Annotated in this window: 51 protein-coding genes and 1 pseudogene; 27 read left to right on the top strand and 25 right to left on the bottom strand. The window is 44.0% G+C overall.

Features of this window, described 5'->3' with window-relative positions; genetic code table 11:
* Positions 1 to 37: 37 nt before the first annotated feature.
* Both QT974_RS01855 and QT974_RS01850 read right to left on the bottom strand, forming a co-directional pair.
* Positions 38 to 325 carry a hypothetical protein gene (locus QT974_RS01855; RefSeq protein ID WP_333466827.1) on the bottom strand — a complete coding sequence of 96 codons (288 nt, stop codon included), beginning with the start codon at positions 323 to 325 and terminating at the stop codon, positions 38 to 40.
* A gap of 287 nt (positions 326 to 612) precedes the next feature.
* The gene (locus QT974_RS01850) at positions 613 to 810 is read right to left on the bottom strand and encodes a hypothetical protein (protein WP_333466826.1); all 198 of its coding nucleotides are present in this window, start codon (positions 808 to 810) and stop codon (positions 613 to 615) included.
* Between the two features lie 371 nt (positions 811 to 1,181).
* On the opposite strand from QT974_RS01850, the gene QT974_RS01845 reads away from it, so the two are divergent.
* Both QT974_RS01845 and QT974_RS01840 read left to right on the top strand, forming a co-directional pair.
* The gene (locus tag QT974_RS01845; RefSeq protein WP_333268788.1) at positions 1,182 to 2,381 is read left to right on the top strand and encodes an ISAs1 family transposase; all 1,200 of its coding nucleotides are present in this window, start codon (positions 1,182 to 1,184) and stop codon (positions 2,379 to 2,381) included.
* A 254-nt stretch (positions 2,382 to 2,635) separates the two neighbouring features.
* Positions 2,636 to 2,773, top strand: coding sequence for a hypothetical protein (locus QT974_RS01840; RefSeq protein ID WP_333466825.1), 138 nt, complete (start codon positions 2,636 to 2,638; stop codon positions 2,771 to 2,773).
* A gap of 118 nt (positions 2,774 to 2,891) precedes the next feature.
* Here QT974_RS01840 and QT974_RS01835 read toward each other — a convergent pair whose 3' ends face one another.
* The 6 genes from QT974_RS01835 to QT974_RS01810 form a co-directional block, all read right to left on the bottom strand.
* Positions 2,892 to 4,034, bottom strand: a complete 1,143-nt coding sequence (locus QT974_RS01835; RefSeq protein WP_333466824.1) for an IS4 family transposase — start codon at positions 4,032 to 4,034, stop codon at positions 2,892 to 2,894.
* Between the two features lie 435 nt (positions 4,035 to 4,469).
* Positions 4,470 to 5,630: a hypothetical protein gene (locus QT974_RS01830; protein WP_333466823.1), complete on the bottom strand. Its 1,161-nt coding sequence runs from the start codon at positions 5,628 to 5,630 to the stop codon at positions 4,470 to 4,472.
* Positions 5,631 to 5,633: 3 nt separating this feature from the next.
* Positions 5,634 to 6,047: a hypothetical protein gene (locus QT974_RS01825; protein ID WP_333466822.1), complete on the bottom strand. Its 414-nt coding sequence runs from the start codon at positions 6,045 to 6,047 to the stop codon at positions 5,634 to 5,636.
* Entirely contained in the window at positions 6,044 to 8,467 is a 2,424-nt protein-coding gene (locus QT974_RS01820) for a hypothetical protein (protein WP_333466821.1), read from the bottom strand. The genes QT974_RS01825 and QT974_RS01820 overlap by 4 nt, the downstream gene beginning before the upstream one ends.
* Positions 8,464 to 9,423, bottom strand: a complete 960-nt coding sequence (locus QT974_RS01815) for a PD-(D/E)XK nuclease family protein (protein ID WP_333466820.1) — start codon at positions 9,421 to 9,423, stop codon at positions 8,464 to 8,466. Before QT974_RS01815 ends, QT974_RS01820 begins: the two co-directional genes overlap by 4 nt.
* Positions 9,424 to 9,594: 171 nt before the next feature.
* Positions 9,595 to 9,867 (bottom strand): hypothetical protein, encoded by a 273-nt coding sequence (locus QT974_RS01810; protein ID WP_333466819.1) that lies wholly within the window; start codon positions 9,865 to 9,867, stop codon positions 9,595 to 9,597.
* Positions 9,868 to 10,094: 227 nt separating this feature from the next.
* Here QT974_RS01810 and QT974_RS01805 point away from each other — a divergent pair, with 227 nt between their 5' ends.
* Positions 10,095 to 10,469 carry a YnfA family protein gene (locus tag QT974_RS01805; protein WP_333466818.1) on the top strand — a complete coding sequence of 125 codons (375 nt, stop codon included), beginning with the start codon at positions 10,095 to 10,097 and terminating at the stop codon, positions 10,467 to 10,469.
* Here QT974_RS01805 and QT974_RS01800 read toward each other — a convergent pair.
* On the bottom strand, positions 10,466 to 12,907 hold the full coding sequence (locus QT974_RS01800) for a heavy metal translocating P-type ATPase (RefSeq protein WP_333466817.1): 2,442 nt from the start codon (positions 12,905 to 12,907) through the stop codon (positions 10,466 to 10,468). The genes QT974_RS01805 and QT974_RS01800 overlap by 4 nt on opposite strands.
* Positions 12,908 to 13,050: 143 nt before the next feature.
* On the opposite strand from QT974_RS01800, the gene QT974_RS01795 reads away from it, so the two are divergent.
* The 3 genes from QT974_RS01795 to QT974_RS34700 all read left to right on the top strand — a co-directional run bounded on the left by QT974_RS01795 (position 13,051) and on the right by QT974_RS34700 (position 14,114).
* Positions 13,051 to 13,395 carry an ArsR/SmtB family transcription factor gene (locus tag QT974_RS01795; RefSeq protein WP_333371309.1) on the top strand — a complete coding sequence of 115 codons (345 nt, stop codon included), beginning with the start codon at positions 13,051 to 13,053 and terminating at the stop codon, positions 13,393 to 13,395.
* A 61-nt stretch (positions 13,396 to 13,456) separates the two neighbouring features.
* Entirely contained in the window at positions 13,457 to 13,771 is a 315-nt protein-coding gene (locus tag QT974_RS01790) for a vitamin K epoxide reductase family protein (RefSeq protein ID WP_333466816.1), read from the top strand.
* A gap of 148 nt (positions 13,772 to 13,919) precedes the next feature.
* Positions 13,920 to 14,114: a hypothetical protein gene (locus QT974_RS34700; protein ID WP_442933141.1), complete on the top strand. Its 195-nt coding sequence runs from the start codon at positions 13,920 to 13,922 to the stop codon at positions 14,112 to 14,114.
* Between the two features lie 237 nt (positions 14,115 to 14,351).
* Here the strand turns inward: QT974_RS34700 and QT974_RS01780 are convergent, their stop codons facing one another.
* Positions 14,352 to 15,929 carry a hypothetical protein gene (locus QT974_RS01780; protein ID WP_333466815.1) on the bottom strand — a complete coding sequence of 526 codons (1,578 nt, stop codon included), beginning with the start codon at positions 15,927 to 15,929 and terminating at the stop codon, positions 14,352 to 14,354.
* A gap of 368 nt (positions 15,930 to 16,297) precedes the next feature.
* On the opposite strand from QT974_RS01780, the gene QT974_RS01775 reads away from it, so the two are divergent.
* The 3 genes from QT974_RS01775 (at position 16,298) to QT974_RS01765 (ending at position 18,995) form a co-directional block, all read left to right on the top strand.
* Positions 16,298 to 16,924: a hypothetical protein gene (locus QT974_RS01775; protein ID WP_333374356.1), complete on the top strand. Its 627-nt coding sequence runs from the start codon at positions 16,298 to 16,300 to the stop codon at positions 16,922 to 16,924.
* A 393-nt stretch (positions 16,925 to 17,317) separates the two neighbouring features.
* Positions 17,318 to 18,079 carry a ParA family protein gene (locus QT974_RS01770; protein WP_333200689.1) on the top strand — a complete coding sequence of 254 codons (762 nt, stop codon included), beginning with the start codon at positions 17,318 to 17,320 and terminating at the stop codon, positions 18,077 to 18,079.
* On the top strand, positions 18,069 to 18,995 hold the full coding sequence (locus QT974_RS01765) for a ParB/RepB/Spo0J family partition protein (protein ID WP_333466814.1): 927 nt from the start codon (positions 18,069 to 18,071) through the stop codon (positions 18,993 to 18,995). The genes QT974_RS01770 and QT974_RS01765 overlap by 11 nt, the downstream gene beginning before the upstream one ends.
* A gap of 362 nt (positions 18,996 to 19,357) precedes the next feature.
* Here the strand turns inward: QT974_RS01765 and QT974_RS01760 are convergent, their stop codons facing one another.
* Positions 19,358 to 19,573 carry a hypothetical protein gene (locus QT974_RS01760; protein ID WP_333466813.1) on the bottom strand — a complete coding sequence of 72 codons (216 nt, stop codon included), beginning with the start codon at positions 19,571 to 19,573 and terminating at the stop codon, positions 19,358 to 19,360.
* 55 nt (positions 19,574 to 19,628) lie between these two features.
* On the opposite strand from QT974_RS01760, the gene QT974_RS01755 reads away from it, so the two are divergent.
* From QT974_RS01755 to QT974_RS01745, 3 genes are all read left to right on the top strand, one after another.
* Complete coding sequence (locus tag QT974_RS01755) at positions 19,629 to 20,192, top strand: hypothetical protein (RefSeq protein ID WP_333466812.1); 564 nt, start codon at positions 19,629 to 19,631, stop codon at positions 20,190 to 20,192.
* Positions 20,189 to 21,268, top strand: a complete 1,080-nt coding sequence (locus tag QT974_RS01750) for a hybrid sensor histidine kinase/response regulator (RefSeq protein ID WP_333466811.1) — start codon at positions 20,189 to 20,191, stop codon at positions 21,266 to 21,268. Before QT974_RS01755 ends, QT974_RS01750 begins: the two co-directional genes overlap by 4 nt.
* 94 nt (positions 21,269 to 21,362) lie before the next feature.
* Positions 21,363 to 22,097, top strand: a complete 735-nt coding sequence (locus tag QT974_RS01745) for a response regulator transcription factor (protein ID WP_333466810.1) — start codon at positions 21,363 to 21,365, stop codon at positions 22,095 to 22,097.
* A 213-nt stretch (positions 22,098 to 22,310) separates the two neighbouring features.
* Here the strand turns inward: QT974_RS01745 and QT974_RS01740 are convergent, their stop codons facing one another.
* Positions 22,311 to 22,997: an MFS transporter gene (locus QT974_RS01740; RefSeq protein WP_333466809.1), complete on the bottom strand. Its 687-nt coding sequence runs from the start codon at positions 22,995 to 22,997 to the stop codon at positions 22,311 to 22,313.
* 303 nt (positions 22,998 to 23,300) lie between these two features.
* On the opposite strand from QT974_RS01740, the gene QT974_RS01735 reads away from it, so the two are divergent.
* The 13 genes and pseudogenes from QT974_RS01735 (at position 23,301) to arsC (ending at position 35,585) form a co-directional block, all read left to right on the top strand.
* Positions 23,301 to 23,576: a thioredoxin family protein gene (locus tag QT974_RS01735; RefSeq protein ID WP_333341771.1), complete on the top strand. Its 276-nt coding sequence runs from the start codon at positions 23,301 to 23,303 to the stop codon at positions 23,574 to 23,576.
* A 7-nt stretch (positions 23,577 to 23,583) separates the two neighbouring features.
* The gene (locus tag QT974_RS01730) at positions 23,584 to 24,126 is read left to right on the top strand and encodes a heavy metal-responsive transcriptional regulator (protein WP_333466808.1); all 543 of its coding nucleotides are present in this window, start codon (positions 23,584 to 23,586) and stop codon (positions 24,124 to 24,126) included.
* An 850-nt stretch (positions 24,127 to 24,976) separates the two neighbouring features.
* Positions 24,977 to 26,524, top strand: coding sequence for a group II intron reverse transcriptase/maturase (gene ltrA, locus QT974_RS01725; protein WP_333466807.1), 1,548 nt, complete (start codon positions 24,977 to 24,979; stop codon positions 26,522 to 26,524).
* A gap of 595 nt (positions 26,525 to 27,119) precedes the next feature.
* Complete coding sequence (gene ltrA, locus QT974_RS01720) at positions 27,120 to 28,316, top strand: group II intron reverse transcriptase/maturase (protein ID WP_333466806.1); 1,197 nt, start codon at positions 27,120 to 27,122, stop codon at positions 28,314 to 28,316.
* Complete coding sequence (locus tag QT974_RS01715) at positions 28,267 to 28,773, top strand: HNH endonuclease (protein WP_333466805.1); 507 nt, start codon at positions 28,267 to 28,269, stop codon at positions 28,771 to 28,773. The genes ltrA (QT974_RS01720) and QT974_RS01715 overlap by 50 nt, the downstream gene beginning before the upstream one ends.
* Before the next feature lie 92 nt (positions 28,774 to 28,865).
* Positions 28,866 to 28,955: pseudogene (locus QT974_RS01710) on the top strand (HNH endonuclease); the annotation flags it as partial.
* Positions 28,956 to 29,398: 443 nt separating this feature from the next.
* Entirely contained in the window at positions 29,399 to 30,976 is a 1,578-nt protein-coding gene (locus QT974_RS01705) for a group II intron reverse transcriptase/maturase (RefSeq protein ID WP_333466804.1), read from the top strand.
* 594 nt (positions 30,977 to 31,570) lie between these two features.
* Positions 31,571 to 31,930 carry an ArsR/SmtB family transcription factor gene (locus QT974_RS01700; protein WP_333466803.1) on the top strand — a complete coding sequence of 120 codons (360 nt, stop codon included), beginning with the start codon at positions 31,571 to 31,573 and terminating at the stop codon, positions 31,928 to 31,930.
* Positions 31,931 to 32,046: 116 nt separating this feature from the next.
* Positions 32,047 to 33,075: a PstS family phosphate ABC transporter substrate-binding protein gene (locus QT974_RS01695; RefSeq protein WP_333466802.1), complete on the top strand. Its 1,029-nt coding sequence runs from the start codon at positions 32,047 to 32,049 to the stop codon at positions 33,073 to 33,075.
* Positions 33,076 to 33,176: 101 nt separating this feature from the next.
* Positions 33,177 to 33,887, top strand: coding sequence for an MIP/aquaporin family protein (locus tag QT974_RS01690; RefSeq protein WP_333466801.1), 711 nt, complete (start codon positions 33,177 to 33,179; stop codon positions 33,885 to 33,887).
* 74 nt (positions 33,888 to 33,961) lie between these two features.
* Positions 33,962 to 34,435 (top strand): phosphatase domain-containing putative toxin, encoded by a 474-nt coding sequence (locus QT974_RS01685; RefSeq protein WP_333466800.1) that lies wholly within the window; start codon positions 33,962 to 33,964, stop codon positions 34,433 to 34,435.
* Between the two features lie 30 nt (positions 34,436 to 34,465).
* Positions 34,466 to 35,125: an arsenical resistance protein ArsH gene (arsH, locus tag QT974_RS01680; RefSeq protein ID WP_333260997.1), complete on the top strand. Its 660-nt coding sequence runs from the start codon at positions 34,466 to 34,468 to the stop codon at positions 35,123 to 35,125.
* A 64-nt stretch (positions 35,126 to 35,189) separates the two neighbouring features.
* Complete coding sequence (gene arsC / locus QT974_RS01675; RefSeq protein WP_006633827.1) at positions 35,190 to 35,585, top strand: arsenate reductase, glutathione/glutaredoxin type; 396 nt, start codon at positions 35,190 to 35,192, stop codon at positions 35,583 to 35,585.
* A 1,258-nt stretch (positions 35,586 to 36,843) separates the two neighbouring features.
* On the opposite strand, the gene rppB is transcribed toward arsC, so the two are convergent.
* The 10 genes from rppB to QT974_RS01625 form a co-directional block, all read right to left on the bottom strand.
* A complete protein-coding gene (rppB, locus tag QT974_RS01670; RefSeq protein WP_333466799.1) occupies positions 36,844 to 38,211 on the bottom strand; it encodes a two-component system sensor histidine kinase RppB in 1,368 nt (455 codons plus the stop codon).
* Between the two features lie 204 nt (positions 38,212 to 38,415).
* Complete coding sequence (gene rppA, locus QT974_RS01665) at positions 38,416 to 39,105, bottom strand: two-component system response regulator RppA (RefSeq protein WP_333466798.1); 690 nt, start codon at positions 39,103 to 39,105, stop codon at positions 38,416 to 38,418.
* A 172-nt stretch (positions 39,106 to 39,277) separates the two neighbouring features.
* Positions 39,278 to 39,748: a DUF2808 domain-containing protein gene (locus tag QT974_RS01660; RefSeq protein ID WP_333466797.1), complete on the bottom strand. Its 471-nt coding sequence runs from the start codon at positions 39,746 to 39,748 to the stop codon at positions 39,278 to 39,280.
* 113 nt (positions 39,749 to 39,861) lie between these two features.
* Complete coding sequence (locus QT974_RS01655; RefSeq protein ID WP_333466796.1) at positions 39,862 to 40,335, bottom strand: hypothetical protein; 474 nt, start codon at positions 40,333 to 40,335, stop codon at positions 39,862 to 39,864.
* Positions 40,336 to 40,427: 92 nt separating this feature from the next.
* Positions 40,428 to 40,904 carry a DUF2808 domain-containing protein gene (locus tag QT974_RS01650; RefSeq protein ID WP_333466795.1) on the bottom strand — a complete coding sequence of 159 codons (477 nt, stop codon included), beginning with the start codon at positions 40,902 to 40,904 and terminating at the stop codon, positions 40,428 to 40,430.
* A gap of 165 nt (positions 40,905 to 41,069) precedes the next feature.
* Entirely contained in the window at positions 41,070 to 42,104 is a 1,035-nt protein-coding gene (locus tag QT974_RS01645) for a C39 family peptidase (protein ID WP_333466794.1), read from the bottom strand.
* Positions 42,105 to 42,185: 81 nt separating this feature from the next.
* Complete coding sequence (locus QT974_RS01640) at positions 42,186 to 42,515, bottom strand: four-helix bundle copper-binding protein (protein ID WP_333466793.1); 330 nt, start codon at positions 42,513 to 42,515, stop codon at positions 42,186 to 42,188.
* Positions 42,516 to 42,677: 162 nt separating this feature from the next.
* A complete protein-coding gene (locus QT974_RS01635) occupies positions 42,678 to 43,733 on the bottom strand; it encodes an acyltransferase (RefSeq protein ID WP_333348462.1) in 1,056 nt (351 codons plus the stop codon).
* A gap of 96 nt (positions 43,734 to 43,829) precedes the next feature.
* Positions 43,830 to 44,336, bottom strand: coding sequence for a hypothetical protein (locus QT974_RS01630; RefSeq protein WP_333348460.1), 507 nt, complete (start codon positions 44,334 to 44,336; stop codon positions 43,830 to 43,832).
* A gap of 99 nt (positions 44,337 to 44,435) precedes the next feature.
* Positions 44,436 to 44,939, bottom strand: coding sequence for a hypothetical protein (locus QT974_RS01625; RefSeq protein ID WP_333348458.1), 504 nt, complete (start codon positions 44,937 to 44,939; stop codon positions 44,436 to 44,438).
* Between the two features lie 225 nt (positions 44,940 to 45,164).
* Here QT974_RS01625 and QT974_RS01620 point away from each other — a divergent pair, with 225 nt between their 5' ends.
* Entirely contained in the window at positions 45,165 to 45,311 is a 147-nt protein-coding gene (locus tag QT974_RS01620; protein ID WP_015211800.1) for a hypothetical protein, read from the top strand.
* A gap of 599 nt (positions 45,312 to 45,910) precedes the next feature.
* Here the strand turns inward: QT974_RS01620 and QT974_RS01615 are convergent.
* The gene (locus QT974_RS01615) at positions 45,911 to 47,218 is read right to left on the bottom strand and encodes a hypothetical protein (protein WP_333466792.1); all 1,308 of its coding nucleotides are present in this window, start codon (positions 47,216 to 47,218) and stop codon (positions 45,911 to 45,913) included.
* A gap of 3 nt (positions 47,219 to 47,221) precedes the next feature.
* Positions 47,222 to 48,298: a cysteine synthase family protein gene (locus QT974_RS01610; protein ID WP_333466791.1), complete on the bottom strand. Its 1,077-nt coding sequence runs from the start codon at positions 48,296 to 48,298 to the stop codon at positions 47,222 to 47,224.
* 657 nt (positions 48,299 to 48,955) lie between these two features.
* Here QT974_RS01610 and QT974_RS01605 point away from each other — a divergent pair.
* Entirely contained in the window at positions 48,956 to 49,381 is a 426-nt protein-coding gene (locus QT974_RS01605) for a MerR family DNA-binding protein (RefSeq protein ID WP_333466828.1), read from the top strand.
* Here the strand turns inward: QT974_RS01605 and QT974_RS01600 are convergent.
* On the bottom strand, positions 49,382 to 50,574 hold a 1,193-nt coding region (locus QT974_RS01600), incomplete at its 5' end, for an efflux RND transporter permease subunit (protein ID WP_333466790.1). It abuts the gene before it with no gap.

Below are 50,574 nucleotides of genomic sequence, written 5' to 3'. Positions count from 1 at the left end.
GCTCTGTTAAGTAAATTCAATTCAAAATTATCAGCAGCTAATCAACTTCAACGCTGCCTTGATTCTCCCACAGAAATTCTGCCAATAAGCGAAGATCTTCAACGGTGGGCTTATACTCACAAGCTACGAACCATGCTTCGGTTAAAGTAGCCCCTTGTTCGGAAGTCTCAGGTTTTTGGCGCAAAGCGGCGAGGAAATTGCTTGTGGTGCGGGCCCCGGCCGGGTCAATCCCCAGCCTGAGCAGTTGTAGTTCTAACGCGGTATAGATGCTGCTGGCGAGGATGTCGGCATAGTCGGTATCTAACAAATCCAGTTGTTCATTCAATGGGCGGGTCAGTCATTTGTCACGCTTCAACTTCTAGGGAGGGTTCCTCTATTCCACCACAACATCCACTCGAAGCGATCGCCTCTGGAATCAGAATTCTACTTCTCCATCAGATTTACCCTGCCCGAAATTCATGGAGTTTGTCCTTTGGTTATAAGGAGTGGCCGGAGGGTCTTCGGGGGCTGGTTTCTTCAGACTTCGCTCACCTGACTTTTGTCTATGGGATGTCTTGTCTTCGTTGGAGTTAGATTGCTGATTCTGTGCGTCAGACATTGAAAAGCTCCAGCTTATAACATTGAAAGTACAGAAGCTAAGATAACACTACCTGTTGCACAAAAGGCGGCAACACATAACGTATGGATTGCCCGATCTGCCACCTTAGCTTTTTGATCTCGCAACATCTCAAGCTCCTTTAAGGCTTCTATCCAGGTTTTAGTAATAATTAATCGGCAGTCCTCATCAGAATCGTAGTAGTTTTCTTTCATCAACAGGTCGGGTGGGGTCATGCCTCCCGCAGCTCTAGGTCGAAATCCAATAACGCTTAGATATATTGTTAGAGCTAGGAAAACGCATACTACAATCTTTAGCCACAAGCAGCAATAGCAGATATACTGATGACCTGGACTAGCTATAAATGCTTGGTTAGGTAGGTTGATCGAAAAAATGATTGAGGTGGCACTAAAAGCCAAAATAGAACTCAATTTTGTATTGAGTGCATTAATACTATCATTAGTAAGTTTAAGTCGATACTCGGTGTAGCTACAGGGTAAACGCATCTTAACTGGAACCCAAAATATGCTACAGTTAAATCCGACTAAATTTCAATGTAGTTTGTTGTAGTTTATGAGTGCTACCAATGGCAAGAGGTTTTAGTAAAGCTGTAACTTCCCAACAAAAACAAACAGATTCATTGCCTTCAATGAATATTTTAAATGCCAGTTTTTTAGAGCATTTTGCCAATTTGAAAGACCCCAGAATAGAAAGAAGTAAAGAACACTTACTCAAAGATATTATAGCGATTGCGATTCTAGCTATCATTAGCGGTGCCGACGGATGGGTGGCAATAGAAGCCTATGGTAATGCCAAATATGAATGGTTAAAAAGCTTTCTAGAATTACCGAATGGCATACCATCTCATGACACATTTAGTCGGGTATTTGCCCGAATTGAACCACAACAGTTTCAAGAATGCTTTTTGAGTTGGGTAAATGCCATAGTCGGGGAATTAGAACTAAACGCGATTGCCATTGATGGCAAAACAATGAAACAATCTTATGACCGAAATGACCAGCAAAAAGCGCTACATATAGTTACCGCCTGGTCTTCATCTCATCAATTGGTTTTAGGACAAAAAAAAGTCGATAAAAAATCCAATGAGCTGACAGCAATTCCGGAATTAATAGAAATGTTAGAAATTGCCGGAAGTGTAATAACTATAGATGCTATGGGGTGTCAAAAAAATATAACATCTCTGATTATCAAGAAAAAAGGAGAGTATGTTTTAGCTTTAAAAGGGAATCAAAAACTCCTCTATCAAGCTGTGAAAGAGTGGTTTGAAGTAGCTAAAAAATCAGATTATTTAGGCAGAGACTACAGTTATTATGAGCAAGTAGAAGCTGGACATCATCGAGTGGAAAAAAGACAAGTTTGGACTGTTGATGTATCCGAGTTACCACCTCTGCACAGTCAAGAATTATGGACGGGATTAAAAACAGTTGTCATGATAGTTAGTGAACGAAGGCTGTGGAATAAAACCACGACTGAAGCTCGTTTTTATTTGAGTAGTTTAAGCAGTAATGCTGAGATAATTGCTGGGGCTATCCGCAGTCATTGGGGCATTGAAAATAGCTTACATTGGACGCTTGATGTTACATTTTGTGAAGATGAAAGCCGGATTCGGAAACAGAACTCTCCCGAAAATTTTGCACTTCTACGTCGCTTGGCTATAAATTTACTAAAACAAGAAAAAACTTCCAAACAAAGTCTAAAAATGAAACGGTATCGAGCGGCAATGGACAATAATTATTTAGTGCAAATTTTAAATTCTGCCAGTTAATGCTCGAAATCTAACACCTATCTAAGAAGGAAAATTATCCGGCTTTAAGAAGTTTAGAAAATCTTAAGGTTCTGATTTAATTTGCTTAAATGTGGTTAAAGTCAATGATTTTTAAAAGTTTTTTTTAGTTATTTAGTAATGCACAAATTTAGGTGTTTGTCAAATTAATTTAGATGCGTTTACCCTGGGTGTAGCTATATATTAAGCTAATATTTGTAGGTTCGCTTTGTTCATTTTCTATTTGGAAATTATCCATGTCCGATCCTCAACAAGAACCACCTAAGCCACAACGACAGAAAAAAGGTGCTCCCGACGAGCCTCCTGCTACCCTTCCACAACACAAAACAGTTTCTAGGAAAGATGGTGCAGATCGCGCCGGGAAGCTTCCCTAGTAAAGGGAAACGGCGCAGAGCGATCGCCACACCCTGACCCTCCTAAAACCCCAATTATCGCATTCAACCACCCCCCCCTGGGTTTTTTAGTGTGTGACTTCAGGGGGCGACAACGAAGCTAAAGTGGTTGTCCTATAAGCTTTATAGCTTTTAGTCCCCTCTGATAAAATGACTGCTTATTGCGAACTAATCCCATCATAGATTCCACCCACTCCCAACAGCATTCATTGGCAATTAACCAATTTTCGCCATACAAACCAATCCAAAACTTGCTATGTCTTTTTCTATTTCTACCGGGGTCTTGAGGACGACACACATATTTTTCCTGTTGTTGAAGCTGAGTTCTTTTACCTCGAAGCCAGGCTGCTGTCATTGCCATAGCTATTAAAATTATCAAAGCAATTAATTTCTCAGGTGATGCTTGACAACCCTCCAGATTGTATCCTCCAGTCTTACAGTCTTTAAACATTGCTTCAATGCCGTAACGTTGACTGTAAATCTCGATCGCACTTTTTAAATCCGGTAGATTAGTTAACAGATACCAAGGTTCATCTTCTTGCTGACCCCGATATTTTCTTTTCCAGGAAGCAGCTAGGTTAAAGCGAGAAAAACCTTTCTTTTTAGTGCAACTAATTTTTGGATAGAAGAGATGAATTCCTGGCTTTACGGGTATAGTATCGATCGATTGGAATGCCTGTCTTTTTTCTCGGAAAGTTGTGTTTCCTTTTTGACGCAAGACAAAGCTCAGACGCTGGCGGTGCAGCCACTGTGCTAATTCTATGCTGTGAAATTCGCGGTCGCCGAGCGCGATTAATTTATATCTTTTCAGCAGCCGAATAACTGGACGCAATACTTGTTGCTGTTCGGTAAGATTGGAAGCCCCTTGTTTATCTAGCAGCGTCCAGAATAGGGGAAACGCTCTTTTTTGAACGAGCGCACTTACCATTAAAACATTATACTCCTTCCATTGGGTTCTATCCAATGCAAGGACTAATTGACTCCCGACCGCGATTTGACGAGATATCACCTGTTTCACGATCGGGAACCAGAGTACAAGTATGCTGAGGGCTTTAATCTGTAAAAATCGTTGTATGTGACGGCGGCGACTACTTTGTAAGATCGGCAATGGTAGAGTGGCAGCTAATCTTTCAATTCTAACTTGTTTTTGAGACTGTAACAACCATACTAGCATCTGGAGGGTAAGTAATTGTGCTGGTGTGAGATATTTTTCGAGGATTTCATGATAGAATGATGGTAACATTTATTAATTGGGGTCTTGTGGTATTAGCGAGATCCTTCTTTTTTATCACAACTTGGTATTCTTTTCCCTCGGGAGATATTTTTGTCAATAAGCAGAATTTTTTTTGACGGGTCTATCGCACGAAAACCCTAGCCCGTCAGGCTTCGGGGGTGCTTGTCGCCCCCTGAATTGGCGACTTCTCGAATGAAATAGCAAGCACTTCAAACCCTTATCGGGTAAGAATTTGAAGTGCTACCTTGCCCTTTGCGACAACTTCGCTATTTCGCTCGCCTGACTGGGAGTAGCGATGGGGTACGCATTTCTTTACATTGCGTCCTCGAACAGTCTGTATTTGGGCTTTACCCCTATTCACTTGTACACTAAGTTTTACGAGAAGTATAAGTAGAAATCATCAAAAAGTTCTCTTTTAGAAAACTGCCTTTAACTACAGCTATGTTAATCACAAAATCCCAATATTTTAAATGCTTTAGCTTCCCAAGCTTCATAGCACTCTGGACAAGTCAGGAGAATATGAGCTGCCCAATTGAGAAGATCTTCTAGCGAGGCATCTAGCGGAATTTCATGAATTTGACCGTTGTCTGGTAACGAAACTTCATAACGATGGGAATTTGGCATAAAATTCTCAATATTATCAATAGCTACTTTTACTATACGGTCTAATAAAGCCTCTGAACATATCAAGTTGAAATTATATTCTTGGGTATAAGCTTTTTTGTAGTTCTCCCAGGCGCGACGTATTGTAATTACACTCCGTTCGTTTTGTTGGTTAGGAGTCAGTGTTTTATAGCAAGCATATACTCGTGCTGACAAAGGTGGATGTTCGTCCCCAAAATCAACATCGAATGGGTCGTGACCAGACCGAAGCCCCATATCGACACATGAGATGTAGTGAGCCGCTCCACAAGCGAAAGTGCCGAAAATGTCACAGAAAATTTCATTCAATCTCTTTGTATTCCAATATTGCACAGCTTGGTCTAATTGTTGATTACGTTCAATTTTTCGCTCAGGAGTTATTGGTCCAGACTTCTGGCGCAACTCATTGAAATATAAGTAAATCTCGGTACCGAGATTCTCAGCAATTTCGTGAATTTTCTGGAAAACATCATGTCCCAGCTCATGATAAAGTCCTGGCATTTCCAACAGTGAAACTGCCAGTTGTGGTGGTGCAAAAATCAATGGAGCCTCCGGTGGATTTGGAAGAGTAGCAAGTTGTCCATTCAGATTTACAGCAATATCCTTGAGCCAAAAAAGACCGCATCGCTTTGCACTCAAGAGAAGAAGTTTTCTTAAAGCTAAATCAGCTTGATTTTCCTTCTGAAGCGCGGGTAGATAATAGTAGTTAAAGAGCAATATAGAGTATTCAATGTCATGAACAATCGGAAGTGCTCTCTGAAGCAGTCTAGAAGAACCAATTTTTACAATCGACTGAAGGTCTTTGTGAAGAGTTTGTGTAGTTTTTAGCTTCTGTTGGAGATAATTTATTAACCATTGATATTCTACTTTTTTACTTGCAAGAGCCTGAAGCTCTTTATCAATGCGACACAAGACGACTGCGTATTCAGCCGTCTTGGCTTTGAGATACTCCAAATTTGCCATAGTTTATCGGAAATAAAGGCGCTGGATACCTTCAACAAACTCGCTATCTAAAAGTGAGAGAATGTCTTCTAAAATTGGCATATCTGCATCTCTTAGTTGCTCGGAAGTTTGTAATTTGTTAGCAAGTTCTTTGAGATCCTGTTGCCAGTCTTCCAGAGGCTTCTTGTGATTCTTGATCCGATAGACCAGCACCTGAATATCTGTCGGGGTAGCTTTACTTTCTCCTAGTGCTGCTTCCAAACGACTGACAAAATTGTGAAGGATCTGTCGGCTGCTCAATACATCTTCCTCTGAAAAACCTAGGTCCGCAGTTTTACCCAAAGCTTCAGCCTCTAGCGCCAGTAGAGCTGAGTTCAGTTCGCGGAGCAGTTGCTGCTCGCGCTCGAGATGTCCAGATACGAACCCTAATTTGCTCATAAGTTCGCTTCCTCCTTATTAAGGATTGTATCATCCAAATCATCAGATTCAATTTCTTGTAACTCTTCTTCATCTTCCTCCTCAATTTCTGGATGGAACGTTTCGCGCAGAGCTAGATCCGTCCACCGTATGGTTACTGGAAGTGCAATCTCGATATTTGGCGCGTTCCAATTTAGGTGTGTAAGATAATACGCATCTTCTGCAATCTCTTGGATGTTGAAGTTGCCAATGGTTTCCACAACTTCCAAGAGCAAATTGTTGGCTGTTTTACCGCGCGAACTATCCCATGTTCCAGGTCTACCCGTAGTGGTTAGGATAATTCTTTGTGAATCTAAAATCAAGTAAGTCCCAAACAGCGTATTTTGCAGAAATTCTCGGCTATTTTCCTCTACCACAGTAAACAAACGTACAGGTAAGTGACTCTTACGAATTTCTACGACGGCACAGCGAAAATCTTCTGGTAAAATACCCTCCTTTTTCAGACGTGCTACCGTTTCTTGGAGCGCTAAGCTTTCACTAGGCCACCACCGACCATCCCGATGAATAATAATGCTTTTAATTTGATGACCATCTTGAACGATAGACCGAATAGTTTCCTCAAGACGCTTGCGTAACTCTGGCTTCTTGATAGCTTCGTGCATTCGCCCTTTTACGGTAGAGTTCCCGAAGTGTTGCTGGATTAGCCTTCCACCTGTTCCGTAGAGAAAATGATATCCAACTTTGCCAAACAGCAAATCGATACCAATGTGCAAATCGTGATGTAACGGATCTGCTATAACCCAGGGCTGGATACCAGCTTCAGTTGATACCGCTAGAGCTAGATTCTGTAACTGACTCGCAGCCAGTTGAGAATTGTGTTTCCTTGCAATGTTGCAAACTACTCTTTCAGTCACGCATTGGGACAGAACGGGGCTGAGAGCTTCCTTCAATTCACCATGTACGGTTTCTAAGAAATTATCCCATAGAACAATAATTGCTAAAGATTTAGAATTGTTCGATCGTACCTCTGCCAGCATACGAAGCAACGAGCTTCCCCTACGTTCGTGGCGCCCAATTTGATAGGATCGTTGCTGGACAATCAGAGGAGATTGTCCTGTCTGTTGTTTAATTTCATGCTGTAAGTCTTGCACAAAAGTCTCGCGAGTAGGCCTCTCAAGTATTTGTGGATATAACAGAATTAAGTTAGGAATAGGCTCATTGTGGTATGCTCCATTTCTATAAAGTGTTGTTAGCTTACTTGATGCCCAACCCACAATCAACTTATCGAATAGCTGATTTGTCTTAGGAGGAACTGAACCTTTAGGAAACGGCTTATGAATTTCACCCTTTCCAAATTCTAAGCGCGGAGGGAGAAAAATGCTTCTTTCTTTTTTTAAGTAAGACTGCTGAATGGAAACTGATATATCTTCATATTTTACGTCAGACAGTTCGTTAAGGAAGGTTGAGATAGTATTGACTCGTTCGTCTGGAGCCATCTGAGAACGAATTGAGCATTTCCGAATTCCTTCATATTCTGTTGTGAAAATAGGAAAAAGACGCGAAATAGGTACTGCTATAGATGTTTCTTTTGCCCGATCTTGTACAAGAATTGCTGCTTCCTTGGGATGAACTGTGATGTTTGGATAGCGGGAACAATAGTATTCGTATATAGTTTTTTCTGGCAAATCAAAAGTATACTCATTGATAGTTTTTTCTGTATTTCCTGTGTAACGACACGGAATTTTTATAACATTATTATCACGTAGAAAATAAGCCCTTTCATCAGCTCGAATGCTTAAATCCATGTGTTTCTGTAAAATATTCTGTTTTTCCTCCTCCGCATACTCCTGTAGAGATTTTTTGCTAACGTATCTCGTTCGTATATCAGCCGCCAAGTGAATTCCGCCATTTTGCAATAAAACAACACCAAATTTTAGCCCGCGGTAAGCATTGATAATATCTCTTTCTACTCCTTCGTTCTCAGGAACTTGACGAAAAAATAATTTCCAATCTGAGCGCCAAAATTTATCTTCTAAAGCCTGAAATTTATCTGTAAAAGGTCTTTCCAACATTCGACACACCAGCTCTCTCTCACTTCCCACAGCTTCTTCAATAGTTACTTCAAAGGTCTTATCTGTCACTTCTATGTGATAGACCTTATCAGGTACATCTGTGATTTCTATAATATTCCCTACAGAAGGGCTACTTCCATCAGGAATTAGAAATCCCGTTCCATCAAAACGTGTGGTAGGGTAAACGGGACAGCGCAATTCTTCACGCCATAACCTGTCTGCCCACCGCTGAATTCTGATAGATTTGTTATTATCTTGCGGTACTTTATCTAGCACTTTCAATAAACGAAAGCGGTAACGTATCTTTTCAAGACCAAGTAAGGGATATAGTGTGGCTGCAAGGTGTAGGGTTGGTTCTAATTTATTCATACTTCAAGCACTCTTTGGCAAAGTTTTTTAAAGTGGCATTGCTGACAAATTCCAACTGAGTTAGCAAAATCAAAATCTCCTAAACTAAAGTTTAATTCATCATCATTATTGCTAAAGCGCTGAACGTAAGCAATACTACGACGGATCGAGGAAAGCGTATATTCCCGTTGTTCTAGATCCATTGTAAATGTCTCATGTTTTACCGGATCACTTCCAAAATAAACTACGTGAGCCTCAATACTTTCTAAAGGATACTGTAAAGTCAAGTGAGGCCAAAGTTGGTACACACTTATTTGGAACTCCGCTTGCGAATTTCGCCCTGATAGTCTTGATGAAGAATTCCCTGTTTTCCAATCGAAAATCGTGAATTTTTTATCGGCAGTAACCAAGGCGAGATCTACTTTAGCGATAACTTGGACATTATCAATTACAAAACCGGGTGCGTGAGAACCGTAGATATCAGGTTCAATCCAGATTTGCTTTGCACTTTGAACTTTTTTTATAAGATCGGTCTGTTCTACCCAAGCAGTAAATCGGTTAACTAATGCTTCGATAAACTGGAGTATTACCTGAGAGTTTTTACCTGAGAGTTCCAGGTCATATTCATGTTCAAACAGTGCTAATCCACCAGTTTTGTCAATTAACTGAGGAGTCTCGCGAAAACTTCTACTCTCAGAAAATGCCCATTCTTTCTCTACCTTATTTTTTAAGCTCCTAAGCCATGTTTTTGATAGCAAAGAGTCTCTCCGTTGAATACGCTTGAGGGAGTTAGCAACTACAGAATGGAAAATATTTCCCTGCCACATGGGGATATTGGTTAGCTTTTTTAAAAAGCCTATTTCCTTTAGCGTAGTATCTCGGCTGTTAATTCTAGCAGGTGCAAGATAATCGAAATAGTATTGTCGTTCACAAGTATTTAGAACTTGAGCGCGACTAACCGACCAGTTATTTTTCAATTTTTATACCCCCTTTTTTAATCAATAGCTCTTGTGTTAATGAATAGTACGGTTGTTTCCTATTCTTACTGTACACCGTTGCGACCATCGCCTCAAACCGCATCATTCATCCACCCGCAAGCCGAACAATCCCAATGCATCGCAGGCGTTTCATATTGGGGATAAGTCATTTCACACCGGGGACACCGGCCAGTAAATAGTGGATGCGTGTCCAGCAGCTCTAACTGTTGCAAGGCGTGTCCACCGCTGCCGGGGTTGCAGGATAAGTTCGCCGTTGTAGTAGCTTGCACCTTCGGGTTCCCATAGTTCCTCCGGCGGGGCGTCGGGGTTTTCTTGAAAGTCAATGCAAATATTAGTGTTAGGGCCTGTGGGATGCACGGCACAGACTAAGTAAGGATTGCGCGCGTAGAGGAGACAGCGATCGCACTCATGGATCTTAGGCATGGGGGCGCGTTGGGGTTTTGGTTTAGTTTGCCTCAAAAACGGGGTTGGTGATCGCAAAGGGGTGGTTGTTACAAAACTTTACATCCTGTCCTATTTTGCACTTATCTCGGCTTTATCCCATCAACAGTGCTACACGCAGGTAGAGTTTCATTAGTTGCTCTCTTGTGCCGGGTTTTGCATTCAACAATCTTCTACAGTTTGGTTTGGCTTAATTTGGGGATTGATGGTTGCAACTGCTACACCCCACTCAGTTCAAAGTTCTACTGTGTAATATGGTTATTCTGCGATCGCTACTTTATTTTGTCATGGCGGGCTTGTTTGAAATCGGGGGTGGATACCTGGTTTGGTTGTGGGTACGGGAAGGCAAAAGTGGCTGGCTGGCATTGGGTGGGGCAATTTTACTCACTGCCTATGGATTTGTGGCAACGCTTCAACCTGCAAACTTAGGACGAGCCTATGCCGCCTATGCTGGGATTTTCATCATCCTATCTATCATCTGGGGATGGAAAGTGGACAAGATGATACCCGATCGCATGGACTGGCTCGGAACAGCGATCACTTTGGCTGGTGTTTTGGTCATCATGTACGCCCCCAGAGCTTAATTCCATTCATTGACTTTACTCTGAAATAAACGCATAGCATTGAGTGTTACGAGCAAGGAAGACCCCATATCTTCAAAGACGGCGATTGGCAGTCCAATGATTCCAAAAACGCCTAAAACGATAAACGTCGCATTCAAAATTAAGGCAACTGCAATACTTTGTTGAATGACCGATAGGGTTCGACGACTCAGTTGAATCGCATAGGCTAATCGCCTTAAGTCATTTCCGACCAGCACGACATCAGCCACTTCTAATGCGACGTCAATTTTACCGACAGCGAAGCTAACATCAGCAGCAGCCAAGGCAGGTGTATCGTTGATGCCGTCTCCAACCATGCCGACAACACCAGAGCGACGCAATTTGTAAATCGCTTGCAATTTATCTTCGGGGAGTAGTTCAGCCTGATACTCTTCAATCCCAACTTGCTGAGCAACCTGTCGTGCGATTTCTGCTCGATCGCCCGTCAGCATGACGAGCCGTTTCAGCCCCATCTGTTTCAACAACCGCATGGCTTCTGTAGATTCAAGCCGTAGTCCATCTGCAAGCGCGATCGCCCCCACCAATCCCTGTCGTGTTCCAATTAACACGGGAGTTTGCCCTTGAGATTCAATTTTTGCCAGGAGCGATTGAGCGACGGCTGAAAGTTCAATGTCTTGTTCTTCAAACAATCGACGATTGCCCACAAAGTAGATTACCAGTCCAAATTTTGCCCAAATTCCTTTGCCAGGAATAGCAGTAAAGGATTCTGGAGACTCTAGCTCCAATCCTTGAGCCGTTGCCTCAGCGACAATCGCTTTTGCCAACGGATGTTCTGATTGTTGCTCTAACGAGGCAGCGATCATCAAGATCGTGCGATCGCTCATCGCTCCCAGATTGTGTACCTTCTGCACCACAGGCAGCCCTTGAGTAATTGTGCCTGTCTTGTCAAAGGTTAATGTTGTGAGCCGTCCCGCAGTTTCTAACGCATTTCCACCTTTGAAGAGCACTCCTTTACGAGTGGCGGCTCCGATCGCACTAATGAGCGAAACAGGCGTCGCAATCACCAGAGCGCAGGGGCAAGCAATGACCAGCAACACCAGAGCTTTGTAGAACCAGGGCTGAAAGGGCTGAGCAAACAGGAGCGGGGGAACGAGTGTAATGCCAGCCGCAAGAATCAGGACAATTGGAGTATAGATGGCAGAGAAGCGATCGACCCATTGCTGAATTGGCGCACGGCTCTCTTGTGCCTCTTCCACCAGATGAACAATCCGAGCAACGGTTGTATCTTTGGACGTGTGTGTTACCTCCACTTCTAGAAACCCTGTTTGGTTTAAGGTTCCTGCAAATACTTGATCTCCTTTTTCCTTATTCTCTGGCAACGACTCTCCAGTAATCGGAGACTGATCTACTGCACTGACACCAGAGATGACAACACCATCGAGCGCAATTCGTTGTCCGGGGCGAATCGTCAGAACCTCGGCTACCTGAACACTTTCCACTGAAACAGAAACTTCTTGCCCATTGCGCTTGACTGTTGCGGTTGCAGGAGTCAGATCCATCAAGTCTCGAATCGCATTGCGGGTGCGACCAAGTGTGAAATTTTGTAGTGCTGTTCCCAGCGCAAAGAGGAAAATGACGAGTGCGCCCTGAAACCACTGACCGAGAATAGCTGCCCCAATTGCGGCTAAAGTCATCAGCAGGTTCATGTCGGCTCGACGGAGTTTGAGCGCAATCCAGGCAGCTCGTAAAATGGGCACAATGGCAATGACTAAACTGATTGCATAAAACCCCTGAGCCACTAGCGACAGTAGCAATGAACGCTCTGCAATCAAGCCTAAGAGCAAGCCAATGCCACTAAAAACAACCGTTTGCCCTCGACGGGTTTTTAACCAGAACTGCCATCCGGTTAGGTCAGACTGGCGCGATCGCGAATCAGTCGCAGGTTGATCGGTTGAAGTTGGTATATCGTCGGTTCTGTCAAAGTTTCTGTCTGCTTCGACTGTGTATCCTAAGCTCGTCACCCGCTGAATGATGTCAGTTTTGCTAACTTGTTGCGGGTTGTAAGTCACCTTTAATCGTTCTGAAGCAAAATTAACCGTTGCCTCAGCGATTCCAGGTAACTGCTGTAGATTGGCGACAATGGTCTTGGCACAACCACCACAGTCCATGCCACCGACATGGGCTTGGAGGGTTTGAGTCGAGGGGAGTTGAACTGGAGGAGACTGATTTGGCATGGGGTTAAGGGTGTAGCCCAATGCGATGACGCGATCGCGAATGGTGACCTCATTCACTTGCTGGGCGTCGTAAGTTACGTTCAGCCGTTCTGTCGCAAAACTGACCTTCGCTTCAGCGACTCCGGGAAGTTGCTGCAACGTTGCTTCGATCGTCTTGGCACAACCGCCGCAGTCCATTCCACCAATTTGTGCCTGTAAGGTTTTCAGTGCTGAAGCTGAGTTCATTTTCGCAGCCCTTCAAAAATGTGTTCTGGTTGAGATAGACATATCAGTGCTGACTGATGTGTAATACATTAGCGATTACTGATATATTATTAATGTATCAGCAATTGCTAATATGTTAGGGTCTAAAGCCTACCAATCAGCAAATGACTACCTGCACTCAAACGGCGGACTTGAAGGCAAAGCTCTTTCAAGGGTTTTCTGACTCCTCTCGTTTGTCTATCCTCAATACCTTGCGGAGCGGCCCATTAACAGTGAGCGAAATTGTTCAACAAACGGGGCTTAACCAATCAAACGTGTCTAATCATCTCAGTTGTCTGCGCTGTTGCGACCTGGTTGTACGCGAGCAACAGGGTCGATTTGTGTACTACGAGCTTGCTGATAGGAGAATTGCAACGCTTTTAGATTTAGCGGATGAACTGCTGGCAGACGTAGCCAAAGGCGTTCGTCAATGCTCTCACTATGAGCCGTCAACAACTAGATTGAGCTAGTGTTCAATCGACTGAAGCCAATTGCTTGCTCAATATCCACGTTATTCTTTGTTTCGTAACCATGAGACGTAAACGTTCTACCCCCTGGATTCATCGCTGGTCACGTCCCTTGATGGCAGGAATTGCGTCAATTGGGGCAGCCGTGACGGCTTATCTGACCTATAGCAAGTTAGCTGGTAACGAAGCAGCTTGTCCGACTGGAGGTTGTGATATTGTCCTCTCCAGTCCTTATGCAACGGTGTTTGGGCAACCTCTGGCTCTATTTGGTTTTCTCGCCTATGTCAGCATGATCGTGTTTGCGATCGCTCCTCTACTGGTGCGATCGCCAGAGCAAAAGCAGTTTCGGGAGAAACTAGATACATGGACTGGGCTGTAAATGGCGTAAATTTAATCGCATTTTTAGGGATAATACTCAAGAAAAGCGCTTTATAAAAGAAATAAATTTTGGCAAAAAAGGATATCGAAGATATTGGGAAGTTACCACAGACCCAGAAACTTTACCGGCCAACTCTACTTGGTATGTGATGACAGAAATCCCCGACCTTAGCTACAAAGATGTCGGGAATTTATACGGTTGCAGAAATTGGGTAGAATATGCCCTGAAAATGAGCAAAAATGAATTGGGATGGGCGGCTTTTCGTCTGAATCGTTATGAAAGCATTGAGAAATGCTGGGAAATGGCAGAAATCAAGATTTTTGATAAAAGTATTATGCTCTAAGCATCCCGGATTATTTTCTGCCGAAAGTGACAGAAGAGGGGTATTTCCGATTCCGCAATTATCTTTGGGATTTCCTCGGCTGATTTCTTTGATGAATTTCTTTCCCAGTCCTATTACTAAAAAGACTTTTACCCCTGATTTCCTATTTTCCTCTGCTTAAAGTGACAGAAGAGCGTAAAAAATTAGGTTCTTATTTTTATTTTCCCATAGTGACAAAAGAGGGGTATTTCCAGGAATTCAGCCCCCTAAACCACTTTGACTATCTGGTTTTGCTCGCTCATAATCCCTACTCCTCGCCTCTATCCGATCTAGCTCTTCTGCAACCACTGCCCAAAAATCAATATCTTCAGAGGAAATACCCTGAGCTAAAACCACATCTTCTCCGCGAACCTTGATTAACTCCCCTCGGACAGAAACAGTCAGAGAAGACACCGAAACCCCTTCCGACTCTCCCACGATAAGATCGTACAAATCTCCTACCCGAACGCGAGTGTACTCGTCAGTCTCTTCCACGCGATCGGGAGCACGATCGAGTAAATACTCAAAAGCTCTTTGAGCCGTTGGCAGGATAGACTCAGCCATTTTTACCTGCTGAATATCCATTGTCTGTGCTGGCGGTACTGAATCAGGAATAAAATCGCCTGCTGGCGGGTTCGGAATTATCGGCTCTAACCAATTAGAGAATATAGCCAAATTCTCTGAGTTTTCTTTAACAGTTGTACCCAATACCTCTGCATCGCCATAAGATAGAGCGCTTTGCACTTCACCCTCTAAAGTAATTCGCAGTACGATGTGGCTGTCTCTATCTGAAATCACCCTGATTGTTTCACCCTCCTCTAAAAATGCTGTCCAATCTTCTATAACTTTGCGTTTCCCTAGCTTCAACTGTTGGCAGCCATCTAATAAAGTCCTAGAGAGCAAATTCTCTAGCTCTAAACGCTCTTCTTCTGGCAGCTTTACTACCTCTTCTGTAAACTGTTCTCGTACTCCCTCTTCACTTTCATTCTGGTATTTCAAAATAGCCGGATTGCTTAAAGCAAGAGGTACGATTAGTTCGCTAGAATCAGAGCGATCGCTCTTCAACTCTTGCTCCTGTTCAGCTTCTAAAGTTCCTGTTTTTGTCGATCGCGAATCAGCTTCATCACCCTCTCCTTCACTGCCCAGCGTCCCAACTTGATTGTCGCCATCTATTTGGGACAGCTCGACAAGCAAATTTTGTTTTGGTTGCCAATCTTGCCTTTTTGAGGAAGATAAGCCTTTAAGCTCAAGAACTCGGCGCTCCCAATCTTTGTTTAATTCGATGAAATTGGCTGCATTAGTTTTTACCAGACTGATTTGAGCATAGGCATATTTCTCACCTGCCAAGGACAGGGCAAAATCAATAGCAGCAAGGCAGCCGTGATAGAAATCTTGAGTCTCGCCGATGCAGATGCAATCTTTTATAACAAGTTCGCAATCGGTTTGTCTTCCAATTTGTCTGAGTTGAGAAATGGAGCTAGCCGGCAACCTACAAATGGATAGCTTACAATCGCCTTCTACTGAACTCGAACTTAGAGGTTGATGGGGTAAGTTATCTTCTCCATCATTGATAAAAGTTGCTATTTTAGCTTCTAAAAGGCTAAGCGTTTGTACTCCGCTTTCTTCGTCTATTAATTTAACTCCCAGATCCAATCCTGCAAGTAATCCCTGGTAAAAATCTTGGGTTTCTCCAGCTATTGCTCGATCAGTTGCTATCTTCTCAAAAAAAGCCAGCCCTATTTGTTTTAGCCTCAAAATATACTCAGGGGAAAATCTCTGTATGGTGTCTAAAAACATAAGTATTCCGCCATCTAAAAGCGCGTCGATCTTTTAGCAATCAACCTATCATGCGCTGTTGTCGTTCTCAGTACACCTTCAGTTGTAACTAACTTTAGTTCTCAAGGCACAGAACATTAAAGCGGTACTTGTTGTATCAAAAAGTAGTCGAACAAATGCCTATTGCTGTGGCTAGCTGGAATTAGAACAAACAACAACCACTCGGACGATAGTTTTTGCATCTGAATCGCGTTTGAATAGTCCGCCAGAGTAATTTTGCCAATGACTTTTGAGGCGGGAAATTAGGAAGGACGGCGGATTTAGTTTACAGCCTTTAGCTTTTAGCTTAAATAAGTAACTTTTACTGTCAACAGGAGAACGGCGTTCCCATGCAGTTTGACCATCAACACAGCTCTCGACAGCCTGTACCGGCAGATCCGCTGCGACACAGCAGGAGACACATACTAGCATCCGTCCTATTGCTACTGGACAGCGATCGCGCCCTTGCCGATTGGTCTCTTCCCCAACTACCTCACGTATCAGGATTTACCTACAAAGGAAATCGCTTTCTCGTAGCTACGCTCAAAGAGGTTGAGCAGATAGTTTGGGGATGGATCGAGAATAATTTATGGGCAGTAAGCAATACTGAGGAAGATATTGACTTGCTACTCCAGCACTTGCAAATTTCCCCATCTCTAATTGAAGCACTCAATGGACAAGCTACTCTCAATTACCTTCGGACTGTTCATCCTAGAAAATTCTGCCAGCTTCTGTCTCCGGCCATAGCCAATCCCACCCAGTTCGTGCAAGCTCTGTTTGAGAACCGCAGCAGACCGGGACTGGTTAAACGCGCCATTTGTGAGTCAGCCCAGTTCTCGCCTCTGGCTTGGACAGAAGTGGAACGGGCGGGATATCTCATTTACTGCATTGTTAATCAACCAGAGGTACTTCCTGGCTCAATCAAACTAACAATCAACTATCCTTACCCTTATAAGCCAATGAAGCAGCGAGCTTAGGAGTTTACAGAACGAGCGAAAAATTAGGTTCTCAAGTAGATAACTCTCGCCCCCCTGAAGGCTTTTCGACCGTGAGCTCAGTCAAACTGCTCTCACCGTCGAAGTCTCAGCCGAATGGGGTGGGTTTGCGGCGCGGTTAAATTCTATGACTCTTGCTAATTGTCAAACCAGGGGAAAAATAAAAAAATCTCGAATGCGCCTTTAAAAATATCACCTTAACATGAGACTATAACTATAAGTTTTTCTACAAAACGGTCAGGGAATAGGGTTTATGCAAAAAGTGCAGATATCCCCAGACTTCAACAAAAATGCAAATATGCTTACAGTTTTAACCGCCACCTCCTTTTGCACTCCGTTTTGGAACTATGGTGGCACGCTACCGGAGGGCAATTCATGACAAAGATAATCTCGCTGTTCAACCAAGCCGGCGGTGTGGGGAAAACCACGATCGCGCTCAATCTCGGCTACCACCTCTCCTTACGAGGCCACAAGGTTCTTCTCATCGATATCGATCCTCAAGGTTCTCTAACGCTCTTCATGGGGGTTGACTCTCAGAATTTGGATAAAACTGTGTTTGATGCCATTGTCAATGAGGAACCTCTTTCCATCCACACGGGCATTCACGGTATGGATTTGGCTCCTACCAACATCAACCTCAGCGCGGCGGAAATTCAACTGGTTAACATGGATTTTCGGGAAGTTCGCCTCAGAGATGCGATCGCCCCAATTCAAGACAACTACGATTTCATCCTCATAGATTGCCCTCCCAGTTTAGGGTTGCTCAGCTATATCAGCCTGGTAGCCGCTACTCACGTCTTAGTCCCCGTTGAGACTCACTACAAAGCCTTTGAGGGCACCAACCTCCTGTTGCAAACCGTAGCGAGAATCAGAAAGAAAGGAAACCGCTCTTTGCAGATAGCTGGTTTTGTTCCCTCTCGCTATGCTGCTGCCAACTCTCAGGACAAGCGGACTCTCAAAGCCATAAACGAGCAGTTTACGACCTTTGGCCCTGTTTACGCTCCCATCCCGCGAATAACTGCTTTCGCGGATGCTTCCGAAAAACAAGTCCCGCTTGCTGTTTACGAACCTAAAAATCCCGTCGTCAAAATATTAGACCAGCTATCCGCCAAGATGGAGAAACTCAATGTCAAGTAAGAATGACCAGCCCTATAAAGGTAAGGCCAATTTGAGCGTTTTGTTTGGAGATGATGAAGTAGCAGAACCAACGGCAGAAAAACAGCTCTCGATTGAGTCGATCGAGCTTCCATCCTCTCAACCTCGTCGATACTTCGACTCCCAAGCTATGCAGGCTTTGGTGGAGTCAGTAAAAACTGATGGAATTCTCCAACCTCTGTTAGTCCGTCCTTTGGGAGAGGAAAAATACGAGCTAGTAGCAGGCGAAAGGCGGTATAGAGCTGCAAAAGAAGTGGGATTGACAGAAGTCCCCGTTATCATTCGGGACTTGACACAACAGCAAGCTCTGCGCGTCGCATTAGTTGAGAATCTCCAGCGCGAAGACCTCAACCCAGTCGAAGAAACGGAGGGGATATTGCAACTGCTCTCCCATCACCTTGAATACGATCTAGAAGAGGTAGTACGGTTGCTCTACCGGATGCAAAATGACGTACAGAGGATGAATGATAACGTTATCATTCATCATGAAATGCAAATAGTTGTCAAGGTTTTTAGCGAATTGGGGCGGATGTCATGGGAGTCTTTCGTCAGCAATAGACTGGGACTGCTGAAGCTGCCGTCAGACATCCAAGAAGCCCTCCGCCGAGGTCAGATCGAGTATACCAAGGCGCGAGCGATCGCCAAAGTTAAAGACGAGCAGGCTAGAAAGTCGCTTCTGGAAGCGGCGATCGCTGAATGTCTATCTTTAACTCAGATTAAAGAACGCATCGCGGATTTAAAGGCAGGTACTTCGGAAGAAGAACCGGAAGAAAATCTGAAAACAAAAATAAAGGGAGTTTTAGCAAAAGCGAACAAGTCCAAAGCTTGGAGCGATCCAAAAAAGCAGAAGCGCCTCCAAAAAATTCTAATAGAGCTAGAATCCCTCTTAGTAGATTAGAAAAAACAAAGGCAATGCCGCATTCTGCCTAATCCATGCAACCGAATTCTAGAGAAGAAGTTTCGGGATTGAAGGGATGGTCGTACCCATTCAAAAACAGAAGCGATCGGACACCTCTGAGTAATTAAATATGCGACTTCTAGCGGACGCTTTCATACAGCAAACGACAACGCGGTTAGGATATTCCCTGTTCCTGAAACCATTGATTCTAGTTCGTTTTTTCCCTAGTACCTAGTATGAGATCCCCTAGTCCCTAGCTATACTTCGGGCGAGCGGCGCGATCGCGCGGAGTACAGGGCTTGATATTATTTCTGCCCTGGCTGTTGTCCGGCAAAGTTTAAGTTTTTGTCAAGGATGCTGTGTTAATCGAGAGAACATTCTTTTTTGGCGATCGGTGTGATACAGGCGATCGCGCACGGGACGGCACAACTATTTCTGTAAAAATAAAAGTCGCGCACGCTAACAATTCTAACCAAAAGTGGCAGTGAATGAGAAATTATTAGCTTTGCGACAGTGAATAAGAAATCAGCTTTTAGGTAGAATTCGATCGAGCTTGGCAGTTGATAGGTTAGAGACATAGAGATGAAACCGAAAAAAGCAAACTCAAACCCTGTTTGGCTTATGTTGACAGTTATGCCACAAAGTCACACTCTTTCAAACCACAGCCGACTTTCACCGTCGGCGAAGTATCAAACCCTGTTAGACTGTTTTTTGGCAGATTTTCAAAAGTCGCTAAATGCTTTAGCCCGCGCTTGGAACAAGTATCAGCCCAACGATTCGCTCTCAAACGACAGAAAACAAGACTTAGATTGGCTTGAAACGACGTTGCAAGAGTACAAGATTTCCATCCACACTTCAACTAGCAGGCAAGAGTTTTGGAAAGGTTGCAGGGATGGAAAAAAAAGCAGGAGAACAATTTCTGACGAAGGCTTGCCAAATGTCGCACAAACCTTACTCAACGCGACCGCGAATCCGAAAATCCCTCAAATCTACGATCTGGGGTTCCATGTTGGATGGCGGTACGCTCGTCTCAAAGACTACTTGTTGCGAATCAGAAAGCAGCGAAAGTTGGAAGAATCCAAGCAGCTTCAAGATTATCAACAGTTTTTAAGTTTTATCCGCCAAAAGGCTGACTCAGAAGATATGGACTCGTTCGTAAGCTTTGGATGGAGGCGGGAGAGAAATCCAGGGCAATGAGAGATAAACGCAGTAAAATCTTGGCGGTTGATGATACGACTGACAACTTATTTATTATGCAGGCTATCCTCTCCGAAGAAGGCTACTGCGTCAGTACAAGTTCTAGCGGACTTGATGCTTTAGCTTTAGTTGAGGAGTCGCCCCCAGATTTACTCTTGTTGGATGTAATGATGCCAGAAGTAGACGGTTACGAAGTGACTTACAGAATTCGCTCAAATCCTCAACTTCCCTTTATTCCCATCCTGTTAATTGCGGCTGACAACTCAACAACCATAGCAGATGGACTCGACTTGGGGGCTGATGATTTCGTTTGCAAGCCCATCCAGGTAAATGAGTTGCTGGCTCGCGTCCGCAGCCTCCTGCGACTCAAACACAGCATAGATGCGATGCTGGAAATGACAAAGGCACGAGAGGATTTTGTGGCTCGTCTTACCCACGACTTGCGGATTCCCCTAGTCGGCGCTGATAGAATGCTGACCCTACTCCAACGAGGGAAATTCGGTGAACTGCCCGTTCAAGCGGTAGAGGCGATCGCAACCATCGGCAGCAGTAACCAAAATTTGCTTTCGTTAGTCAATACTTTACTGGAAGTTCACCGATTTGAATCTGGTTGCAAAACTCTGGCGCGCGCCCCCTTTGACCTCAAAAAACTGGTCAAAGAAGTTGTTAAGGAACAGGAGGCTGTGGCTATTGATAAAGGACTTGTCCTAACTTTCGACGACTCTGACCCGCAACCACTACGGATTGAAGGCGATCGCCTCGAACTCCGCCGAGTCATCACCAACTTAGTGGGAAATGCCATTAAATTCACCGATTTTGGTTGTGTGAAAATCGTTGTTCGTCTAGATGCCAAGTCGGTAAATATTACCGTGGAAGACACCGGCCCCGGCATCAGAGCCTCAGAACAAGCTTCGCTGTTTGAACGATTCCGCCCCGGAAACCATGCTAGAGCAGGTTGCGGCCTGGGGCTGCACTTGTCTTGCCGGATTGTAGAAGCCCACTCTGGCAGCATTGACGTGACATCAACGGTGGGCCAAGGCAGCACATTTACTGTACGGCTTCCCATCTCGCTCTAAAAGTTTTGTTTGGATACAAAAGAGCGCATACGTTCTACCTTGGACACACCCCTGTCCCTAAAGTACAATTGTCCCTTTTTTAAACAAACCAACCATGAATAAAATTAGCGTTGCCTTAATTGAAGACCACCACCTGACAAGGGCTGGAATCAAAGCAGCTTTAGAAGACTGCGAAGAACTCGAATTTATTGGAGAAGCAGCTAACGGTCTACAAGGGATAACTTTACTGGAGAAAACCCGGCCTGATGTAGCGATCGTTGATATCGGACTACCGGGGTTGGTAGATGGGATTGAATTGACAAAAAGATTCAAAGAATACGTACAAACTTCCAAAACCCCAAGCGTAGATAACCAACCGAAAGTGTTGATTTTGACGATGCAGGATAACGAGGAATCAGTGCTGGCAGCTTTTGCAGCGGGAGCCGACTCTTACTGCATGAAAGATGTCAGTTTTGAAAAGTTAGTGGAAGCTGTTGTTGAGACAAATGCTGGCGAAAACTGGATTGATTCTTCAATTGCTAGAATCGTTTTGGCTCGCATGAATAACCCTTTCAAGGAAGCTGTTAACAAAGCCCCCATTTCCACTGTGTCAATCAATGGAGTTGAGCCAGAGTACAGTCAGTTGTTAATGGCAAACCCTTTAACAGAACGAGAAAAAGAGGTTATAGCGCTGATTGTCGAAGGTTGCAGCAATGAGGAAATCTGCAAGCAGCTATACATTTCTCTTGGTACTGTGAAAACTCATGTACGTAACATCCTCAACAAACTGTCTTGTGACGATCGCACTCAAGCTGCTGTCAGAGCCCTTCGCGCAGGTTTAGTTAACTAAACTCGCTTCAAGAGCAACCGCTTGGTAGATAATACAACAAAGACGTTCCGGCAATCTAAGCTATCTAGGCGAGGGTCGCGATTAGAGGAGGTGTAGTGCCAGTTAATGCCGACAAACCACACTTGTGGAAACCCGATATTGCCCTGTAGGTAGACTTCTATAACAATTGGTTCATGCAGTTCGCTCCCCTCGCCTACCGCGACACTCGCATTGCTACAACTCAACAAGTTGAATCCGCCCCAGCAGATTGCGGTAGCCCAAAAACACTGACTTAAAAGATGGCAAGGATCTAGAAGAGGAAGCTTTAGGCAGCGAACCAAAGCGAAGCAGAAGCCCGAAAACACCAGCCGTTACGACTGCGGTTCCGATAAACAGCATCCGCCAACCCACAAAAGGTTCTAGGATTGCACCTACGGTTGAGCCGAACGCCATGCCACCTTCCATTGCCGCAAACAGCAATCCCAATGCACGCCCGCGCTGGTTCTGAGGATATAAATCCCCAACCAGTGCGAGCGACATTGGTACAACACCACTCGCGCCCAATCCGGTTAAGAGCCGCCAGGCAATCATTTGTGAGGCAGACTGCGCTGTTGCTGTCAGGGCTGTCAAAATGATAAACGCCAGGAGCGAAGCTCGAATGACACGCCCACGTCCCAGCCGATCAGAGAGTAGACCATAAATCAGGGTCGATATGCCGTAGGCAATCATGTATGCTGGAACAATCAGACCAATTTGCTGCTCTGGAGCCTGAAAAACCTCAGCGAGTCGAGGAATGAGCGGTGCAATCATGTAGCCTTGGAAAAAGATTAGAGCGGCAGCGGCACAAAGTATCCAAAGCAAAGGTTCACGCCGCTGTGGGGTAATGCTTTGTTCACTTGTTTCGTCGGTACGTTTAGTCATAAGCTTTTCTTTTGCAACGTTATGATTAGCAATTTTTAACAGCCACTTGCTGAGGTCTGGTGTTCCTCAAAAACTCTCTTTATGAAGAATTGCATCAAATGTAAACCTTGAACCTAAGTACAATGTCAAGTCTTTTTTGAGAAAGCGCTCTATCCCACCGAACTGTTGTTTTCTGCTAATGACTGTTTCTCAACAACTCACTTTTTGCTAGATGTGTAAATAAAAAACTTTCCCAGCCCCCTTGACATTGAAGTCGGGTATAGGGTTTAGGCTAGTTTCAGAGTTCAAAAGGAGAAGTTTGAGATGGCAAAGCGTATAGTCGAAGTCTTTACGGCTGGGTGTCCTTTATGTGATGAAACCGTTAAGTTGGTGAGGGAGTTAGCCTGCCCGAACTGCGAGGTGCAGGTGTACGACCTACGCGAGGGTTGCGCTACTAATGAGTGCCGTGAGAAAGCAAACCAGTACGGCATTCACCGCGTCCCTGCTGTTGTTGTAAATGGCAAGCTTGCTGAGTGCTGCTCCAACCAGACTCCAGTATCCCGCGAAGCACTTGTGGCTGCTGGCATTGGGCAAGGATAGAGCAAGTATGGGGAAGGAAACTATCTTTCCCCATCACCACAACAAAGGAGATGGTACGAAAGTGAAACAAGGTCTATTGATAGGTGATTTGGGCAAGCAAGTAAATCTCCCCACTCAAACGATTCGCTATTACGAACGCTTGGGACTACTCAAGCCACCTGAGCGAACACAGTCACAATATCGTATCTATTCAGAAGAAGCGTTAGAACGTCTGCGGTTTATTCAAAAAGCTAAGCACTTCGGACTTTCCCTAGATGACATCAAAAAGCTCATTGACATCAGCGCCCAAGGTATTCCTCCCTGTGCAAGCCTTAAGGCAATGGTAAAGCAGCATCTAGATGAGTTGGAGTGCCGTATTGAGGAAATGGTTAAATTTCGCCAGGATTTGGCTAATCGGTATTCAAAGATTGAGGCTTTGGTTGAAGAAGAGTCAACCACACCGAACAATGTCATCTGTGGTAGCACAATCTGTCGGCTGATTGAGCAAGAAAACGATACCCCCCGAAACATTACCAGCGAAACAGTTGTTAAAGAGCGTCTTAAGCGTTGATATGCGATCGCACTCATGGATTTTGGGCATGGCGGAGGTGTTGAGGTTTTGGTTTGGTGCGATTCGTTGAAACGTGAATCACGGTAATCAACCCGTACATAACGTTTCCAGCCACAAGGCTGAACTCTCGGTCTGATAAGGGTGTAAGTCCCTTCTGCCAGACTCAGGTATGACTCCCTATCTGCCCACACCTTCCCTTGCTCGATTCTTGGAGAGTGAAGCTGGGAACAGGAGTGCGACCCGAAAAGGTTGTTTAGAAAGGGAAGCCGACTTCCCTAGCGGATTCATACCCGCTACTCTCACGGAAAAGACTCAGTGATGAGTCCAGTCACTTCCAAGTAGGTAACGAAAAAGACGGAATGCAGACTCCGAAAGTAACCGAAGCTAGTAGCCTAAACTGGTCAGGAGCAAGAGAGATTCATTAAATGGTGAACACAAGTGAACTATCGTTTAAACTGCGTTATCCAGCAAGGAGCTAAAAGGCTGATAAGCTCCAACCAAAAGGTAAGCAAGTGAATATTCAAGTTCCTGTTTTGAATATTGTATGAACAAAATATTGCCGCAGAAGAGATAGCACCTAATTAATGAAATACGACTAAATGATACAACGGGGTAAACCCTACAGAGTCTAGAGAAGGTCGAATATCTCTAGTAAGCCAACCGCAAGGAAAGCAGAAATCTTTGGAGGGTAAAGGATGGATGAAAAAGCGAATGCTCACCTGTAATGGGTAAGATAGAGATTCAAAATTTGTCTCTGACTGAAAGGAATAGCAGACTTCATCTGGGTCTTATACGAAAGACGAAATGTACAAAGATAATTAATCTGAGGATATGTTAGATGCAGGCAGTAATGTCTACAAACGAACCAAAGAAACAACTTGAAAATTGGAACCATATCAATTGGCGTAAAGTTAACAAGCTTGTTAAGAATCTACGACAAAGAATCTTTCGTGCGAGAAAACTTGGTAACTTCCGTAAGTTGAGAAACTTACAGAAATTAATGCAACGAAGCTACGCAAACCTATTATTATCTGTTCGACGTATCACTCAGACCAATAAAGGCAAAGCAACGGCAGGAATTGATAAAGAAATTGTCAATACCCCAAAGCAAAGAGTGAGCCTGGTAAACAACTGGAACGGAGGGAATCTACTGCCCACAAAAAGGGTAGAGATACCCAAAGTCAACGGGAAGAAACGACCGCTCGGCATCCCAACCGTGCGAGACAGAATCGAACAAGCAATAATAGTCAACTCACTAGAACCCGAATGGGAAGCCGTATTTGAACCAAATTCCTATGGATTCAGATGCGGAAGAAGCTGTCAAGATGCTATTGCCCATAACTTTATAAGATTATGCGGCGGTAAAGACACATTGGTTCTAGAAGCTGATATTCGCGGATTCTTTGATAACATTGCTCATGAATCCATCCTCAACTTGATTGGAAACTTCCCTCAACGGAAACTAATTGAAAAATGGTTAAAAGCTGGATTCGTATTCAAAGGGAAAATAAACCCGACAAATGCAGGCACACCACAAGGTGGCGTGTGTTCCCCGCTACTGGCTAATATTGGGTTGCATGGATTAGAGACATTCATCAAATCCACCAACTCCAAGCTTGGGGTGGTTCGTTATGCCGATGACTTCATCGTCACAGCTAAAGACTCCGAAAGTCTCGAAAATGCCCAAATGCAGATTCAGCAATGGTTATCAAAAAGAGGACTCGAACTCAGTACGGAGAAGACGCAAATCACGTCAATGGAAGATGGTTTTAACTTCCTTGGATTCAACCATCGCCACTACAATGGCAAATTGCTTATCAAACCTGCGAAGAAGAAAATCCTAGATTTTTGCAAACGTTTAGGGCGAGAAATCAAAGCAATGAACGGGCACGAACAAGAGGCAGTTATTAAGAAGCTGAATCCAATTCTCCGGGGTTTTGCTAATTACTACCGAGGAGTAGTCAGCAAAGAAACCTTCGGCTATATCAAATCAAGGGTATGGGAATACCTCTGGCGTTGGGCAAAGCGTAGACATCCCAACAAAAACACAAAATGGGTACAAAAACGCTACTTCAAGACCATAAATGGCAATAAATGGACGTTCGCTACAACAACTAGCGACCGCCGTGGTAAAGAAAAGGATTTAATCCTTTACCCCATAGCATACACGCCCATCGAACGGCACATCAAAGTCAAAGGGGACGCATCACCTGACGATTCTTCTCTCAAAGAGTATTGGGAAAAACGCCATCAAAAATATGGTAAGAGCTACTGGGAACGCAATTCGCGCAACTATACAATCGCTTACAACCAAAATTGGAAATGTCCTGTTTGTGGGGAACCGCTATTCAATGAAGAGGAAATCGAAACCCATCACATAGTTCCTGGCGCGACCTGACTGGTTGTTTAGTACGGGGAGCTGACTCCCCTAGAGGATTCACACCCTCTACCCTTATGTAAAAGACTCCTGGAGAGTCCGGTTACGCCCTAGTAAGTAATGAAACAGGCGGAGTGCAAACCACAAATGTAACTCGTGCTACTAGCCTAAAGCGGTTCGAGTGCTAAAGGGAGTTCTCTCACGGTGAATAAACGTTAACTGTCATTTAAACTGCGTAATATGTGAAGGAGCCAAATCAGGCTGACAGGCTCCGACCAAAACGGTAAATGGGAGGTTACGTGAATCAGGTATTCATGTAACGTGTGAACACAATTCCCATCGCAGAAAAGACAACACCTACAAGAGAACAGACCACTAAACGATACAACAGGGTAAGCCCTACAAGGTCTAGGAGAGGTCGATTACTCCTAGTAAGTCCTAGGTAACGAAGACAGAACCCCTTGGAGGGTAGAGGATGGAGTAAAAAGCGAATGCCTGTTTGTAATGAACAGGATAGGGAAACAAACATTGCCCCTGACCGAAAGGAACAGCAGACTTACTCTGGGTCTTATGAGAAAGAGACTACACAAAGAAACCTAATTCGAGGACAAGTTAGATGGTGTACCACAGTACAACAAATGGACTGAGAAAACCACTTGAAGATTGGAGCCAAGTCAATTGGCGTAAGGTCAACAAATCGGTTAAGAATCTGCGTCAAAGAATCTTTCTCGCGAGAAAACTTGGCAATTTCCGTAAGCTAAGGAGCTTGCAGAAATTGTTACAGAAAAGCTACGCCAATCTATTATTGTCAGTTCGACGTATCACTCAAACCAATAAAGGTAGAGCAACGGCAGGCATTGATAAAGAAATTGTCAATACCCCAAAGCAGAGAGTAATTCTGGTAAATAACTGGAAGGGAGGGAATACTAAACCTACCAAACGGGTAATGATTCCAAAATCCAACGGTAAGAAACGACCGCTCGGAATCCCAACCGTGCGCGACAGAATCGAACAAGCAATAATAATGAATTCCCTAGAACCCGAATGGGAAGCCGTGTTTGAGCCAAATTCCTATGGCTTTAGATGCGGAAAAAGCTGTCAAGATGCCATCGGACAAGCCTACAATAGGCTCAATAATAATGGCAAGCATACATGGGTGCTAGAAGCTGATATCCAAGGATTCTTTGATAACATTGCTCATGAATCCATTCTGAACACGATTAGCAACTTCCCTCAAAGGAACCTAATCAAAGAATGGTTAAAAGCTGGGTTTATCTTTGAAGGGAAATACAACCCAACAGAGACGGGTACACCACAAGGCGGGGTGATTTCACCCTTACTAGCTAATATTGGCTTGCATGGATTAGAAAACTTCATTAAATTCACCAACCCAAAACTTGGCGTGGTTCGTTACGCTGATGATTTCATAGCCACAGCTAGAGATAAGGAAAGTCTCGAAACAGCCCAAACCCAGATTCAGCAATGGTTATCAAAACGAGGACTTAATCTCAGTTCGGAGAAGACGCTAATCACATCAATGGAAGATGGCTTTGACTTCCTCGGTTTCAATCACCGACACTACAATGGCAAACTCTTAATTAAACCAACGAAGAAGAAAGTCTTAGACTTTTGTAAACGAATTGGAAAAGAAATAAAGGGAATGTATGGAGTGGAACAAGAAGTTTTAATCAAAAAGCTGAATCCAATCCTCCGTGGTTTTGCAAATTACTACAAAGGAGTAGTTAGCAAAGAAACCTTTAGCTATGTCTCTTACAGAGTATGGCAATACATGCAGGCGTTGGGCAAAGCGTAGACATCCTAACAAAAACACTTCATGGGTTCGGAAACGTTACTTCAAGACCATAAACTTCAATAAATGGACGTTCGCTACGACAATTAGCGATCGCGTAGGGAAAGAAAAAAACTTAATCCTCTACCCGATAGCGTCCACACCCATTGAAAGACACGTCAAGGTCAAGGGGGAAGCGTCACCGGACGACCCCTCACTCCGAGAATACTGGGAGAAACGCCACCAAAAACACGGTAGGAGCTACTGGGAGAAAAACTCCCGGAACTACAAAATCGCTCAAAACCAAAACTGGATATGTCCAATCTGTGGCGAACCATTATTCAATGGGGAGGAAATCGAAACCCACCACACAGCACCTGTTGCTCAAGGCGGACTAGACGACATAGAAAACCTTCAGCATTTGCACAAACCGTGTCACAAACAGGTACACAAAACCCAAGTTAAATCTCGCTTGAAGTAAGGCTTGAGCGCAGTGAGTTGGAAACTCTCATGCTGCGTTCTTAGGGGAGGGGAGAGGGGTGACTCTCGAACCTCACCCGACTTGCTCAAGGCGGACTAGACGACCCAGAAAACCTTGAGCATTTGCACAAAGCGTGTCATAAACAAGAACACTCAAAATCCAAGTTATCTCGCTTGAAGTAAGGCTTGAGCGCAGTGAGTGCGAAAGTCTCATGCTGCGTTCTTAGGGGAGGGGAGAAAGGTGACTCTCGAACCTTACCCGACCGCAATCAGACATCTAATGTGAGATGACACTGGCGTTAACGGGGAGTTCCGATGGTGAAAACAGAGCCTAGAAAAGTAACTAAAAACCAAGCGGGACACAGACCATTAATCCCGACTTCACTGGAGATTATTCCCGCCGAATTTTCTGACCAATATCGGCAAGAGTCCAGGGAATCCAGCAGTTAAACTGGCTCCACCTAAAGGAACGAACAATCTAACCGAGGGAACGAAGAAAAACGAACTGAGGGTCAAGGGGACGTCGAACCCCAAGTAAGCTAGACGAGCAGCGGAACCCCCTTAGTTCGGGTAGGACAGACCGTAATTGGTCTGAGGTGTTCAGAGTACACAAACTAGAGCAGAGCATGATTAGACACAACAGCAATGTTAGTGAATCTTGGAAAACGTTACCGTGGAAGAAATTCCGCCGTGACTTATTCCGCCTACAAAAGCGCGTGTATAAAGCGATTCAGGTTGGAGACAAGCAGAAAGCGAAGTCCCTTCAAAAGCTAATTCTGAAATCTTGGGCTGCAAGAATGTTGGCGATACGTCAAGTAACTCAACTAAACGCTGGCAAAAAGACTGCGGGAATCGATGGGAAAGCCTCACTCACAATTGAGGAAAGGCTTACTCTGAGTGAAGAACTCAGAGTCAAAAGTAACAACTGGAAACACCAGAAATTACGTTCAATACCAATCCCTAAAAAGGATGGGAGTACCCGCCTCCTCAAGATACCGACTATCGCCGATAGAGCGTGGCAATGCCTCGCGAAATACGCGCTAGAGCCAGCACACGAAGCAACTTTCCACGCTATGAGTTATGGATTTAGAACAGGAAGGTCGGCGCACGACGCACAAAAAATTCTGTTCAACAATCTACGCTCTTACTGCAATGGAATAGAGAAGCGAGTTATCGAACTCGATATCGAAAAATGCTTCGACAGGATAAGCCACACTAGCATAATGGAACGACTCATCGCCCCAAAAGGCGTCAAGACCGGAATATTCCGCTGTCTAAAAGCAGGAGTCAATCCAGAATTTCCAGAACAAGGAACCCCGCAAGGGGGCGTGGTAAGTCCATTATTAGCCAATATCGCTCTCAATGGGATTGAGGAAATACATCAATCAGTCCGTTACGCGGACGACATGGTAATAATTCTGAAGCCTAAAGATGACGCAGTGGCAATACTTGATAAAGTCAGCGAATTTCTGGCAGAACGAGGCATGAAGGTTAGTGAAAAGAAAACTAAGCTAACAGCTACGACAGATGGATTTGACTTCCTCGGTTGGCATTTCAAAGTGCAAAACAACGGGAAATTTAGATGCGTTCCATCAGCGGACAATTTTAAAGCATTTCGTCAGAAGGTAAAACACATCGTTAACAACTCGAATTATGGTGCCACGGTCAAAGCTGAGAAATTAGCCCCTGTGGTTAGAGGTTGGAGAAATTACCATCGCTACTGTAAGTTAGATGGGTCACGGTTCTCGCTGTGGTTCCTCAACAATAGAGCCTTCAAGGTATTCAATAAGGAATCGAAACAGAACCGTTATACTGTCACGAAATTGATAGAAAAAGCTTTCCCGGCGGTTCCTTACTCCGAACAGAAATTTGTCAATGTCAAAGGGGAGAAATCTCCCTACGACGGAGATATAGCCTACGGTCGTGAGCGTAACAGCAAGCTCTATGACGGCGCAACCTCTAAAGCTTTAAAACGGCAAAACCATAAATGTGGAAAATGTGGCTTAAAAACGCTAGGCGATGAAAAGGTACATCTGCATCATGTAGATGGTTGCCATAGTAATTGGAAAATAAATAACCTTCTAGCGGTTCACGAAAGCTGCCACGATTATCTCCACATGAGCAAAGGCGCAAGCCAAGAACATCGGGAGCCGGATGCGGGGAAACCAGCACGTCCGGATCTAATTGAGAGGTGCGGAGAATAATATCTCCCATCGACTCAACCGGTTTAGTTTCCCAAAAATTGAGGTGTTGGTGGCGATCGCGAACGCTGTTTTGCTTAAGATACCGCTGCGTTGCCTTGTCAAGGATACGCAGCGAAAACTGCACTAACTCAGCAAAGCAACGGGGTTATTTTCAAGCAACTATTCCGTGAGCATTACTGAGTGTTTGGTTTTCCTAAACTCGACCCGCGCGTTAATATTTTCGTCAACGTATTGGGGATTTGATAACTCCTCTGAAGTAATCCTTTTAACTCAAATTCATCCAATCCGCTAGATTCCTTGGAGCAAGAAGTTGACGAGCAAGGCCAAGAATTGCCGAGACAGTACCACCCAGCAACTAAAAAAACTTTGCAAAAAGTCTTTATCATCCTGGTAGTTGTTGGGGCAATTCTTGGGGAATTTTATCTATAGGGGTGATTTCGCTGATGCAAAAGGTCGGACTCACTGATGTGCCGGCGCGGGTACAGAATCCGAAGTAATCAAGTCCGAAGAATCTGTCGATGCTGAATGCACTGATTTTCTGGGATGAAGCTTGAGAAACTATAATGTTTTGTATGGATGTTTTCTAAATAATTGATGCTTAAAAATTCTAAGGCTGCGCCCGATCGCATTTCACAGCGACAGATTTCAGAAAAACTTGTCTCCTCCGGCTTTCACGCTCTTTCTGACCCCCTGCGAATTCAGATTTTGGAGTTGCTGCGAGAACAGGAGTTGTGCGTTTGCGAATTGTGCGATCGACTTTCTGTCCCTCAGCCTAAACTGTCTTTCCACCTCAAAACCTTGAAGGATGCAGCTTTAGTCCGCAGCCGCCAAGAAAGCCGCTGGATTTACTACAGCCTCAATTTAGCTCAGTTTGTCGCCCTCGAACAGTACCTCGCCGAATACCGCCGCTTCAGCCAGATCCTGCCGGCCCGCCCTTGTTCCGACGCAGATTAACCCATCAACATTTCTTAATATGTTTATTGCCTGTTTGTCTTCCCTCATACTTGACATATCAAATTTTATTGATATGATTCCAGTGTACCCCTTAGTTATGACATTGGGTGAGGTCAATGAACCCAGCAGAAAAGCCCAAGGTTTCCGCACTAAGTATAATTGCTTTGACCATAGGTGCGATCGGGCTCCTCAGCTCCTGCGGACAAGTCCAGTCGCCAGAATCGCAAAGCATTAAAATTGACGGTTCCAGCACCGTGTATCCAATTACAGATGCGATGGCAAAAGAATATCAAAATACGAATCCCAAAAAAAGATCAATTACTGTTGAATTCTCCGGTACAGGTGGAGGATTTAAAAAGTTTTGTGCTGGCGAAACTGACATCAGCAACGCCTCGCGACCCATCAGCCCAGGGGAAATGGAAGCCTGCAACAAAGCTGGCATCCGCTACTACGAATTACCTATCGCATTTGATGCGCTTACAGTAGTAGTCAATTCCAAAAATAACTGGATAAAAGACATTACTGTAGAGGAATTGAAAAAGATTTGGGAACCCGCCGCCCAAGGAAAAATTACCCGCTGGAATCAGATCCGACCCAATTGGCCGAATCGACCTCTAACCCTCTACGGGGCAGGCAAAGATTCCGGTACATTTGACTACTTCACAGAGGCAACAGTAGGTACTGCGAAAGCCAGCCGTACCGACTATACAGCTAGTGAAGACGATACAGTTTTAGTGCAAGGGGTTATTAAAGACGAAAATGCTTTGGGTTACTTTGGATTTTCCTATTACGAAGACAACCAAAGTCAATTGAAAGCTGTAGGTATTGACAGAGGCAAAGGAGCAGTGTTGCCCTCCCGCGAAACTGTAGAAAAAGCTCAATATAACCCCCTTGCACGACCTCTATTTATCTATGTCAACTACAACTCTGCTCAAAATAAAATAGAAGTACGCAATTTTGTAGAATTCTACATGAAGAAAGCTCCGACCTTAGTTAGTTCTGTGGGTTATATTCCTTTACCAAAAGAAGGCTATCAACTAATTTATAACCACTTCTACAATGGCAAGGTGGGGACAGTTTTTGGTGGCAAAGCTCAGCTTGACTTGACTATTGGCGAGTTATTGCGACAGCAGGCAAATTTTTAGGTATCAGTGCTCACCTGTCAACTGTTGTAGCTTCTTAGCTGTTAATCTAGATTGGTAACTAAACTATAACAACCGAGGTAAATTTCTCACGGATCTACTCAATGTTCAAGTCAGTTTCTAAAACAGTGAGAAGCTTGTTTTCACCGGAGTGCCACAGAGAAGCGCTCGCCGAGTTTCTGGGTACATTTATTCTAGTTTTTGCAGGCACGGGCGCGGTGATGGTTAACAAAATTAGCCAGGGTGCTATTACTCATTTAGGCGTCAGTTTCGTCTTTGGAGCCGTTGTAGCTGCGATGATTTATGCTACTGGTCATATTAGCAGCGCCCACCTAAATCCTTGTGTAACATTAGCTTTCTGGGCTAGCGGCTTTTTTGCAAGTAAACGTGTTTTGCCTTATATTCTAGCGCAGTGTGCAGGCGCAATAGCAGCTTCCACACTACTGTTAATTACTTTAGGAAAAGTCGCAAATCTCGGTGCTACTTTACCCCTTAATGGTCACTGGTTGCAGTCTTTAATTCTAGAAACAGTATTGACTTTTATCCTGATGTTTGTTATCCTCGGTTCTGGATTAGATAGGCGCGCTCCGATCGGTTTTGCCGGGATAGCAATTGGGTTAACTGTAGGGTTAGAAGCTGCATTTATGGGGCCAATTACCGGAGCGAGTATGAATCCGGCGCGGTCATTTGGCCCAGCAATTGTAGGAGGAATTTGGCAGCACCAGTGGGTTTATTGGGTTGCACCAATTTTAGGAGCGCAACTAGCTGTTTTGGTTTATCGGATAATATCCAACGGATTTCGCGATATCAAGTAAGCGAGGAAAATAAATGAAAAGTGTGATGTTTATTTGCAAGAAAAATTCTACCCCTGTCGGATGAGGCGACTGCAATGGACGAACAACAAGCGCAACCAATTTCAGAGAATTTGTGGTGGGTGATTCCAGGCCAACTGGCAGGGGTGCGGAAGCCAACAGCAGAGGAACTCTCTACGCTTCAATCAGTAGGTATTGGGGGGATCGTCTCTGTAATGGACGATGCTTCCAATCTGGATTTGTATGAGCAGGCAAACATTCCTCACCTTTGGTTGCCAACGAAAGGCGGTACTGCACCCAGCCACGAACAGATTCAGCAATTGCAAACCTTTGTGGATAGCCAGAATCATTTGGGGCACGGGGTTGCAATTCACTGCACAAGTGGCAGACGACGCACTGGAACGATGCTGGCTTCCTACTTGATTCAGGCAGGTTCATCCTATGACGATGCGATACTCACTATTCTGGATGCCAATCCCAACGTTGAATTGAGAGAGGCGCAAACCGCTTTCCTGCAAGAGTTAGCAGGAAAACAAACTTATTCTCAATAGCCCCATTCTTATAATTAATTAACGCTACTCATGACTCGTTTTGACCATCCTCCTCGCATCCTGTTTTTGTATGGCTCTTTAAGAGAGCGTTCTTACAGTCGCTTGTTGGCAGAAGAATCTGCAAGAATTATTCAGGATTTCGGTGCTGAAGTTCGGTTTTTCAATCCTCTAGAATTGCCGATTTACGGTAGCGTTCCCGATACCCATCCCAAGGTTCAAGAATTGCGGGAATTGAGTTTGTGGTCGGAGGGTCAAGTGTGGTCGAGTCCAGAAATGCACGGCAATATTACGGGCATTATCAAAAATCAAATTGACTGGATTCCTTTAAGCATTGGGGCTGTCAGACCGACTCAAGGCCGAACTTTGGCGGTGATGCAAGTCAGCGGCGGTTCCCAGTCTTTTAATGCTGTCAATACTTTGAGAATTTTGGGCCGCTGGATGCGGATGTTTACGATTCCGAATCAGTCTTCGGTTGCGAAGGCTTATCAGGAGTTTAATGAAGATGGGACGATGAAGGATTCGCCTTATCGCGATCGCGCGATCGACGTAATGGAGGAACTGTACAAGTTTACCTTGCTGTTGCGGGAGCAAACCGACTATTTGACCGATCGCTACAGTGAACGCAAAGAACAAGCGGCCAAAGAGGCGATCGCACTAGCAAATCGCGCCCTTGAATTACCGGGCGCTTAGAAACCGCCGGAACCCCGACAGCAACCGATAACCAACAGCTAACAACTAACAACCAACAAAAACCATGAAAAAAGTAATGTTCGTTTGCAAAAGAAACTCCTGCCGATCGCAAATGGCAGAAGGATTCGCTAAAACCATCGGAGCCGGCAAGATTGGAGTCACCAGTTCCGGGTTAGAATCAAGCAGAGTTCATCCGACAGCAATTCAAGTCATGTCAGAAATCGGCATCGACATCACCGATCAAACATCTAACCCATTAAGCGAATTCAATGCTGAAGACTACGATGCAGTAATTTCTCTCTGTGGCTGCGGCGTGAATTTACCCGAAGCGTGGGTATTGCGAGAAGTGTTTGAAGATTGGCAACTCGACGATCCCGACGGACAACCCATCGAAACTTTTCACCGCGTTCGGGATGAGATTAAAGCACGAGTTGAAACATTAGTGGACTCTCTAAAGTAAGATTAATGCTGTTGCATTGGCTTGAGCGCGATTCAAGATTAATAGTTGGGAAGACCAAGCAGATTGTTATACCAATCTTCTAATTCAGGTAAGGAAATTATAACGCTATTAGACTATTTCTGTCTCTGAAAATTTACCCATCTACGACGCATAAAAAGTAATAATTGGGAAATTAAGACCATAATAGGGAGTTCGATAAGTGGTTCAATAGCCAAAACAAGGGTAATCAAAGGACGATTAGGAAAAACAGATGTAGCGATCGCTAATGCAAGGGGTGAATTGCGTGCAAGGGTTATACAACTAAAGCAAGCAAAGTTCTCATAACTAAAGTTGCCGAATCGTGAGATTACTTGAGCCAGTAAAAAGGTAATTCCATAGAAAATAAAGATAGCTGGCAACATTTTTAGCAGCATATCTGAACTTCGAGAAAAACTGCTGCATCAATCTGCACCAATTTTCCAACAAAAACTAACAGATAGACGGGTAGGAGAACCACTTACAAAATCATATTCCAAGGAAGGAAGGCCGTAGCTAAAGGAACATTTCCTTTGGCAATCCCTGTAAAAATGCTATTTGCTTAGCGATTATTATAAAGTGAAGCTGCCGTTAGCAAATTTTTGTCGAATTTAAGCAAGTATGGGTGCCGGGAGGGTAAGCTTTCCAGGTTGATTGACATTTCCATCAAAATTCATTTGCATTCCGAATTCTAAGTTGTAAGTATTCATATGCAAATGTTGAGTTTCTGCATCAGCTTTAATTAAAATATTTAACCAAATGAGAGGGCTAATATTGCTGGGAATAATGCTTTTTAGACCCTGTATAATATAATCGTCTTACCAACAGTTTTTATGGTCGAGTAAAGGGAGTAATAATGAAAGAAGAAGGGGAAGAAAACCATGCTTAAAAAGATAAAATTTAAGGAGCGACTTATCCAAGATAATTGGACAAGCTATAGACCCTAAAAAATTATGTGCGGTCGAGTTTAAAAAACCCCTTTGTATCTGTTGGCTAGCTCAAAGTCCAAGGGTGGGAGAGGAGCAAGTTCAGCTTTTCTGTATATGCTCGCAGATGGTAATGCACGGGTTTTGATCTATTTCACCTGTTTTTCTTGCACCATTACTACCTTTCTTCGTCCGAAAATCCATACAGTGTTTACTTGAACCACTTATTCAGCAAGCCCTAGTTAGTTAAGTATATTTGTCCATCATACCATAAATGTGCAACGCCCAACGCTCAAGTTCTGGGATGTACCGATTCCTCAATGATTCAGGGCATCATTCACCAACGCCGCATTTCTTTCTCGAAATCGCAGTGTGAAAATGCTACCCGTACCCAATTTGCTCTGCACAGTCAGGCTACCGCGATGTGCTAAGGCTATAGCTTGCGCTATCGCCAACCCCAATCCCGATCCGCCAGTAACGCGATCGCGTGAACTGTTAACTCGATAGAAACGGTCAAAAATTTGCCTTTGATCTTCTGCTGCAATCCCACACCCTGTATCTTGAACATGAATCACAACTAAATGGTCACTTTTCTCTAAAATAATATTTACTTTGCCACCAGGTGAAGTGTATTGAATGGCATTGACAATTAAATTAGAAACTAAGCGGTAAAGCTGGTTAGAATCACCGATAATAGTCAATGGCTGATGCACCCGCAATTCCGATGTTAGCGCTACCTCTCTTGCGATCGCCATTGCTGCCAATTCCTCGACTAAATCGCTAACCAGGTCATTCAAACAACACAATTGAGGGCGATAGAGTATCGGTTGATTATCCATGCGAGCCAGCAGCAGCAAATCAGCCACTAACTGAGTCAGTCGTCGGTTTTGGCGATCGATCGTCCGCAAAGTTTCCCGCGCCTCTTTTTCATCCAATTGAGACGTCAACAGCGCTGATTCTACTGTCGCTTGCGAAGCAGCTAAAGGCGTTCGTAATTCGTGAGCTGCATCCGCTGTAAACTGTTGAATTCGTCGGTAAGAAGCATAAATCGGTTTCATTGCCAATCCTGCCAATAACCAACTAGAAAAGCCGACCAAAATCAATGCTGTAGGCAATCCTAATTTCAAAACCCATTTCACTGCACTGAGATAATCATTAAAGTCTTGCAGGCTCCGCCCCACTTGAAAATATCCCCAATCTTGCTGGCTTTTAGTGTGCAGTTCTACAGAAATTTGGTGATAAACGTTGCCTTTGGTGTCAGTTATTGTTTGCCAGCGTTTGGAGTTAAATACTGGTGGTAATTCTGCTGGATAAGCGCCTGCTATAGCAATCAATTCCCCGGAATAATCAAACAAACGAATATAGTAATTGCCTTGGTTGATAGCGCTTAAAATATGGCGGCTTGGCAACTGTTCTTTAATGCCGTTAACTCCAATTAGGCGGAGGTTGGGCAAAAGTTCGTTTACTATTGGCTCCAAGCGTCCGGGCTGCTGCAATTTGAGTTCTAGGCTGTCGTGTAGCGTCCCCGCTACCGATTCTAATTCGCGGTCTAGGGCTACCCAGTGAGCGTGGGCGATCGCCCTATATACGCCAAATCCCAACAAGCTTAAAATCAAACCCATTACTGCTGCATAGGAAATGGCTAATTTCCAGCGAGTCCGGTTAAATAGTTTATTTTGATTCATTTTTCATAACTTGGTAATTGGTAATTCTTAATAGGTAATTGGTCAGGACTTACACATTTCAACGTAATTCTGTCATTCTGAGTGTACCGAAGAATCTCACAGAGACTTCACTACACTGCGTTGCGTTTGACTCATGACAGACACAATAGCTGCGTCCAGGACTGTTGGTAAATAAAAGGGGTTCTGAACAATGCCCACCCTACTTTAATTTCTCATCCGGTATCCTACGCCGTGTACAGTTTCAATTAAATTCGCGCCGCCAACCGACTCAAGTTTGCGCCGCAGTAAGCGCACTTGAGCTGCTACGACATTGCTAAAGGTATCTGCACTAACCTCCCATAGCTGATTCCGAATTTGGTCGGTGGTGACAATTTGGTTCGGATGTTTCATAAAATATTCTAACAGTTGAAATTCTTTGTTGGTCAGCGAAATTATCTGGTTTTTGCCGTTGCGTTCGAGATGACAAGCAGTGCGATTTCCGCAGTCTAGAACGAGATTTCCTACCTGTAGCTGTTGCGGTTGAATTTTGGGCGATCGCCTTTGCAAAGCCCGCAATCTTGCTAACAGTTCCGCCATCCCGAACGGCTTCACTAAATAATCATCAGCCCCCGCATCAAGTCCAGCCACTTTATCTTCCATTCGGTCTTTTGCTGTCAGCATCAAGACTGGCAATACGCTATTTTTTGCGCGCAATCTTCGCAGCAGTTCCAACCCTGAAAATCCTGGAAGCAACCAGTCAAAAATAGCCAAGTTATATTGAGTCCAATGACTTTCTAAGTATTCCCAAGCTTCACAGCCATCCTGGGCCCAGTCAACGATATATTTTTCTTGCTTCAAAGTGCGATCGATCGCTTTTCCTAAATCTGGCTCATCTTCAACTAGCAAAACTCTCATAACTCTAATTTATAGCAGTAAATCCTTTCAAAAGTTGACTAGCAAACAGATAGTAACGCCTAGAGTACCCCCACTTTTTGCCTTTGAATGACAAATAGCGGATTTTAAATTGCAATTTCCTCTAATTTATTCAAGTTACTTGCAATTTAAAATCACCAAATGCCAGCTACATTTAGTAGGTTTGAATTAAAACTGTACCGAGTGGTATGTCTGCGTTTATTCCCACCATTTTACCAGCGATTGTGTACCTCCAATTGTGACTGTAACCTGGAGTGTAAATGCCCCGCATATCAATTGATATGGTGGTATCAGGAGAAACAGGTTGGGAGAAAACCACTGTCGCTTTTCGGTTATTAACAGAAACTTGAGACTCGATTTTTTGACCAGATTGATTTGTTACCTCAATGCCGCTACGCATTTTCACATCTTCCGGCAAATCAATTGTGAGTGCTGAAAGAGCTCTTCCCTGAACGTGAACTTCAAAATGATGGGTAGCACCCTGAAAGCGAGCGTTATTGGGATGGGCGCCGCTGTGTACGAGGTGAGAAACATTAGCATTTCGCATGGCTCCTCCTGCCAGAGTAGTCGGGGCATTAAATGCTAGCACAAAGGTGAATGCAGCAGCGTAAATTAACTTTTTCATGGCGATGCTCCTCAAATAATTAACTCAATGGACTCGGCATTAATTGGTCTAAAAGCCCTGAAATAAATCCAGGTAAGATGTCAGTCGCTTAAGAAATCAACCTCCAAAAACATTTACCACCGCGGGAGAGTTTGAATATTAGCCGTACCAACTTTACTGTCTGAACTCTGACCCACTTTCTTGGCATAAACGCGGTATATATAAGTACGCGGGTAGATTGAAGCCTCAACCTCAAGCACAGAAATTGTCAGCACAGTTCCGGCAACTACAGGTTTGGAGAAAACTACCATTGCTTTTCCACCTTTAACAGAAGTTGTTGCCTCAATCTTTTCACCGGATTGACTGCTTACTTCAATACCCTTGATTCGCAGTGATGGCAACTGAATTGACAGTTCTGAAATGGCTTCTCCCTCAACGTGAACGTCAAAATCGTGGAAGGCTCTCCAAGTTGGGTAGTCAGGATAAGAACGGCCTCCGACAATGTGAGGTGATTGCGAATCTCCCGGTATTCCTGTTGCTTTTGCTGCGGAGATAGAAGAGGCAAGAATTAAGGCAAATGCTGCACCAATGCTAATTATTTTTTTCATGACTGCACTCCTTGAAAACTAACTGGTTATTTCTTAGTTTGATAGGTATGAATGAAACCAGGATGAAAAATCGGCCGTAACACCTGATTTTTTTATTGATAGCTGCGAACCCGTGCTATACCGAGGAGAATGTCTGCATCGTCCCCAACGGATTTAGCAGCAACCTGGTAAATCCAAGCGCTAGAAAATCCAGAAATTATTACTTTATTCATGGCAATTTTGATGGTGGTTCCGGGAGAGACAGGTTGGGAGAAGGTTAGTATAACTTGATTGCTGTTGACAGAAACCTTAGTGTCAATTATTTGACCTGAATCGTCAGATATACTGATATCATCCCTGACAGTTAACCCCGCAGGAACGCTAATTTTTAATTGAGAAATAGCCCTAGTTCCTTGAGGAATGTGCAGCCGGAAAGTATGCCTGACAATTCTTGCCTTAGTCTCAGGGAATTGTACTGAACTATCAATGTGAGGAAAATTCTCGGCACCTGTTCTGGTACTCGCATGGACAGCAGGAACTAAAACTGCGGCTGACAGAGCAAATACGGCACCGTAAATGAGTGTTCTCATAGTCTTGACTCTCCAGGGAATTAAGTACAGTATGCCAACCTACTTCAATATTCATATTTGAAGAGTTAGCTTCTTATTAACTAGATTGACAGCTAATTATGAAATCAAGATGAAATATGAACCAGTGAGAGGTGAATTTTAATAGCAAACAAGCGCTTTACTCTCTTACTTGGAAATGAAATGAACCCAGAAATTTCCATCTGCCATACAAACGCGACGGATTAAATCATAGGAATAGTGAAGATAAGCTCCATTGGCGTTGTTGTCATACCCGCTAGCAAACCATTCTCCATAAGGATCGTGAACAACCAAGCCAGCTTCGTCATATCCAACTACGGGCATAATATGACCGAAAGAAGTAAAATAGCCATGTATGACCGTTGGGTTTCCATCTACTAACCAATCTTTAACTTCCTCAAATGTCGCATTCTCTTTAAAGGTATCTTGAGCACCATACTCTCTGACAATTTTTGCTAAGTCGTAGGGGTTCCAGCGACTGTAACCTTTGTTGAGTGCATATTGGTAGAGTTCGTCCTCAAATTGACCGATCGTGTCCCGGCGCGGTTTTTTGAGGAACTGCAAGCACATTGCCATTGATGTGACATTGCAAGCACCAGTCGGATTATTGTAATTATCCAGTTGGTACTTGTAAGGAAAATTAGCAAGTTGAAAGCTCTTAGGCTTAGTTTTTGGATAAATTACCTTTCCTTCTTGTAAAATTTGGACGTGCGGCCTATAGACATACCAGATTTGAGAATTTTTAAAGGAATCTTTTCGGAAAGCTACTCGGATGTGATCGCGAACCATTTCATAAGAGACAAGCTCCAATACTTTCCCCGTTTCAATTTCTTGTTTCTCTGCATCTGATAAATTTAACGCATAGATAGGTCTAGCCTTGAGAAATGTCTCCTTAACTATCTTGAGTACAGGAGGTGGAAATTTGAGATCCGATGGCTTGGCTTCAATAAGTTTCTCGGCTGTTTTTGCTCCGATAAATCCTGGTTCATCAGTGCACTGAATCAGCTTGTGAAATCGATTGAGAGCCGCAGTAGAGACTGGACCAAAGATGCCGTTGGCTGGAGGGTCTAGCAAACCTAAGTCGATGAGACGAATTTGGATTTGGCGAGTGAGCTCTTTATCGGCAGCGATCGCCTTTACATCCACCTTCTTATTTGTTCCTACAATGTTTTGGAGTTTCATAATTAATTTATTGAATATTGGAACTAACTGTTTCCAGACAAGGTGAGTATTACAAATCCCACCTTGCCGAAGCGTGATTAATTAAGCAGCAGCACTTGCCATATCGCGACATTCCGCAGCACAGCCCCGACAAGCTTCAGCGCATTTTTGACAGTGTTCGTTTTGATGTTTCTCGCACTCGCTAGCGCAAGCTTCGCAGATATCCGCACAGACTTTACCGATTACCTCTGCAAAGCACGAACCGCGACTCATAAAACTAGCGCAAGTCCAGCAGATGTTTGCACAATCTCGGCAGAGTCGGCGGCATTCTGGCATTTCTCCCATGCAGAAGTCAGCACATTTTTCGCATTCAGTAGCGCACTGAACCACTGTATCGCAATAGGATGGGTAATTGTGTTGGTGTTCGCTCATAGGTAAAAATCCCTGAAAGTTTTGATGTTTTCACTGATTGAGCCACATTTAACTCTCCTTAACTTCACATTGACATTACGCAATGAAATCAGGATGAAATTGTTAAACCCATTTTCCACATCTTCCAGCGCCTCTGCCCCAGGGATGTGGCGTAAATCCCGATTAAATTCCCAGAATGTACTGACTGTAATTCTTGGGTAAAAGTTTTTGCAACAGGTAAATAATCCCAAAACAAACTAGCAAATCTACCGTCACTAAAACTCCGAGCTTGAGCAGGGGATCGGGAGAATACATAAATTTATAAGACGCTAAATTAGCATAGTTTACTACCATCACATCTAGCAGGTATATAGGAAAGGAGTAAGTCGCCAATATTTTGACTAATTTCGATACTTTACTAGGAAGTATGATGCTTTGAGAAAATGCCAATATCGACAGTACGAACAAAATTGCGTATCCTTGAGTAGATAGTTTAAAAAACGATCGGGCAAACCAGGCATCCGAATTCACTTCACTGAGTACGTAAAATTCCCAAATACTTGCTAGATAGAACAAGATAGTTGCTGCTAAAATAAGCATTCTTTGGCGCTGAAGGTATCCTTGAATGTTGTCATAGCAACTGCCAAGAACTAAACCAGTGGAAAACGGCAAAATCCAACTAAAAATCCAGCGCTCTATCAGCGGTATAGGTATGGAAGGTAAGTATTTGAAAGCAACTAAGTAAAAGACTATGGTAAAAGCTATTTGAATGGTGAAACCCAAAGCCAAAACTTTTCGGGACTCAAAAAATCTTAATTTAACTAGAATCCACCACCACAAATAGCATTGAACAATCACAACTATAAAGTAATAGGGGGGCAGCACAGAACCTGTCAGCACATCTCTAACTAATCCAAGTAAATCAAATCGTTTGAGGTTGCCAAAATTATTTAAAATGTAGAAGGCTACCGACCAAAAAAGATACGGTGGTATAATTCGCGATAGCCTTTTCTTTAATATCAGCGTTGGGTTATTTTGATTCTCACGCTTGTTGGTAAGAAAAAAACCGCTAAGCAGTAAAAATGCAGGTACGCAGAAAAGCTGGAGTGTATCGATCGCAATAAATAGAAGTCTGCGATCGGGTAATGACAAAAAACCAGCATGAATAATCACAACACTGACGATAGCAAAAGCTCGGATTAAATCAAATTCGATGCACCTGTTAGAAGCTTTTAGCATTGTAAACAAGGGGTATTTAGAGGGGAACAATCGGCTGTAAACGATATAGTTAATGGTTTCACTCTTAATTTGCCAACTATTGGCAGTGCCGTATCCCTAACGATTGAACGTAAATCGACCGTCTACCTTTTGACCCTTAATATCAGCAGTAATCTTCATCTGATACTGACCAGCAGCTTTTCCAGGCAGCAAAGCAGTATAGTGCTGGTCTTTCTGGTCATAAGTAAAGGTAAGATCCTTTTGAGTGCGATCGGGCATCTGAATTTGACCGGTTATCTTCGCATTAGGTATTGTCTGGTGGTTGTCGCCTCTTTGCAAATAGAAATCCAGGTGAGTTCGATCGGCTTCTTTTTCGACCACCAACTCTAAATGATAAGGGCCTGATTCTACTACTTGACCCCCTTTTGATGAATTAGAATGATTAGGAGTTGCAGCTATTTGTGTAGTCGGGTTGAGTGATAGTGACGGTTTTGTTCCAGAAGCATTTGGACTAGCAGCGGGGCTGCTAGCAGCATTTGTGACCTGCGTAGCATTGCCATAGGTTGCTACTAACATCATTCCCGCAGTACCTGCAACGATTAAACCAGTCTTCAGAGATTTCATTTGTTTTTGTCCTTTGTTTGTTAGTAATGAACAATGACTGCCCCAAAATTCATCAATTCTTGAAGCAAAATTCCTATGCGTTCAGAGCAAATCAGCTATCTATTGACTGAAGGTAAAACGACCGTCAACTTTTTCTCCGTTAATATCCGCAGTCACTTTCACGGGATAACTTCCTGCATCTTTGCCTGGAAATACAACGGCGTAATGTTTGCCATCAGCATCGTATTTAAAGTCCAGCGTTTGCTGCTCTCCATTCGGAGACTGCACTTGTGCCGTCACTTTTGCATTAGGAATCGGTTCGTGGGTATCACCTTTTTGCAAATAAAGATCTAAGTGAGTTCCGGTATCCTCTTTCAGAGTTAAAAGTTCTAGGTGGTAAGGTCCAGACTCGACAACTTGACCTCCTTTAGATGGTTTGGGAGGTTCTGTTTTAGCAGATGCTGCAGGAGAAGCGGCCGGACTGGAAGTATTAGGTTGAGAGGCAACAGGAGCGGATGTTGGGCTGCTGTTTGGGCCGGTTCCTTGGTCGCTTTTGCTGCAAGCTCCCAAAAACAGCAATCCGACACTGGCTAGAATAACTAAGCTTGACTTGAGCGCTTTCATTCGATTTATTTTTTGGGTACAATGATTAGAATATGACACCCAAAAATGAAATCAGGATGAAATCTTCAGATTTTCCTACAGGTATTCGGATTGTGACATCGGAAATTCAATATTTTTATCATTTTTAGTCTTCCCCCCCCTTGACTCTATAGCCGACTTGAGGGTTTATGCTATATATAGTTTCCCAAAGAAACTTTTCGATCCTAGATTCCCAGGTAAAAATTCATGATAAAAGCAACTCAGACTAAACGCTTCACTCTTGCAGCTTTGACGGCAGTTCTCCTGACAGCAGGTACAGCCGCGGTTGTCTTTGCCGCCGGCCCCTGTACTACTCCTACTCCTGACTGCCCTCAAGCTAATTGCGATAAATAATCCTTATTTTTCCACGGCGTGTAGATTCCATCGCGAATTTTTCGCCGGATAAGCAAGAGAATATCCGACAGCAGCACGATCTCAATTTTGAGTGACTGCTGCTTTTTTCTCCAATATTCTTCTTGACAATATAGAGTATTTTATCGAAAAATTGGATAACTATAACCACTACACAAAACTGAAAGTGGCTATCACTATAATGATTGGGTTCCAACTTGCCTAAAACTGCTATGAAAAAATTGGGAACAGAATCCTTAGAACAGCAGCTACTAAAAAGTCGTTCAACAATTATACTTACTCACATCAAATCTGGTAGCTAGTTTTCTAATTGCTCTTTTACCCTACTTCTCGAATAGTGCGATCTTGCTTGTGTGCACACTACATATAGTGTGCACACAAGTAAGTCCTGAGATAGTATAACACCCTGGCGGGGTGACAACCCCGCCAACTGTAATCGACAATTAAAGCGATGGCGATGGGGAAACTAATGATGATGCCAAGAAGTAAATACTGATTAGCGATCTCTCAAAATTTTGATGGTTTACTCCATGCGATCGAGGATGTCTTACACCTTGCGTCCGGCACAGCCTTGGCGGTTGCTATAATTGTTTGCGTAAATTGAACGCGAGACAGGATACTTCTATTGTTAAAGAAATAATCATCGCGCTCGCAGCCGCAATTGCACCCGATGCCCCAAGCTGAACTGCACCGAACGCAACTAAAAGCAATATAGTCGTGCCAATCCAAGTTGCATAATTCAGACCTTTGGTTTGACCTGCCCCGACCAAAAAACCTTGAGTAGCATTTTGCACCGCCACCAGAAGGGGTACAAACGCGCACAACAGCAATACGGGACGGATACTCTCAACCAGGGCTTCATCGTTGCCGATAAAACTTTGCACAACCTGCAACCCAAATGGCGTTGTACTACCTAAAAACAATAGTAGCGAACAAAATCCACCCACACTGAGGGCAAATGCAATTAATTGGCGATCGCTCACTTGATCTCGATTTTTGATAATCACCTGCTGGACCATGCGAGTCGCATTGGCAATCACCAAAACCAATCCCCAAGCCGCAGGCCAAGCCGCCAATGCAATATTAGCGTCTTGGGCGCGGGCAATAATTCCCACCAGGACAGCACGTCCACCCCAGACTACTAACATTGAAGAGCCTAAAGGCCAGTAGAAATTCCACACACTTTTGAGATTGCTGGGTAGCTTTAACTCAGAATCAATTGGTCGAGGCAGACGAGTGGCTCCTAGCCGGTGCGCCGCAATGGTTACAACCAGCGCCTCTGAGAGAACCCCCGCGATTAAAGCAGTCCCCGCCAGCAGTGCGCCTGACATTTTCAACACAAATCCGCCCCATAACGTTAGGGCTACAATTAACAAACGAACCATGCTAGCTTTGGCAACCGCCTGAGAATGACCTGTGTGGATGAGCAATCCTTGAAAATAACGCCGCCACGCGATCGCCAAAGGCCAGAGAAACATTAACGTCAACACAGTCTGCACCGTCTGCCGCAATTGGGGTGGAATTCCTAACAGCGTCCCCCCCAGCGTGGCGAAAATAAACGGCAGCGTCAGCAGCAACAGTAACGCACTCAGTCCGCCCCCTGCTAAAAGCGTAAATCGCCACAAGGCGCGACGCGATCGCCCATTCGGTGCAAGCGCATTCGAGGCGTGCAGAATCATAATAATCGGACTTTCAAAAAAGACCGCGAGGGCTTTGGCAATGCCCACGGCTGCCAAATTCACCCGTGCATCGGGTAAATGAGCTAGGGCAGCCGTCATCATCGGATCGCCAAAAGCCATTGCCACATCGCTGAGGGAGAGGGGAATAAATTGCCGCCATAAATCTAGCAGACCGATTTTAGACGGACTTTGAGAAGCCTTTAAGGTCATTGTTTATGCAGGTTGTTGCTGGCGCACGAGGGTAAGAGGGACGCTTTGAAGGGCGTTAATTGTAGCGGTGAGGGCTTTTTGTTCTAAGATTTCAATCCCTTGCTCGGACAGCCATTCTGGATTGTAGACTGTTTCGAGATAGCGATCGCCTCGATCCGGGTTCAACAGTACCATGCGTTGAGAATGGGGATGCTGCTGGCTGTAAGCCAGGGCAGCGGCAACGATAGCGCCTGTGGATGCTCCTAACAACAAGCCTTCTCGACGTGCCAGGGCATGACAAACAGAAAAGGCAATGCGATCGTTCACAGAATACGCTGCATCCAGTGCCATTGGATCAAAATTGGGCGGTACAAAAGATAACCCCAATCCTGTCATTTTATAGGGGTGAGACGGCGTGCCAAAAATAGCCGAACCTGCCACATCTACGCCGACAATTCGAGTTTGGGGATGACGCTGTTTAAAATATCGGCTAATTCCCGCCAATTGTCCCGCCGTACTAACGCCAATAACGATAACATCTGGTGCTACGGGAAAAGCCTGTTCGATTTCGCGAGCAGTAAATTGCTCGTGGGCAGTTGGGTTTTCGGGATTGCGGTGCTGGCAAGGATACCAGGCACCAGGAATGGTTTCGGCGAGTTCTTTGGCTTTTTTCATCCTCGCAACTTGCATCGATCCATTGGCATCTGCCGCACTCAGGGGGACATCTACCAATTCTGCTCCATAGGCAGCCAGCATTCGCCGAATCGGGGGCGGTGTTTTACCATCGATGACAATCATCACGCGATAGCCTCGCGCTGCACCAATCATTGCTAAACCAATGCCGAAATTACCCGAACTAGATTCAACAATTGTGCCGCCGGGGGCGAGTAACCTGGTACGTTCTGCGTGTTGAACCAGACATACAGCATTTTTCTCTTTAATGCTGCCACCGGGATTACAGGATTCTAATTTGAGATAAAATTCGTGATGCTGACAGAGTTCGCTCACGCGATTGAGACGAACAATGGGAACCTGTCCAATTGCCTGGGTGATATCGCCAGCTAGGGAGGATTTCAGCGCTGTTTGTAAGAGTTGAATCATTGATTTAGATCCTTCAAAATACACGGTAGTTAGTCCTGGTTATCTCTCTTGCTTGCCTGCGGAAAACTTTAGTATCTGAGCGCGAGATCATGCTTATCAATTAGTCAGAAGCCCTCTTTGCCTAATTACAAGCTTGCAACGCCAGAATCAGGGTAAACGCATCTAATTTCTAAATTCCCATATATAGCTTCTGAGTAGAGACAAAAGCGCTATAGGTGGAAAATTAGATCCTTCAAAATACACGGTAGTTAGTCATGGTCATCTATCTTCCTTGCCTGCGATAAATTTTAGCATTTGAGCGCGAGATTATGCTCATCAATTAGCCAGAGGGCATCTTTGCCTAATTACAAGCTTGCAACGCCAGAATGAAATTGGGGTGAAATAAGTCAGGTTCATTGATTTAAAAAATTATAGGAAAGAGCGCAGGTATAAGTGGTTTTTATATTTGCAGGGATAAGCAAGAGAATATCAGACAGCAGCAGTAACTCAAAAGTGAGTTACTGCTGCTTTTTGAGTCACTAAAATTATTGACAAAATAAAATATTTTATCAACAAAAATAGGGTAAGTATAAACAGCGCAAAAAAGTGAAACTGGCTATCGCTATAATGATAGGGTTCCAACTTACCTAGAACTGCTATGACAAAAATTGAAACAGAATTCTTAGAATAGCAACTACTAAAAAGTGGAGAACTAGCCAAGCAAACTGGTATTGCTGTGGCACCCTGCGATACTATAAAAGCCTAGGTTTACTGGAACCTGCCTTACGCAGCAGTAGCCATTACCGTTACTACACAGCCGATGCTGCCAGACAAGTGCAATTTATCAAGAAAGCCCAAAGACTCAACTTTTCTCTTCAAGAAATTCAGCAAATTTTGGCCTCTTGCCGTCAAGGAATAACAGCTTGTCTGTTAGTGCAAGACTTATTAAGTCGCAAAATAGATTTCTTTGAGCAGGAAATTCAGCGCATGAGTGCGTTCAAAGCTGAGTTGGAAGCTTATAAAAAACTTTGGACAAATCGAACTTCAGACAATCCCGATAGCGAGGAACTTTGCACTTTGATTGAGGGAGTGAAGGAGGGTTGATCAGTTCGCTATTTCAGCTTTAACTACCTTCCCGTCTTCAATAACTGGCTGAGGTTGTTGAGGTCGTAAAATTTTCCCAAATTTAGCATACAAAGCTGGCAAAACTAACAGAGTCAAGGCAGTAGAAGTAAACAATCCTCCTAAAACTACTACTGACAAAGGTTGCAGGATTTCTTTTCCGGGGCCGCCTTCTAAGACTAAAGGTGCTAAACCTAAAGCTGAAGTTGAAGCCGTCATCAAAATAGCATTGAGGCGTTCCATCGAGCCTTTAATAATTGCTTCCTTAAAAGGCATTCCCTCGGCAAATTTAGTGTTGTAGTTGTCTACTAATAACAAGCCGTTGCGGGTGGCAACGCCAAATAAAGTGACAAAACCAACTAAAGAAGCTACAGAGATGATGCCGCCAGTCAAAGCTACAGAAATTACTCCTCCCACTAATCCGAGCGGTAAATTAATCATAATCATCGCAGTTGAAGGAATTGACTTGACGGACAAGTACATCAATACTGTAATTACAAGAAAGGAGATCGCACTAAATACCATAATATTTTGCGAAGCTCTTTGCTCGGCTTCAAATTGACCGCCGTACTGGATAAAATAGCCAAAAGGCAACTGCACCTCTTGTTTAACTTTAGCTTGAATTTCATTCACAACCGATCGCAAATCCCTACCTTTAGCATTAGCCGCCGCCACAATCAACCGGGAAACATTCTCGCGGTTAATCGTATTTGGCCCCGTACCGTATTTAACAGTCGCAACTTGGGCGAGGGGAATCTTGTTGCCGCTTGGAGTATCAACCAACAAATTCTGAATAGTTTCTAGGTTGTTTCTGGCTTCAGGCTGCAACCAAACAACTAAATCAAAAGTTTGCTGCACCTCCAAAACTTGAGAAACAACTTTGCCGTTTAAAGCTGTCTCAATTATTTCAGAAAGCTCTCCGATTTTCAAACCGTATCTACCCGCTGCTTGGCGGTTAAACTTAATTTGAATCTGCTGCACTGGCACCTGCGGTTCGAGTTGCAAGTCTACAATCCCTTCAACAGTTTTCATTTGCTCTTCAACTTTTGCACCGATGCTGCGAAGCTGATCCAAATCCGGGCCAAAGATTTTGACAGCAATCTGACTTCTGACACCAGATAAAACCTCATCCATCCGGTGAGAAATAAAACCGCCGATATTTGGTGCAACTCCCG

Source organism: Microcoleus sp. BM001215392, from assembly GCF_036700185.1.
GTDB lineage: Bacteria > Cyanobacteriota > Cyanobacteriia > Cyanobacteriales > Microcoleaceae > Microcoleus.
The sequence above is the reverse complement of the archived record's forward strand: the minus strand, read 5'-3'. Positions and strand labels throughout refer to the sequence as shown.

What these genes read in the sequence shown, in the direction of transcription:
- QT974_RS01850 (WP_333466826.1), bottom strand. Translation starts at nt 810, where the DNA reads ATGAAAGAAAACTACTACGATTCTGATGAGGACTGCCGATTAATTATT.
- QT974_RS01845 (WP_333268788.1), top strand. Translation starts at nt 1,182, where the DNA reads ATGGCAAGAGGTTTTAGTAAAGCTGTAACTTCCCAACAAAAACAAACA.
- QT974_RS01840 (WP_333466825.1), top strand. Translation starts at nt 2,636, where the DNA reads ATGTCCGATCCTCAACAAGAACCACCTAAGCCACAACGACAGAAAAAA.
- QT974_RS01835 (WP_333466824.1), bottom strand. Translation starts at nt 4,034, where the DNA reads ATGTTACCATCATTCTATCATGAAATCCTCGAAAAATATCTCACACCA.
- QT974_RS01830 (WP_333466823.1), bottom strand. Translation starts at nt 5,630, where the DNA reads ATGGCAAATTTGGAGTATCTCAAAGCCAAGACGGCTGAATACGCAGTC.
- QT974_RS01825 (WP_333466822.1), bottom strand. Translation starts at nt 6,047, where the DNA reads ATGAGCAAATTAGGGTTCGTATCTGGACATCTCGAGCGCGAGCAGCAA.
- QT974_RS01820 (WP_333466821.1), bottom strand. Translation starts at nt 8,467, where the DNA reads ATGAATAAATTAGAACCAACCCTACACCTTGCAGCCACACTATATCCC.
- QT974_RS01810 (WP_333466819.1), bottom strand. Translation starts at nt 9,867, where the DNA reads ATGCCTAAGATCCATGAGTGCGATCGCTGTCTCCTCTACGCGCGCAAT.
- QT974_RS01800 (WP_333466817.1), bottom strand. Translation starts at nt 12,907, where the DNA reads ATGAACTCAGCTTCAGCACTGAAAACCTTACAGGCACAAATTGGTGGA.
- QT974_RS01795 (WP_333371309.1), top strand. Translation starts at nt 13,051, where the DNA reads ATGACTACCTGCACTCAAACGGCGGACTTGAAGGCAAAGCTCTTTCAA.
- QT974_RS01790 (WP_333466816.1), top strand. Translation starts at nt 13,457, where the DNA reads ATGAGACGTAAACGTTCTACCCCCTGGATTCATCGCTGGTCACGTCCC.
- QT974_RS34700 (WP_442933141.1), top strand. Translation starts at nt 13,920, where the DNA reads ATGACAGAAATCCCCGACCTTAGCTACAAAGATGTCGGGAATTTATAC.
- QT974_RS01780 (WP_333466815.1), bottom strand. Translation starts at nt 15,929, where the DNA reads ATGTTTTTAGACACCATACAGAGATTTTCCCCTGAGTATATTTTGAGG.
- QT974_RS01775 (WP_333374356.1), top strand. Translation starts at nt 16,298, where the DNA reads ATGCAGTTTGACCATCAACACAGCTCTCGACAGCCTGTACCGGCAGAT.
- QT974_RS01770 (WP_333200689.1), top strand. Translation starts at nt 17,318, where the DNA reads ATGACAAAGATAATCTCGCTGTTCAACCAAGCCGGCGGTGTGGGGAAA.
- QT974_RS01765 (WP_333466814.1), top strand. Translation starts at nt 18,069, where the DNA reads ATGTCAAGTAAGAATGACCAGCCCTATAAAGGTAAGGCCAATTTGAGC.
- QT974_RS01760 (WP_333466813.1), bottom strand. Translation starts at nt 19,573, where the DNA reads ATGTCTCTAACCTATCAACTGCCAAGCTCGATCGAATTCTACCTAAAA.
- QT974_RS01755 (WP_333466812.1), top strand. Translation starts at nt 19,629, where the DNA reads ATGCCACAAAGTCACACTCTTTCAAACCACAGCCGACTTTCACCGTCG.
- QT974_RS01750 (WP_333466811.1), top strand. Translation starts at nt 20,189, where the DNA reads ATGAGAGATAAACGCAGTAAAATCTTGGCGGTTGATGATACGACTGAC.
- QT974_RS01745 (WP_333466810.1), top strand. Translation starts at nt 21,363, where the DNA reads ATGAATAAAATTAGCGTTGCCTTAATTGAAGACCACCACCTGACAAGG.
- QT974_RS01740 (WP_333466809.1), bottom strand. Translation starts at nt 22,997, where the DNA reads ATGACTAAACGTACCGACGAAACAAGTGAACAAAGCATTACCCCACAG.
- QT974_RS01735 (WP_333341771.1), top strand. Translation starts at nt 23,301, where the DNA reads ATGGCAAAGCGTATAGTCGAAGTCTTTACGGCTGGGTGTCCTTTATGT.
- QT974_RS01730 (WP_333466808.1), top strand. Translation starts at nt 23,584, where the DNA reads ATGGGGAAGGAAACTATCTTTCCCCATCACCACAACAAAGGAGATGGT.
- ltrA (WP_333466807.1), top strand. Translation starts at nt 24,977, where the DNA reads ATGTCTACAAACGAACCAAAGAAACAACTTGAAAATTGGAACCATATC.
- ltrA (WP_333466806.1), top strand. Translation starts at nt 27,120, where the DNA reads ATGGTGTACCACAGTACAACAAATGGACTGAGAAAACCACTTGAAGAT.
- QT974_RS01715 (WP_333466805.1), top strand. Translation starts at nt 28,267, where the DNA reads ATGTCTCTTACAGAGTATGGCAATACATGCAGGCGTTGGGCAAAGCGT.
- QT974_RS01705 (WP_333466804.1), top strand. Translation starts at nt 29,399, where the DNA reads ATGATTAGACACAACAGCAATGTTAGTGAATCTTGGAAAACGTTACCG.
- QT974_RS01700 (WP_333466803.1), top strand. Translation starts at nt 31,571, where the DNA reads ATGCTTAAAAATTCTAAGGCTGCGCCCGATCGCATTTCACAGCGACAG.
- QT974_RS01695 (WP_333466802.1), top strand. Translation starts at nt 32,047, where the DNA reads ATGAACCCAGCAGAAAAGCCCAAGGTTTCCGCACTAAGTATAATTGCT.
- QT974_RS01690 (WP_333466801.1), top strand. Translation starts at nt 33,177, where the DNA reads ATGTTCAAGTCAGTTTCTAAAACAGTGAGAAGCTTGTTTTCACCGGAG.
- QT974_RS01685 (WP_333466800.1), top strand. Translation starts at nt 33,962, where the DNA reads ATGGACGAACAACAAGCGCAACCAATTTCAGAGAATTTGTGGTGGGTG.
- arsH (WP_333260997.1), top strand. Translation starts at nt 34,466, where the DNA reads ATGACTCGTTTTGACCATCCTCCTCGCATCCTGTTTTTGTATGGCTCT.
- arsC (WP_006633827.1), top strand. Translation starts at nt 35,190, where the DNA reads ATGAAAAAAGTAATGTTCGTTTGCAAAAGAAACTCCTGCCGATCGCAA.
- rppB (WP_333466799.1), bottom strand. Translation starts at nt 38,211, where the DNA reads ATGAATCAAAATAAACTATTTAACCGGACTCGCTGGAAATTAGCCATT.
- rppA (WP_333466798.1), bottom strand. Translation starts at nt 39,105, where the DNA reads ATGAGAGTTTTGCTAGTTGAAGATGAGCCAGATTTAGGAAAAGCGATC.
- QT974_RS01660 (WP_333466797.1), bottom strand. Translation starts at nt 39,748, where the DNA reads ATGAAAAAGTTAATTTACGCTGCTGCATTCACCTTTGTGCTAGCATTT.
- QT974_RS01655 (WP_333466796.1), bottom strand. Translation starts at nt 40,335, where the DNA reads ATGAAAAAAATAATTAGCATTGGTGCAGCATTTGCCTTAATTCTTGCC.
- QT974_RS01650 (WP_333466795.1), bottom strand. Translation starts at nt 40,904, where the DNA reads ATGAGAACACTCATTTACGGTGCCGTATTTGCTCTGTCAGCCGCAGTT.
- QT974_RS01645 (WP_333466794.1), bottom strand. Translation starts at nt 42,104, where the DNA reads ATGAAACTCCAAAACATTGTAGGAACAAATAAGAAGGTGGATGTAAAG.
- QT974_RS01640 (WP_333466793.1), bottom strand. Translation starts at nt 42,515, where the DNA reads ATGAGCGAACACCAACACAATTACCCATCCTATTGCGATACAGTGGTT.
- QT974_RS01635 (WP_333348462.1), bottom strand. Translation starts at nt 43,733, where the DNA reads ATGCTAAAAGCTTCTAACAGGTGCATCGAATTTGATTTAATCCGAGCT.
- QT974_RS01630 (WP_333348460.1), bottom strand. Translation starts at nt 44,336, where the DNA reads ATGAAATCTCTGAAGACTGGTTTAATCGTTGCAGGTACTGCGGGAATG.
- QT974_RS01625 (WP_333348458.1), bottom strand. Translation starts at nt 44,939, where the DNA reads ATGAAAGCGCTCAAGTCAAGCTTAGTTATTCTAGCCAGTGTCGGATTG.
- QT974_RS01620 (WP_015211800.1), top strand. Translation starts at nt 45,165, where the DNA reads ATGATAAAAGCAACTCAGACTAAACGCTTCACTCTTGCAGCTTTGACG.
- QT974_RS01615 (WP_333466792.1), bottom strand. Translation starts at nt 47,218, where the DNA reads ATGACCTTAAAGGCTTCTCAAAGTCCGTCTAAAATCGGTCTGCTAGAT.
- QT974_RS01610 (WP_333466791.1), bottom strand. Translation starts at nt 48,298, where the DNA reads ATGATTCAACTCTTACAAACAGCGCTGAAATCCTCCCTAGCTGGCGAT.